Consider the following 57,671-nt stretch of genomic DNA (forward strand, 5'->3'; position numbering starts at 1 on the left):
AGCTGGGCACCCGGGTGGTCCGTGCGGGCCGTTCCCCGGCCCGGCTGGCCGAGGTGGTCGCCCTGGCCGCCGCGGGTGAGCTGGTGCTGCCGGTGCTGACGTTCCCGCTGGAGGCGGTGGCCGAGGCGCACGCGGCGGTGGAGTCGCGGCACGCCCGCGGCAAGGTGGTCCTGACGGTCAGCGAGTGATCCACACCTGGAGCCCGTCGAGCAGCCGGGCCAGGCCGAACTCGAACAGGACGTCCATGTCGAACTCGAAGCCTTCGTCCAGGTGAATCAGCTGCTCGTAGTGCGGCGCCGGGTTCTGGGCGGCGAACCGTTCGAAGACGGAGCTCTGCCGTCGCATCCACTCGTCGTCGGTGAGCCCGGTGTCGCGCACCGCCTGTGCCTCCGGTTCGAGCGCGGTGGCCACGCCACGGATGAACGTGAAGAGCATCACGTGCGCCAGCATCCGGTCGGTGACGCCGAGCCCGGTCGGATGCAGCGCACCCATGATCCACTCGCCGAGCCGCAGCGCGTTGGGTGCCAATTGCGGCCGGGTCAGCGACATCGACGGCCCGAGCCACGGGTGCCGCTGGCAGACCGCCCACAGGGCGCGGGCGCAGGTGTCCAGATCGGCCCGCCAGTCGCCGCTGTACCGGGCGGGCACCCGCAGTTCGCCGAGCGCCGCGTCGATCATGGCGAGGATCAGGTCGTCGCGGCTCGGCACGTGCCGGTAGAGGGACATGGTCGCCACGTTCAGGCCGGTCGCGATCCGGCGCATGGAGAGTTCGGCGAGGCCGTCGCGGTCGGCGATGGCGATCGCCTCGGCGACGACGCGATCACGGCTGAGGTCGGTGTCCCTCGGGGGCGCGGGCCCGGCCACGACCGTGCCGACGCCGGGCCGGGCGACGGTCAGGCCGGCCTCTCGCAGGGCGGCGTGGGCCTTGGTGGCGGTGGCGACGGCGACGCCCCAGTCCCGGGTGATGGCACGGGCCGACGGCACCCGGTCACCGGGGCGCAGGGAGCCGTCCTCGATGCGCCGCCGGATGTCCGCGACGATCCGCTGATAGGGCGCGTCCACGGTAGTACACCTGCTTTCCGTACTAGTGCGGTTACCTGATTTTCGCGCACGAACCTAGCCTCTAGTACATCGATGTACAGAGTACGCAGAGGAGCGGGGACATGCGCGTGTTGATCTCCGGTGCCGGCATCGCCGGGCCGGCTCTGGCGTTCTGGCTGCACCGGGCGGGAGCCTCGGTGACCGTGGTGGAGCGGACGGCGGCTCCACGGCCCGGCGGGCACGCGGTGGACGTGCGCGGCGTGGCCCGTACCGTCGTCGAGCGGATGGGCCTGCGCGAACGGATCCGGGAGCACCAGGTCGACGAGCGCGGTCTCGCCATCGTGGACGCCGCCGGCCGGCGGCTCGCCGAGATGCCGGCCGACGCGTTCGGCGGCGAGGGCGCCGTCGCCGAGATCGAGATCGCCCGCGGCGACCTGGCCCGGATCCTGCTGGACGCCACCGCCGGCGTCGACTACCGCTTCGGTGACCGGATCACCGGCATCGACGGCGCGGAGGTGACCTTCGCGAGCGGCGGCCGGGAACGGTACGACGTGATCGTCGGCGCCGACGGCGTCCACTCGGCCACCCGGCGGATGGTGTTCGGCCCGGACCAGCGGTTCGTCCGTTATCTCGGGGGCTACACCTCGTACTTCACCATGCCCGACCCGGGCGGCCTGGACCATTGGCTGCTGATGTACAACGCCCCCGGCGGGTTGGGGGCCTATCTGCGGCCGGAGAACGGCGGCACCGTGAAGGCGTCGCTGTCGTTCCTGCACCCGGAGCCCGCGTTCGACCGCGTCCCCCGAGCCGAGGCCGAGCGCCTGCTCACCGAGAGGCTCCAGGGCGGCGGGTGGCGGATCCCGGAGATGCTCGCCGCGATGCCGGAGGCTCCCGACTTCTACTTCGACTCACTCAACCAGGTGCGGGTGGACCGCTGGTGGCGGGATCGGGTGGTGCTGCTCGGCGACGCCGGATGGTGCGGGTCGCCGCTGGCCGGCCTGGGCAGCAGCATGAGCCTCGTCGGCGCCTACGTGCTGGCCGGTGAGCTCGCCGGGGCCACCGATCCGTCGCACGCCTTCGCGGCCTACCAGCGGGAGATGGCCGACTACGTGGCCGGTGGGCTGGAACTGCCGCCGGGCGGGATGCGGCTGGCCGCGCCGCGGAGCCGGGCGATGATCCGGCTCCGCGCGTTCTCGATGCGCATGATGACCCGCTGGCCGTCGAAGCAGCTCGCGGCCAAGCAGTTCGGCAAGGCCGAGGCGATCACGCTGCGCGACTACCCGTCGCCGGCTCAGCGCAGGTAGACCAGCCCGTCCAGGACTACCGACGGCCGGCCCGTGGTGCCTTCGACCTGTGCCCGGACGGTGTGCGTGCCGCTGCTGCGCCACGTCCGCGTCCAGACCGCCTGCCGGTAGGCCGACGACGCCGACCGGAGATCCACGATGCCCTGGAACTCACCGTCCACATAGATCCGCACCCGCCCGGATCCGGCCGTCCGGCCGGCCACGAGCGCGGCCGAACTGCCGGTGAAGGTCCAGGTGAGCGACGCTCCGGCGGCCGAGGCGGCGACCGCCTCCGCGCCCAGATGCTCCTGGTCACGCACCGCCCGCCAGCTTCCGGTCCGCGGCGCCTCCGCCTCGGTCAGGAGCACGGGGGTACGGGTGACCGCATCGCTGGCCGAGTTCCCGGCCCGGTCGGTGGCCGTGACGGCCCAGGTCGCCGGGTCACCGAGCCGGGCCGTCGCGGTCAGTGCCCGGGTGGCGCCGGGCAGGTTTCCGGTGTCCGCCCCGCGCACGCGTACCGACGTCAGCCCGGACGTGTCGGAGGCCGCCCAGCCGATCCGTACCGGCGCGGTGGCCCCGACCGTCCCCTCCCGCAGCGAGACCAGGGGTGTCTCGCTGAAGGACGGGGCCACCGGGTCGGCGATCACCTGCGTGGTGGTGCTGGCGATCTTCCCGGAGAGGTGCACGCCCCGCACGGTGACGGTGTGTGTGCCGGGCTCCAGCCGGATCCCCGCCTGCCGGTGCCCGTTGCGCGCCGCCGCGGAGAGGCGGCCGTCCACCCACACCTCGAAGCGGTCCATCATCCGGGTCGCCGTGGTCAGGTCCCAGGCCGGCCCGGCCGGCCCTTTGGTGTAGTACTTCCCGCCGTGCTCGGTGGCGCCGTTCACCCCCCGGTACCGCAGCCCGGCCGGCGCCGCCCCGGCGACACCGCGGATCCAGGGGAGCTGGCTGTAGAGGGAATTGCCGGGGCACTCGGTACGCCCGGTGTCGCGGTGCCCCGAGATCCGGTGGAGGATCGCGGTCTGCCCGGCCGGGTACCGGTCGCTGCCGCCGGAGACCAGACCCACCTTGCCCAGCGGCGGATTGTTCCAGGCCCCGAGTTTGTACGCGGCGAGCTGCGCCACCGAGGCCCGCGCCGCCGCCGGGACCGCGGTGGACCGGAAGTCGCCGATCACCGCGATGGCCGTGGCGTTCGCGTTGAATCCCAGGGTGTGCGCGCCGAGCACGGACCGGTGCACGCCGCCCGCGCGCCCCTCGAAGATCCGCCCGCACTTGTCGACCAGGAAGTTGTAGCCGATGTCGTTCCAGCCCTTGCTCTTGACCTGGTAGTTCTCGATGCCCCGCACGATGCTCGGGGACTGGGCGCAGTCGTAGGAGTTGCCGCTCGCCGTGTGGTGCACGAAGGCGACGTGCACGGCCCCGGTGTATTCCGGCGGCTCCTCCACGATCGACTCGTCGGCGCCCCAGCCGGCCCGTGTCACCATCCGTGGCACCGGCCGCAGCGGCAGCACCAGGCCGGGCGTCTTCGCCTCCGTCCGCGCCGCCGGCTTCTGAGCGGCCGGCTTCTGAACGGCCGGCTTCTGAACGGCCGGCTTCTGAACGGCCGGCTTCTGGATCGCCATGAGCCGATAGGCGGAGCCGCTCCGCGGCGCGTCCGGATTGATCAGGTCCACCCGGAGCCCGTCCGGCAGTTCGGCTGCACCGGCGGCGACGACCCGGGCCTGCACCCCGTCGGACGGCCCCACCCAGAGCGGGTCACTGGCGCCGCGCACACCCGGCCCACCGGCGGAGGCGTCCGGGTTGTCGGTCTCCAGTGGCTGCCACGGTGCCCACGTCCCGGTGTCGAGGCGCCGGGTCCGCACCTCGATGGCGGCGGACGGCCCGGATCGCGGGTCGGCCCAGGTGACACCGACCAGGCTGAACGGATCCGTCACCCGCTGGGCGAGCTCGGCGGTCCGCGGCCGGCCGGCGGTGCGCGCCGAGACCAGGCGCATCCGGCCCGTCGCCTCCGGGGACCGCTCGGTCAGGGCGAAGGTCTGCAGGACCGGACCGGTCCGGCCGGCCGGTGCCGTGGTGACGGGCGGCTGGACCGCGGCTCCGCCGGCGATCGCCACGGCCACCGCCGGGGTGGCGGCGACCAGGGCTGCGACGAGACGTGCGGTGAGCCGGTTGCGGCGCATGTGAACTCCCCCGGCCCCCGGCGGAAGGGATCATTTCGGGATGCGCCGGGACCAAGGAACACCATGCCGGGAACTACTGGGGCAGGTGGGACATTTGTGAAAAAAAGTCAGATTATTGATTGGCCGCCCAGATCGCGGCGTTCAGCGCGGTGGCGAAGGTGACCCACGCCCAATACGGCAGCAGCAACCCGGCCGCCACGGGAGAGATCGGCCGGAACTTCCCCACCGTGACACCGATCAACACCCAGAGAACCACGATGTCCAGCAGAGCGAGCCCGTATTGCCCGAACCCGAAGAAGATCGGCGTCCAGATCGCGTTCAGCACCAGCTGTGCCGCGTACCAGTTGAGGGCGGGCGACCAGCCGGCCCGCCTCCACACCAGCCAGCCGCTAACCGCGATCATGGCGTAGAGCACCGTCCAGACCGGCCCGAACACCGCCGACGGCGGCGCCCAGGACGGCTGGTTCAGACTCCGGTACTCATCGGCGGTCCCGGCCACCCCGAGTCCACCGAGGAGCGCGGCCACGGCCACCGCCGCCCCGAACCCGGCCAGCGCCAACCAGGGCGACATCGACCCGCGTCCACGCATCACATGACTGGTCATACCGAGCGGGTTACCCCCGATTCCGGTCAGGGAACCGCGCGCGACCCCGGTGGCCGGACCGCGGCGGCCGCGGCGTCGAAGAGGTCTTCCAGGGACACCGCTCCGTCACCGCGGGTCCACGCCTCGCCGGCCACGTCGAGGCAGGTGATGACGGTGGCGACTAGCGCGTCCGCGCGTACGTCGAAGGGGTCTGCGGGGTCGGCGCCCAGCCGCCGCCGGACCTCGGGGGTGAGCAGCGCCTGCCATTGCAGGTGTTTCTCGATGCTGCGGGCCCGCAGCGAGGGGGTGCCGTGGACCATGCGGAAGATCGCGAGCATGGTGTCGTCGTCGTAGGCGGTGTCCTTGACGCTGTGCAGGGCGTTGCACAGCGCCGTCCACGGCTCCTCGCCGTCGGGACGGGCCTCGAGGGCCTGCCGGATCTCCTCACCACGAGCGATCAGGTCACCGAGGACCACGTCCTCCTTGGTGCCGAAGTAGCGGAAGAAGGAGCGCCGGGAGATGCCGGCGGCGGCCGCGATCTCGTCGATGGTGGTGGCGTCGAAGCCACGCGTGAGGAAGAGCTCCATCGCGGTCCGGGTGATCTCGCCGTGGACGGCATTGCGGGTCCGGGACCAGAGCGACATGCCGCCCACCTTACACGGAATGCCTTATTGACACTGAGTGCCACCCGGGCATAGCGTGCCAGCCATGCCCGTCGACTATCGCAACCAGACCACTCTGATCACCGGCGCGAGCTCCGGCCTGGGCGTGGAGTTCGCCCGCCGGCTGGCCGCCCGCGGCTCCCACCTGGTGCTCGTCGCCCGGCGCGGCGACCGCCTCGAGCGCCTGGCCGCGGAGCTGTCCGCGGCACACGGCGTCACCGCCACCCCGATCGCGATGGACCTGGCCGTGCCGGGTGCGGGCGCCGCGCTCAGCGCCGCCGTGGCCGAGCACGGGCTGCCGGTGACCAGCCTGATCAACAACGCCGGGTTCGGCACGCACAGTCCGTTCCACGAGGCCGGCCCGCAGCGGCTCACCGACGAGATCACCCTCAACGTGACCAGCCTGACCGAGATCACCCGGGCGTTCATCGAGCCGCTGCGGGCACACGGCAAAGGCGTGCTGATCAACGTGGCGAGCATCGCCGGTTACCAGCCGGGCCCCACGCTCGCGGTCTACGCGGCGACCAAGGCGTTCGTGCTCAACTTCACCGAGGCGCTCTGGTTCGAGTCACGCGGCACCGGCCTGCGCGTCATGGCGCTGGCGCCGGGCGCCACCGAGACGGAGTTCTTCGACGTGGCCGGCCAGGGCGCCGACGGCGGGACCCGGCGGATGCGCGCCGACCAGGTGATCGACGCGGCGCTGAAGGCCCTCGACCGGCGCAACCCGCCGCCCAGCCTGATCACCGGCCGGGCCAATCGGATCATGATCGGGGCCGGCCGGCTGGCAGGGCGGCGGCTCACCACCACCGCCCTCGGCACGATGATGAGTCAGAGCGCCCGGCGATAGACGACGGCCTGCCAGGGGGCCAGCATCAGGTTCTCCGGCGGGCTGCTGAGGTTGTTCAGCAGCAGTTCGGCGTCCGCCCACGCCGTGGCGTCGTCGATCTCGGCGCGGGCCGCCTTACCGGAGAAGTTGCCGATCACCAGCAGTTCCGTTTTCCCCAGGCGGCGGGTGAAGGCGTAGAGGCGCTCGTCGTGCGGCAGCAGCATGGTGAAGTCGCCCTCGACCACCGCGGGTTCGGTCTTCCGCAGCTCGATCAGCTTCCGGTACCAGTGGAAGACCGAGTCCGGGTCGGCCCGCTGAGCGGCCGCGTTGATCTCGACATGGTTGGGGTTTACCGGCAGCCACGGCGTGCCCGTGGTGAAACCGCCGTGCGGCGAGTCGTCCCACTGCATCGGGGTGCGCGCGTTGTCCCGGCCGCGGGCCCGCAGGACCGTCAGAACCTCCTCCGGGCTGCGCCCTTCCAGATCGACGGCCTGCCGGTACTGGCCGAGCGCCTCGATGTCGCGGAACTCGGTGATGGTGCCGAACGGATAGTTCGTCATGCCCAGCTCTTCGCCCTGATAGACGTAGGGCGTGCCGCGATGCAGGTGCAGAACGGTGCCGAGCATCTTGGCCGAGGCGGCCCGGTGGGCGGGGCTGTCGTCGCCGTACCGGGAGACGACCCGCGGCTGGTCGTGATTGTTCCAGTAGAGGCTGTTCCAGCCCAGGTCGGCGAGACCGGCCTGCCAGCGGCCGAGGATCGCCTTGAGCGCGGTGAGCTGGAGCGGCACGAGCAGCCACGGGTCGGGCCCTCGGTCCACCCAGACATGGTCGAACTGGAAGACCATGTCGACCTCGTGCCGGGCCGGGTCGGTGTGCAGCCGGGCCTCCTCCACCGTCACGCCCGGCATCTCGCCGACGGTCAGCAGGCCGTCCCGGCCGGCGAAGACCTCGCGGTGCATCTCCTGGAGGAACTCGTGCAGGCGCGGGCCGCCGATGAAGCCGGCGGAGCCGTCCGCGTACGCCGAACCGACCGACAGCCGCCCGTCCGGCAGAGAGCCGTCCGCACCGATCACCTTGGAGATCATGTTGATGACGTCCATCCGGAAGCCGTCCACGCCCCGGTCCAGCCACCAGCGCATCATCGCGTAGACGGCCTGGCGGACCTCCGGGTTCTCCCAGTTGAGGTCGGGCTGCTTCCGCGAGAACAGGTGCAGGTAGTACTCGCCGGTCTTCTCGTCGAACTCCCAGGCCGGGCCGCCGAAGACGGAACCCCAGTTGGTCGGCTCGGCGCCCGGGGCGCCCGGTTCCATGCCGGGGCGGGCCGGACGCCACCAGTACCAGTCGCGTTTCGGATGGTCCTTCGCCGAGCGGCTCTCCAGGAACCACTGGTGCTCGTCCGAGCTGTGGTTGACCACCAGGTCCATGACGATCTTCATGCCCCGGGCGTGCGCTCCGGCGAGCAGCTCGTCGAAGGTCTCCAGGGTCCCGAAGAGCGGCTCGATGCCCTGGTAGTCGCTGATGTCATAGCCGTTGTCGTCCTGCGGCGACGAGTAGATCGGGGACAGCCACAGCACGTCCACGCCGAGCTCGGCGAGGTGGTCGAGGTGATCGATGATGCCGCGCAGGTCGCCCATGCCGTCGCCGTCGGCATCGGCGAAGCTGCGCGGGTAGATCTGGTACACCACCGACTTCTTCCACCACGAATCCGTCATTGCTCTTCTCTAACACGAGAACCGGCTCGCTACCGGCGATGCATACTGACCACGTGGTTATGGGTCGAAATTCTGGTTTGTCATGAAGATCGCATTACTGGGACCGATCGCCTGGCGTACGCCGCCGAGGCACTACGGGCCGTGGGAACTGATCACCAGCCTCCTGGCCGAGGGACTGACCCGGCGCGGCGTCGACGTGACGCTCTTCGCCACGCTCGACTCGGTCACCGAGGCCACCCTCGACGGCGTGGTCCCGACCGGCTACGAGGAGAGCGACGAGATCGACGGCCGGGTCTGGGAGGCCATCCACGTCAGTCACGCGCTGGAGCGGTCGGGTGAGTTCGACCTGATCCACAACCATCTGGACTGGCTGCCGCTCGCCTTCTCGGCACACTCGCGGGCCCCGATGATCACCACGGTGCACGGCTTCTCCGGGCGCAACATCCTTCCGGCGTACCAGCGGGCCCGGTCGCATTTCGTGTCGATCTCGGACAGTGACCGATCACCCGACCTCGACTATCTGGGCACCGTGTACCACGGTGTGGATCTGGCCGGACTGCCGTTTCATGCCGGCGGCGAGGATTTGATCCTGTTCGGGCGTATCCATCCGGACAAGGGCACCGACATCGCTATCGAGATCGCGCGCCGGGCCGGCCGCCGTCTCGTGATGTGCGGAATCGTGCAGGACCGCGCCTATTTCGCCGATCACGTGGAGCCATTCATCGATGATCGGCATGTCGTCTATCTCGGGTCGGTAGGCCCGGAGGAGCGCGACACCATCCTGGGCTCGGGAGCGGCCCTGTTGCACCCGATCCGGTTCGCGGAACCATTCGGGCTCTCCGTCGTGGAATCGATGATCTGCGGGACGCCGGTGATCGCGTACCGCAAGGGCTCGATGCCCGAGGTGGTGGACGAGGGTGTCACCGGCCTGCTGGTGGACTCGGTGGACGAGGCGGTGACGGCCGTGGAGCGGATCGGAGAGGTCGACCGGGAGGCCTGCTCGGCGCACGCCCGGCGGCGCTTCTCGGCCGAACGCATGGTCGACGAGTATCTGTCGATTTACCGAAAGATCGTCAGTTGATTACCTAGATCTTGTTAACGTCGCAATGCGAATTGCGCGTTAAACGGGCCCCTTTTTCGGGTACCCGTTCGGACGTTCATCCGCGGTGTACGACACCGTGCCCGCGCGCGCTGAGTCCGAGCTGCGGGTATGCAGCCCGGCCGAGGAGAAAGGCTTGGTCATGCCCGCGACATACGGGTTTTTGAGCACTTATCCCCCCACTCAATGCGGTTTGGCGACATTCAATGCGGCTCTCGCGACACATCTCACCGGCGGCGCCGGTGGATCGGGGGTGGTACGCCTGCTCGCCGGCGACAACGCCAGTGGAGGGATCGCTCCCGACCGGGCCGCCCCGCGGGTCGTGCACACCTGGAACACCGACCGCCCCGGCGGATGGGTCGCCGCCGCCACCGCGCTCAACCGCTTCGACGCCGCGATCATCCAGCACGAGTACGGCATCTACCCCGGTGAGGCCGGCGCCGAGGTGCTCCCGGTCCTCCAGGCGCTGCGGATCCCGTCGATCGTGGTGCTGCACACCGTGCTGACGCACCCCGACCACCTTCAGCGCGCCGTCCTCGAACAGATCGGCGTGGCCGCCGACGCCGTCGTGACCATGACCGACACCGCCCGGCAGCGGCTCACCACCCACTACGACGTGGACCCTCGCAAGGTCACGGTGATCCCGCACGGGGCCGCGAGCCACAACGGCACGCCCCGCGAGGACCACGACCGGCCGCAACTGCTGACCTGGGGCCTGCTCGGCCCGGGCAAGGGCATCGAGTGGGCGCTACGGGCGCTGGCCCACCTCGGCGACCTCCAGCCCCGCCCCGAATACACCGTCGCCGGGCGCACCCACCCCAAGGTGCTCGAACAACAGGGCGACGTCTACCGGGACTCGCTCAAGGAACTCGCCGCCGAGTTGGGGATCGCCGACTGCGTGCAGTGGGCCGACGTCTACCTCGAGGCGGCGGAACTGTCCCGGCTGATCCGCTCGGCGGACGCCGTGGTGCTGCCGTACGACTCCACCGAACAGGTCACGTCCGGGGTGCTGATCGAGGCCGTGGGCGCCGGAGTGCCGGTGGTGGCGACCGAGTTCCCGCACGCGGTGGAACTGCTCGCGGACGGGCCGGGCCTGCTCGTACCCCATCAGGACCCGGAGGCGATGGCGATCGCCATCCGTCACGTCCTCTCCGAACCGGGCCTGCCCGGCCGGCTCGCCGGCCTGGCCGGAGGGCCCACCCTGCGCTGGCCCGCGGTGGCCGCGCGGTACCAGGCCCTGGCCGCTCGACTGATCGCCGCCCGCCGCCCACTCGCTGCCGCGACGATCCCGGCCTAGGGCATGGCGCTGTCCCTGCGGCTGATCCCACCGCCCATCCAGTTGCGCGACGTTCCCGAACCCCGCTGGGACCACGTGTTCCGGCTCTCCGACGACACCGGGCTGCTGGAACACGCCCGCAACGCGACCGCCCGGCGCGAGCACGGGTACTGCGTGGACGACGTGTCCCGCGGCCTGCTCGTCATCGCCCGTGAACGCCGCCCCGGGGCCGACCTCGTCCGGCTGGCCGAGCGCTACCTGGCGTTCCTGACCCACGCGCAGGGCGCCGACGGGTCCTTCCGGAACCGGATGAGCTACGACCGTCGCTGGCTGGACGAGCCGAGCCTCGGCGACTGGTGGGGCCGGGCCATGTGGGGGCTGGGCACGGCCGCCGCCCGCGGCCCGTCCGGCTGGATCCGGCGGGAGGCGATGGAGGCGTTCCGGCTGGGCCTGCAGTGCCGGTCCACCTGGCCGCGGGCGATGGCGTTCGCCGGACTGGGCGCCGCCGAGGTGCTGCGCGCCGGGCCGCACGACCCGCCCACCGCCGAACTGCTCGGCGACGCGGCCACCGTGATCGGGTTGCCCGGCTCGGATCCGGACTGGGTCTGGCCGGAACCGGAGCTCACGTACGCGAATCCGGCCCTCGCCGAGGTCGTCATCGCCGCCGGGGACCTCCTCGGCGACGAGGGCCTGCTCGTCGACGGTCTGCGGATGCTCTCCTGGCTCTGCGGCATGCAGGAGAAGGACGGTCACCTCTCGACCGTCCCGGTCGGTGGCTGGCGGCCCGGACCGGCCGCCGGCCGGCACCGCTTCGACCAGCAGCCGATCGAGGCGGCGGCGACCGCGGACGCCTGCGCCACCGCGGCCTCCGTCACCGGCGACGAGCACTGGGACGCCCCGCTCTTCCAGGCGATCACCTGGTTTCTCGGAGACAACGACACCGGAACGGTGATGTACGACCCTGAGACTGGCGGATGTTATGACGGATTGACGGCCAATGGTCCTAATCTGAACCAAGGAGCCGAATCCACCCTCGCGCTCGTCTCCACGCTGCTGCATGCCCGCACGCTGGCGAGCCGGAGCGCGACCCGACCCTCAGGCGGCCTAGCGTGACAGCAACGGTGAACACCACCGACATCACCCGGCACAACATCACCATGGCCCCGGACGGCCGGCGAGTCGTGATCAAGCTCTTCGTCCCCGGCGAGGACGCGCACATCACCCATAACCGGGCGTCCTGCCTGATCGAACGCATCCTGCAACTCGACGAGGCGGACATCACCGCCTCGCTCGACGACGTGCTCGCCCGGTTCTCCGGGCGGCACCACGACATCCTCGCCGTCTTCCAGCACCACTACGAGGTGGTCCAGCACCGCGTGCCGACGGAGATCGAGCTGTCGCCCGCCGCACGGACGCTGATCGGCGCCTACTTCAGCCACGAGTTCTCGGTGGAGGCGGCAGCGCTCTGCAACCCGTCGATGGTGCCCCACCCGGACCAGGGCGATCTCGCACCCGGCGAGATGCGGGCGGCACTCAGCCTGCGGCAGATCGGCGAGGGTCACATCTCGTCGATCGGCTTCTGCAGCGTGATCCTCGGCCCCGGCGCGGCGATCCGCCTGGAAGAACGGGACGGGCCGCTGGCGATCGGCCAGCGGGTCGGCGCGAAACACATGAAACACCAGCTCTTCGCGGCGCTCGGCGACGAGGACATCGACAACGAGGCCTCGGCGTACGTCCTCAACGCCCTCCCACACCGATACGACGACACCGAGTTCGAGGAGGTGATCAGCCACCTGCCGGCCGAACTGCAGGCCCGGCCGACGACGCCGATGACCCTCGAACTGCTCCGCCGGATCGTCGGCGACGACTACGCGGTCACGTTCCCGGCCAACACCCCACTGCACCAGCGGGTCCTCTGGCCCGCCACGCCGAGCGAGGGCCGGGGCATGGAGGACGCCCGGTTCGTGCAGGTGACCGACCCTGACGGGCGGCCCGCCTACCAGGCCACCTACACCGCCTACGACGGGTTCAACATCTCCGGCCGGGTCATCTACACCCGGGACCTGCGGCACTTCGAGGTCGCCACGCTGCACGGGCCGGCCGCCCGCAACAAGGGCATGGCGATGTTCCCGCGCTACATCAGCGGCAAGAAGTACGCGCTCTGCCGCTCCGACGGCGAGACCCTCGGCCTCGCCGTCCGGGACGATCAGCACCGCTGGCAGCACGTGGGGCCGCTGCTGGTTCCGCACCGCGGCTGGGACCTGATCCAGGTGGGCAACTGCGGATCACCGATCGAGACGGCCGCCGGCTGGCTGGTGCTCACCCACGGGGTCGGCCCGATGCGCCGGTACGCCATCGGCGCGATGCTGCTCGACCTGGAGAACCCCGAGCGGGTCATCGCCGACCTGCCGCAGGGACTCATCGACCCGGACGAGATCGAGCGCGAGGGGTACGTGCCGAACGTCCTCTACTCCTGCGGAGGACTCGTTCACGACGGGCGGTTCTGGCTGCCGTACGCCTCCAGCGACGTCCGGATCAGTTTCGCCAGCATGCCCCTGGACCGCCTGCTGCACCGCATGCAGCCGGTGGGAGGCTGACCGCTCTGCTGGGACCGCACCGCCTGCAGGCTTTCCTGGTTCAGACGGGGACCGTGCCCGCCACCACCCAGATGGTGAGCACGGCCAGGAACGTGCCGCTCGCCCCGGCCGCGTCGACGCACGCCAGCCACTCGTCGCGCAGGCCGGGCGGGGTGGCCCAGGACTCCTCCGGCACCCGGGGGTTGACCATCGGCAACACCACCGCGGCCGAGGCCGGACTGGTGAACAGACAGGTCACCGGGATCGCGGTCAGGCCGCTCAGCCCGGCCGCGACCAGCCGGCGCCGCAGGGTCCGCCCCATATCGGCCTGCTGCGGGGTGAAATGGCCGCTGACGTGCGCGAGCACCACCTTGCCCAGCCCGGCCGGCATGCCGTCGAAGGCGAGCGAATCCCAGTCGGTGTCGATCAGGCAGATCCGGCCGCCGGGGCGGGTCACCCGGACGAGCTCGGCGATCGCCCGGTCAGCGCCCTCGACATGCTGCAGGACCCGCTCGCACCAGACGCCGTCGACATAGTCGTCCGGCAGGTCGAGAGTGCGCACGTCACCGGTCAGATAACGCACGTTGCTGTCGTCGTGCCGGCCGACCGCGGCCGCGGTCACCGCCGACGAATGGTCCACCGCGAGAACCTCGCCCGTGCCGCCCACCTGGGCGGCGAGCAGCCGGGCCACCTCGCCGGCGCCGGAACCCGCGTCGAGCAGTCGCTGGCCGGCGGCGGGACACAACGCCTCGTACGCCGCGCGGCGAACCCGCCGGATCTCCGGATGGCGGCTCATCTCGGTGAGCGCGTCGAGCACCAATTCGGACATCTGGGTCGACAGGGCGTCGATGTCGGAAAAGGGCGTCCGGTCCTTCTGTGCGGGTTCCATGCGGCAATTGTTCATCGCGCAAGCACCGTTCGGTGGTGGCGGTCATCCATCCGACAGGGGCGGCACCTGCTCTTTCGCTAGATCAAGCGCCCGATGTTCGCGATCCGCACACGGCAGGATAGGGAAATCGAACCATACGCTCTGTGATGTCTTGTGCATCACACGTCACCGGCGAAATCACAGGCAACAGCCCGGCAACCAATGTGTAAAACTTCCGGGCATGATCGAACGGGTTAAGTTCGGGCTGGTCGGCTACGGCACCGGCGGCCGGGTGTTCCACGCGCCGCTGATCGCGTCCGCCGCGAACATCGAATTCGCCGGCGTGGTCACCACCTCCGAGGAGCGCCGGGCCCAGGTCGCGGAGCAACTACCAGGCGTCGAGACGTACGACTCGATCGCCGCGCTCGCCGCCGCCGGCGTCCAGGCGGTGGCCATCTCCACCCCCGCCGCCACCCACGCCGCGCTGGCCGTCGAGGCCATCGAGGCCGGCCTCGCGGTGGTCGTCGACAAGCCGTTCGCGCTCGACGCCGACACCGCCCGCAAGCTGGTCACCACGGCCGAAGAGGCCGGCGTGCCGCTCACCGTCTACCAGAACCGGCGGTGGGACTCCGACTTCCTGACCATCCGCAAGCTGATGGAGAAGGGATCGCTCGGCACCGTCCGGCGATTCGAGTCACGGATGGAGCGGTGGGCCCCCGACCGGCTGCCCGGCGCCGCCGGCGGCGGCACCCTCCTCGACTTCGGCTCCCACATGGTCGACCAGGCGCTGCAGCTGCACGGCCCGGCCGAGCGGGTGTACGCCGAGGTCCGCGGCCCCGACGGCGGCCTCGACGACGACTGGTTCATGGCTTTGCACCACACCAGCGGCGTCGAGTCGCACCTGTGGGGCTCCTGGCGCCAGGCTGGCCCCGGCCCGCGCTTCCGGGTCACCGGCACCGCCGGCACCTACATCTCGCCCGAACTCGACTACCAGGAAACCCTGCTCAAGGGTGGCAAGACGCCGGCCAAGCTGGCCGACCGCTGGGGCGTCGAACCGGAACACCGCTGGGGCCATCTGTTCCGCGGCGCCACCGGCGCCCCGGTGGAGAGTTGCCGCGGCCGCTGGGACAGCTTCTATCCGGCGGTGGCCGCCGCCGTCCTCGGGGAGGGGCCGATGCCCGTCGACCCGTGGGACTCGGTCCGTGCCATGGAGATCCTCGACGCGGCCCGCCGCAGCGCCGCCACCGGCACCGCCGTCCCTCTCTGACAGCCCCACCATGGACGGCCGTCCCACCGTGAACGGCCGTCCCACCATGAACGGCCGTCCCACCATGAACGGCCGTCCCACCATGAACGACCGCCCCACCATGAACGACCGCCCCACCATGAACAGCCGCCCCGCCATGAACGACCGCCCCACCATGAACGCCCGCCCCACCATGAACAGCCGCGCCACGCTGAGCGCCCATCCCACCGCGAACGGCCGCCCCGTCCTGAGCGGCCATCCCACCGCGAACGACCGCCCCACCATGGACGGGCCCAGCCCTCATTAGCCGCCGCACCTGGACGGCCATCCCACCGGACGGCCTGCAGCATTCGCTGCCCCGGCACCCGTTCCAGCACCGTCTCTGGCGCAGCCCCCACGCTGCGCCGGAGCCGTCTCCAGGCCCCCACCGGCCACGACTCCCCAGCTCGCCAGGCCACTCCAGCTACTCCGGCACTGCCGCCGTGGGCGCCTGCCGACCTTGCTGCGTTGACCACCGAATCAGGTGGCCGGCGCATCAAGATCAGAGCTACGAGCCAAGAGTCACCCACCACCCTCGGACCTTGAAGCACCAACCACCGTTCCGGGTGGCCACCACACCAAGATCCCAGCCGCTGGGGCGACGACTCGCCACCGCACAGACCTTGAAGCACCAACCACCGTTTCCGGTAGCCACCGCACCAAGATCCCAGCGGCTGAGTCGACGACCACCGGCCCCCGCCACACCGTGAAGCAACAACCACCGTTTAGCGCCACACCGTGAAGCAACAACCACCGGTTAGCGCCACACCGTGAAGCAACAACCACCGGTTAGCGCCACACCGTGAAGCAACAACCACCGGTTAGCGCCACACCGTGAAGCAACAACCATCGTCTTAGGTGGTCACGCACCAAGATCGCGACCGTCGGCGGCCACGCTCGCCAGCCGCAGACCTTGACTCGCCAGCCGCAGACCTTGAAGCACCAACCACCGTTCCGGGTGGCCATCACACCAAGATCCCAGCGGCTAGGTCGACAACCACCACCACCGCCCAGACGTTGAAGGGCTAGCCATCGAAGGGCTAGCCACCACCGCGAGTGAAGCCCCCACCAACACCGCGACCGTTCTGTCGACAACCGCCGCCACCGCCCAGACCTTGGAGCAGCGACCACCGTTCCAGGTGGGCACCGCACCACGATCGCGGTCGGCACCCACCGCGGAGACCTTGAAGCACCGACCACCGTCTCAGGGAGGCATCGCACCAAGATCCCCACGGCCGGACCGCCAACCACCGGCGACCGCGGAGACCTTGAGGCAGTAACCACCGTTTGGGGTAGCTATCGCATCACGATCGCGGCGGCTGGGGCCGACAACGCCGCGCTCGCGGACCTTGAAGCGCTGGCCACCGCATCGGGTGGACGGCGCAGCAAGATCCCGGCAGACGTAACTAGACGGTGACCTCGCGGCGGACGTAGCCGGCCGGCGACCTCACGGCGGACGCGACTGGGCGGCGAGCCCGCGGCGGACGCGACTGGGCGGCTACCACGCGGCGGACGCGACCGGGCGGCTACCACACGGCGGACGCGACCGGGCGGCTACCACACGGCGGACGCGACCGGGCGGCTACCACACGGCGGACGCAACCGGGCGGCTACCACACGGCGGACGCAACCGGGCGGCTACCACACGGCGGACGTGAGGGGCGGTGGCGGTGCGGTGGGTAGGGGCGGTCAGGGGGTGTAGGGGCGGACGTCGGCGCCGAGGACCCTCGCCGTTGCCAAGGAGTCCGCGAAGGCGGTGGGGGCCAGGTTCAGGCCGCCGGCGACCCAGGACACCGTGGAGCTGTCATTTTCGGTCATCGCGGCCAGGATGGCGTCGGGTGTCAGGCCGGCGGACTGCAGCAGGCGGATCTCACGGATGTTGATACCTGGCGGGAGCGGCCCGTTTCCGAGGTCGGTTCCGTAGCGGACGGCTCCGCCGTACCCGATGAAGCGCCGTAGGTTGTCGACGGCGATCTCGCGGGCGGGGTCGGGTTCTCCCCAGCCGTGGATGTCCAGGGTGCTGATCCAGCGCATCCGCTGGGCACAAGCGCGCAGCAGCTCGTCGTCGACCCGCTCGGTCCAGGGCGTGTGCGCCAGCATGTCGGCTCCGGCGGCGTGTGTCGCGGCGACCGTTCCCGCGCCCTCCGCGTGCACGACCACCGGCAGGCCGCTCTTGTGGGCGGACGACACCAGGGCCGCCAGGACCGGTTGCGGCAGCGTCGGGCCGCCGGCGTGGGCGGTGACCTTGATCAGGGTGGCCCCGGCGAGCCTCGTCTCGGCCACCGCGGAGTCGGCGTCGGCAGCCGTGCGGATCTCCCGCCAACTGCCCGTCGCTGCCCAGGAGCGGTCGCTCGGATAGCCGCCAGGGGCGATCAGAAACGGTCCGGCGAAGCGGATGCGAGGCAGGTTCGCGTCCGGCCTCCGGGCACGGGCGGCAAGATCGGAGACCTGGGAGGGTACGCCGCCGAGGTCCCACACCTCGGCGATGCCCCCGGCGCGAACCGTGCCGAGGTCGACCAGCGCCGAGTGCACGTGCGCGTCGACCAGCCCCGGAAGCAGGGTGCCGGGGAAACGCCGGGTGTCGGCTCCACCCGGGGCGAGTTCAGCGGGAACCGGCTTGATCACGCCGTCCGGGGCGACGCGGAGGGCCACGCCGGTCCGTAGCCGCCCACCCCACCAAACCGAGTCGGCCAGCAGCCATTCCACCCGCCCGGCCCGGGCCGCGCCGATGCCGCCGACATCCCCGCCACCAGACGCCAGGGTCGCCGCGCCACTGCCGCCAACAGCCGACCGCGCCGCACCGCTTCCGCCAGCCGCCGACACCGCACCGCCGCCAACAGCCGACCGCGCCGCACCGCTTCCGGCAGTCGCCTCAGGGCTGTCGGCCGAGTCACTGGCGGGAACCGTGTGTTCCTCGGCGACCGTGACCGTCGGTCGCGGCCCGGTGCGCCGGAGAGCCGACAGCCCGCACCCCGCGCCGGCGGCTGACCCGCCGCAGCAGCTCGGCGCGGTCGCCGGTGCTCCAGCCGACCCGCAGACACCCGAGGCGCCGTCACCTGAAGACGCCTGCGAGGAGGTGGAGGAGGTTGACGGCGGGGGGCCGGCCGCGGGCTCGGTGGGCCCGGGCGTCGAGGACGAAAGCGCCCCGCCGCGCGACGCAGGCGAGGACGGCGAGGACGGCGAGGACAGCGAGGACGGCGAGGACAGCGAGGACAGCGAGGACAGCGAGGACGGCGAGCCAGTAGGCGCACCCGCGGACGAAGAAGCGGCTACCGGGCCGGCAGGCGCAGGCGAAGAGGCCGCGCCGGGCGGAGGAGGCGGCGAAGGGCAGGACACCTCCTCGGACTGCGGGGAGGACGAGGACGGCGAAGGAGACGGGGGCAGCGAAGGAGACGAGGGCAGCGAAGGAGACGGGGGCAGCGAAGGAGACGAGGACGGTGACGGAGACGGCGGGGGCGGGGGCTGGCGGGCGGGTTCGGGTGCGGACGCCGGAGGTGTCGGGTGGGAGGGGCTGGTCACCGCGGGTTCTTCTCGATCAGGTCCCGCAGAACCGCCAGCCCCTGGTAGACCTCGGCGAAGCTGGTGCTCAGCGGCGCCGGCCCGATCCGCAGCCCGTCCGGCCGCCGGTAGTCCGGGATCACGCCGCTGTCCCACAGAGGTTCCAGGTAGGACCGGAAACCTTCCTGCCGCAGCGTGACGTGGCCACCTCGCCGGGCGGGGTCGCGCGGGCTGGCGACGGCGACGCCGTGTGGTGCCAGCCACTCGTCCGCGAGGGCGAGCACATAGTCGGTGAGCTGCAACGACTTGGCGCGGACCGCTTCGATTCCGGCGGCTGCGAGCATGTCGAGGTTGGCGTGCATGGGGACCATGGCGAGGATCGGCGGGGTGCCGCTGAGGAGCGCGCGGACTCCGGCCGCGGGCTCGTAACCGGGGCCCATCTCGAACGCCGCCCGGTGCCCCATCCAGCCTTGGATCGGCTGCCGCAGCTCGCCTTGAAGCTCCTGCCGCAGGTAGGCGAAGGCCGGCGCCCCAGGCCCGCCGTTGAGGTATTTGTAGGTGCACCCGACGGCGAGGTCGACTCCCCACTCGTCGAGCGCGATCGGCACCGAGCCGGCCGAGTGGCACAGGTCCCACATGGTGAGGGCCCCGGCGGCGTGCGCGATCCGGTTGATCGCGGCGACGTCGGCGAGCCAGCCCGACCGGTACGCGACATGGCTGAACAGCACCAGCGCGGTGTCCTCACCGACGACGTCGGCCACCTGTGCCGGGGCGATGCCGGCGGACGGGTCGGTCTCGATCCACACCAGTCGCAGGTCGCGCTCGGCGGCGATGCCTTCGAGCACGTACCGGTCGGTGGGGAAGTTGTCGGTGTCGAGCACGACGGTCCGTCGGCCCGGCCGGGCGTCGACCGCGGCCCGCGCCAGTTTGTAGATCAGGACCGTGGTCGAGTCGGCGATGACGGTCTGCCCGGGCGCCGCGCCGAGAGCCGCCGAGCCGAGCCGGTCGCCGAGGGTGAGCGGCCAGTCCAGCCAGCCTTCGTCCCAGCCGCGGATCAGCCGGCCGCCCCACTGTTCGCGGATGAACTGCTCGACGAGCCGGGCGGTGGCCTGCAGTGGCCGGCCCAGCGAGTTGCCGTCAAGGTAGGACAGCAGCTCGGCGGGCGGCGGCGTGATGAACTGCTCCCGGTACCCCGCGAGGGGGTCGGCCGCGTCGAGGGCGGTGGCTCGGGCGAGCAGGTCGACGGTCAACGGGGCACTCCGATCTCGGTGCGGACGGCGTACAGCTCGGGGAAGAATGTCAGATCGAGCGCCGCCTTCAGGAAGCTGACCCCGCTGGATCCGCCGGTGCCCCGTTTGAAGCCGATCGTCCGCTCCACCGTCTTGAGGTGCCGGAACCGCCACAGCTGGAAGTTCTCCTCCAGGTCGACGAGTTCCTCGCAGGCCTCGTAGACGTCCCAGTTCTGCTCCGCGTTCTCGTAGATCCGCTGGAAGACCGGCACCAGGTCGGCGTGGTATTCGTACGCCTCGGTGATGTCCCGATGCAGGATGTGGGCCGGCACCTGGTGTCCGCGCCGGGCCAGGAAGTGCAGGAACTCGTCGTAGACGCTGGGGGTCGCGAGCGCGTCGGCGAGCATCGCCCGGGCTTCCGGCTGGTCGTCGAAGACCGCCAGCATGCCCTTGTTCTTGTTGCCGAGCCGGAACTCGATCGCCCGGTACTGGTACGACTGGAAGCCCGACGACGTGCCGAGGAAGCTGCGGAACTCCGCGTACTCCGACGGGGTCAGGGTGGCCAGCACCGACCACTGCTCGGTCAGGGTGCGCTGGATGTGCTTGACCCGGGCCAGCCCCTTGAGCGCGGGCCGCAGCTCGTCCTTCGCCAGATATTCCTGGACCGCGCGCAGCTCATGGACGATCAGTTTCAGCCAGAGCTCGGATGTCTGGTGCTGCACGATGAACAGCAGCTCGTCGTGATGCTCCGGCACGCTGACCGGGCGCTGCGCCTCAAGAATCTTGTCGAGGTGCAGGTACTCCCCGTACGAAAGATTGACCTTGAAGTCCTTGATGATGCCGTCCTCGAGCGGGCGCTGTGCCGACATGGCGAATCCACCTCCTCCCCAAGGAGATCACAGCGGACCCCAGTACACCCAGCGGCCGTCGTGCCTGACGAATCGGCTCTTCTCGGCCAGGACGCCGGGACGGCCGCCGTCGGTGTAGTGCGCCCGGAAATCGACGGTCCCTTCCGCGTCGAAGACGCCACCGCCGCCGTGTTCCAGCACCTCGAGGCGCGTCCAGCGCATCCCGGGCTCGGCGGTGACGGCCTCCGGCCGCGTCTGCGGGTGCCAGGTCCGCACCACATAGTCACTGTTGTCCAGCGCATAGGCGCTGAAACGCGAGCGCATCAACGCTTCCGGGTCCGCCGCGGGCCGGCCTTCATACAGAAGGCCACAACACATGTCGTACGAGCCACGCCCGCACGGGCACACGGAAGAGGATTTCCGGGGCTTGGGGGATCTGCGTGCCATGCGCCCAGTCTCTCGCAGCGGTCCTCGCGCACCGCCCCGGTATCCACAATCCATCGAACCCGCAGGCCGGTCCGCCGCCGTCAGTGGGCCTGCTGCTCCACTACGATTCCGCTGATCACTTTCTGACAGCGGTCCAGTTCCTCGATCAGGCCCTGCATCTCCTCGATCGCGGACACGGCGTTCTGGGTGTCGGCGCGGATCCCGCCGACCTGGGTGCCGATCTCGCTGGTCGCGGTCGCGGTCTCGTTGGCCAGGTCCTTGACCTCGCTGGCGACGACGGCGAAGCCCCGTCCGGCCTCGCCGGCCCGGGCCGCCTCGATGGTGGCGTTCAGCGCCAGCAGGTTGGTCTGCTTGGCGATCGTCGCGATGAGCTGCACCACCTTGCCGATCTCGGTGCTGCTGGCCTCGAGCCGCTGGATCACCTGAACCGCGGTCTCGGCCGCCCGGACCGCGGCGTCGGTGGCCGCGGCCATGTCGTTGCTGACGTTGGCGAGCCGGTGCACCGAGTCGCGCTGCCGGTCCTGCGCCTGTGCCGCCCAGTCGTCCTGGCCGCCGCCGGACGACGACCATCCGTCATTCTGATCCCAGTCGGACATGGTGATGGCGACCCTTTCTCTGACGGTCGTCTCAAAACATCCCATCCCGCCCGCCGGCCGCGGGGCGTTTTCCCCGATCCAGCCCCGTCCCGTGCGGGTCTCCCCGGGGAACGTGGCGGCAGAATGAGCCGGATGGATGGGGTGGAGAGCGTTCTCGACCGGGTGTGGCGCGACGAGGCGGCCGGCATGCTCGGGGTGCTGGGGCGGCGTCTCGGGGATCTGGACGCCGCCGAGGAGTCGCTCCAGGACGCCATCGCGGAGGCGCTGCGCCGGTGGCCGGACGAGGGCGTACCGGCGAATCCCGCGGGATGGCTGGTGACGACGGCCTGGCGCAAGGCGATCGACCGGCGGCGCCGGGAGGCGAACGGCCGGGCCAAGGAGGCCGTGCTGGCGGCCGACCCGACTCACGGCCGGTCCTCCGGCGGCGCCGATCCGCTCTGGCCGCCGTCGGGTGACGACCGGCTGGCGGTGGTGTTCGCCTGTTGTCATCCGGCGCTGCCGGAGCCGTCGCGGGTGGCGCTCACCCTGCACGCGGTCGCCGGACTGCCGGCGGAGACCGTGGCGGCGGCCTTCCTGCTCCCCCGGGCCACCGTGGCGCAGCGTCTGGTGCGGGCCAAACGGCATCTGCGCGAGCAGGGAGTACGGGTGGAGACGCCCGAGCCCGGGGAACGCGCGACCCGTCTGCCGTCCGTGCTGCGAGTCCTCTATCTGATCTACAACGAGGGCTACCTCAGCACCTCGAGGGACGCCGTGGAGCGCCGGGAGCTGGCCCGGGAGGGGCTGGACCTGGCCCGGCAGCTGGCCGCCCTGGTGCCGGACGAGCCGGAGGCGGCGGGTCTGGCCGCTCTGTGCGAGTTGCACGAGTCCCGGGCCGCGGGCCGGTTCGGCGCCGACGGCCGGCTGGTGCTGCTGGAGGACCAGGACCGGTCCGGCTGGGACCGGCGCCTGATCGGTTCCGCGCTGACGCGTCTGGCCGGGGCCGCCGCGCTGGACCGGCCCGGCCCGTACCAGCTGGAGGCGGCGATCGCGGCGCAGCACGCGCTGGCGCCGTCCTGGGAGCGCACCGACTGGGTGGCGGTTCGGGGACTCTACGACCTGTTGCTGAGGCTGCGCCCGACACCGGTGGTGCTGTTGGGGCGGGCGGTCGCGACCGGTTTCACGGCCGGGCCGGCGCGGGCTCTGGCCGAGGTCGACGAGTTGGGTGGCCGGCTCGGCGGTTACCGGCTGTGGCACGCGACCCGTGCCGACCTGTTGCGCCGCCTGGGCCGGACGGCGGAGGCCGCCGAGGCGACGCGGCGGGCTCTCGCGCTGGCCACCAATCCGGCCGAACGCGAGTTGCTCACCGGCCGCCTCGCCGCTCTCACCGCCCGTCTCGACGGCGCGTGAACCTCAGCGGACCATCTCCGGACGGACTTCGACACGGTCGCCGACGGCCGCGATGCCGGGCCAGCCGGAGGCCACCGCGATGGCCTCGTCCAGGTCGTCGGTGTCGAGCAGGAGGAACCCGCCGACCACTTCCTTGATCTCGAGGTACGGGCCGTCGGTGACCTCGGGCGCGCCACCGGGCCCGGGGCTGATGGTCTTCCCCGTGCTCGACGGCGCCAGTTCAGCGCCGCCGGCGACGATCTTCCCGGCCTCGGACCACTTCTGCCACCAAGTGTTGATCTCGTCCATCAGTCCTTCGGCCACCTCGGGGTCGGACCACTTCGACTCGTCCCCCACGAGGATCATGACGTAGCGCATGGATCGTTCTCCTTCCGATCGGGTTGTCCTACCTCCTGACGATCGGGACGAGCCCGAATCGACATCGAGCATCCCGGCCGTGCCGCCGGAAGGGAAAGCGGCGCCCGCCTTGCACCGCGCTCGCACGTATTTTGCAAGGACGGACTGACAGTGGTTCTTTTCTTGCAAAAATATGGCGTAGTATTCCGTCGTGACGAAACGACTAGCCGAGGTGGCGAAGAAGGCCGGAGTCAGCGAGGCGACCGTCAGCCGGGTGCTCAACGGGCGCAGCGGCGTCTCCGAGGCCACCCGCACGTCGGTGCTCACCGCGCTGGACGTGCTGGGTTACGAGCGCCCCACCAAACTCCGTGGCGAGCGGGCCCGGCTCGTCGGCCTGGTGCTCCCGGAGCTGCAGAACCCGATCTTCCCCGCCCTCGCCGAGGTGGTGACCGGCTCACTCGCGCAGCGCGGGTTCACCCCGGCGCTGTGCGCCCGCACGATCGGCGGCGTGCCGGAGGCCGACTACGTCGAGATGCTGCTGGACCATCAGGTGTCCGGGGTGATCTTCGCCGGCGGCTCCTACGCGCTCGCCGACGCCTCGCACGAGCACTACCGGCGGCTCACCGAGCGTGGACTGCCCGTGGTGCTGGTCAACGCCGGGGTCGACGAGCTGGGCTTTCCCCGGGTGTCGACCGATGACGCGGTGGCGGTCGAGCAGGCGTACGGGCACTTGCGCTCCCTGGGCCACGAGACGATCGGCATGGTGCTCGGCCCGGAGGGGCACGTGCCGTCCCGCCGCAAGTTGTCCGCGCTGCTCCAGGTGTCCGTGGCCGCCGACGCCGAGGCCTGGGTGGAGCGTTCCAGCTTCTCCATGGAGGGCGCCCGGGTGGCGGCGACCAAGCTGGTGGAGCGGGGCGTGACCGGCATCATCTGCGCCAGCGACGTGCTGGCTCTGGGCGCGATCCGGGCGGCCCGCCGGCTGGGCCGGTCGGTGCCGGGCGACGTGTCGGTGGTGGGCTTCGACGACTCCGCTTTCATGACCTGCACCGATCCGCCGCTGACGACGGTGCGGCAGCCGATCGAGATGATGGGCCAGGCCGCGGTGGACCTGCTGGTGAGCCAGATCGACGAGGCCCGGGTGCTCTCCGACGAGCTGCTGTTCGAGCCCGAGCTGGTGGTCCGGGGCTCGACGGGGCCGGTCCGCCGGGACTGATCGACGCGCTGACTGACGGCTCGAAAGCCGCCGACCGATGGTCGGCGGCTTTTTTGCGTACAAAAGCGGGTCAAGCGGCCGGAAGCCAGTAGCTGCCGCAGTTGAGTCGTGTTTTTTCATGGAAATATTGAAACCTTGCGAGTGTCTGCACGCCTCGTTACAGTGACTCCACTCACTACAGGAAACAGTCCTCACCACTCATCTCAGCGATGGCCATGAATAGACCCGATCCCGGAGGGATGGACAGATGTCGGTACCGCAGTACCGGAGGGTCGCGGCGCTCGCGCTCGTGACCGGCCTGGGGCTCAGCCTGGCGGCGTGTTCCACCAAGAGCGAGGACGACGGCGGGACCGACGCCGCCGGCAAGGTCACCATCACGGTCGACTGCCAGCCGGTCGCCGCCCAGAAGGAGCTGCTGCAGAACTGGAACGCGGATGTCACCGAGTTCCAGAAGCAGAACCCCGACATCGCCATCAAGAGCGTGAGCGTCGGCCAGCAGTGCAACAACCCGCCGGACTTCACCGCCCGTCTGGCCGGCGGCACCACCACCGACGTCTTCTACGGCTACATGACCGACCTGCAACAGGTGCTGGACTCCGGTCAGGCGCTCGACATCACGCGGTACGTCACCAAGGACACCGTTCCCACCTGGGACAGCGTCGACCCGGCGCTCAAGGTGGTCTTCACCGACGGCGGCAAGCTCTACGGCGTACCGGTGAAGAACTATTCGATGGGCCTGGTCTACAACAAGGCGCTGTTCCAGAGGGCCGGGCTGGACGTCGAGAACCCGCCGAAGACCTGGCCCGAGGTCCGCGAGGCGGCCAAGAGGATCGCCGCCCTCGGCGACGGCGTCGCCGGGTACTCCGAGTACAGCGCCGGCAACACCGGCGGCTGGCACTTCACCTCGCTGCTCTACTCACAGGGCGGCACGGTCCTCTCCGAGGACGGCAAGAAGGCCACCTTCAACAGCCCGGAGGGCAGGCAGGTCCTGCAGAACCTCAAGGACATGCGGTACGGCGACGACAGCATGGGCAGTCGCCAGCTCCTGCAGTGGGGCGACCTGCTGACCAACGCGGCGGCCGGCAAGGTCGGCATGTTCATCGGCGCGCCGGACACCACACAGGCGATCGTCAGCCAGTTCAAGGGCAGGTTCTCCGACTGGGCGGTGGCGCCGCTGCCCGGCCAGACCGGCCTGGCGAAGGGCACCCTCGGCGGCGGCGAGGGCTACTTCTTCAAGAAGGACCTCACGCCGGAGCAGGTCAGGGCCGGTCTGAAGTGGATCGCCTACCAGAAACTGACGCCGGGCAAGGGCCAGTTCGACTACGTGCGGGCCAAGCCGCAGAACTACCCGGTCGGCCTGCCGCAGCCGCTGCTGTTCGCGAACGGCAGCGAGGCGCAGAAACAGGAGTTCGACCTGCGCAAGGCCAACGCCAACGTGCCGGTCGAGAACTTCGCGCTCTTCGAGAACAATCAGCTCCCGATCAAGGGCGAGCCGCGGAACGCGCAGGCGATCTACGCGGTGCTCGACTCGGCGATGTCCGGCGTCCTGACCGACCCGAACGCGCAGGTCGACGCCCTACTCAAGACCGCTGAGGAGAAGGTGGGCCAGTTGCTGGCCGCCGGCAGCTGACGACGCCCGGTGCGGGGGCCGTCCGTCCGGCCCCCGCACCCGAACACACAGGAGTGCCTCCCTTGGCGACCATCACCGCACCGGCCCCGGCTCGGCGGACCGCTCACCCCCGGCCGGCGACGACACGACGCCGCCGCAAGATCCAGGACAACCTGACCGGGCACGCCTTCCTGATCGGGGCGGTCGGCTGCTTCGCCCTCTTCATGTGGTACCCGATGATCCGCGGCGTCGTGATGAGCTTCCAGCACAGCCGTCGCGGCGTGACCAGTTGGGTGGGCTGGGACAACTACATCCGCATCGTCAACGACCCGAGCTTCTGGACCGCGTGGAGGAACACCTTCCACTTCACCGGGCTCGCGCTGGTGCTCGGGTTCGTGCTGCCGTTCGTCGTCGCGATCCTGCTCAACGAGTTCCGGCACGCCAAGGGCTACCTGCGGGTGCTGGTCTACCTGCCGGTCATGCTGCCCCCGGCGTCGGCGCTCTACCTCTTCAAGTACTACGCGTACGACCCGAGCGAGGCGGGCCTGTTCAACGCACTGCTGAGAGCGGCGCATCTGCCCACGTCGGAGTGGATGCAGTCGCCGACGATGACGATGCCGGCCATGGTGATCGCCTCGACCTGGATGAACATGGGTGGCGCGGTGCTGATCTATCTGGCGGCGCTGCAGAACATCCCCGGCGACCTGTACGAGGCGGCCGAGCTCGACGGCGCCGGCCTGGTCAAGCGCATCTGGCACGTGACGATCCCGCAGACCAGGCTCATCCTGGCGCTGCTGGCGATGACGCAGATCGTCGCGACCATGCAGCTCTTCATCGAGCCGCTGATCCTCGCCAACGGCGCCGGCACGCAGGACTCGGCGACCTCGGTCGCGTACCTCATCTATCAGCACGGCTTCTTCCAGAACGACCTCAACGGCGCCGCCGCCCTGGGCGTGATCATGCTCGTGGTGCTGGGCGCCTTCTCCGCCGTCTATCTCCGGCTGAGCACGAGACAGGACCGGTAACCATGTCCCGAACCCTCATCTCGCATGCTCAGCTCCAGCGTGGGCGCGGCCGGGCGGTGTACTGGGCCCTGCTCGCCGTCGTCGTCACGGCGTTCACCCTGGTCTTCCTCGGGCCGCTCTACTGGATGGTCACCGGCGCCCTCAAATCGGGTCGGGAGATCGCGCAGATCCCGCCGACGCTCTTCCCGCGGGATCCGGAGTTCGGCAACTACGTGGACGCGTGGACCCAGTTGAACCTGGGGAAGCTGCTGTTCAACACGTTCTACTACGCTGCCGGTGCGGTGCTCTTCCAACTGGTGCTGGACACCGCGGCGGCGTACGCGCTGTCGAAACTGCGCCCGGTCCTCGGCAACGTGATCCTGGGCGCGATGCTGGCGACGCTGATGATCCCGGCGATGGTGCTGATCGTCCCGCAGTACCAGACGGTGATCAGCCTGCCGCTGCTGGACATCAGCCTGATCGACTCGCCGTTCGCGATCTGGCTGCCGACGGTCGCCAACGCGTTCAACATCTTCCTGCTCAAGCGGTTCTTCGACTCGATTCCCGAGGAGATCATGGCGGCCGCTCTCATGGACGGCGCGTCGCCGCTGCGTACCCTCCGGTCGATCCTGCTGCCGATGTCGCGGCCGATCCTCGGCGTGGTGTCGATCTTCGCGATGACCGCGGTCTGGAAGGACTTCCTCTGGCCGCTGCTGGTCATGCCGCACCCGCAGACCCGCACGGTCAGCGTCGGCATCTACGCCTTCGCCGGCGGAACCCCGCAGAACGTGGTGGTCGCCGCATCGGTGATCGCCGCCGCGCCGACCGTGGTCCTTTTCCTGATCTTCCAGCGCAACATCATGTCCGGTCTGACCACCGGCGGTCTCAAAGGATGAGTGAGGTGTCCGTGACGACTCCCTGGTGGTGTGACGCGGTGATCTACCAGGTCTATCCGCGCAGTTTCGCCGACGCGGACGGCGACGGGATCGGTGACATCGGCGGCATCCGCGCGAGACTCGGTCACCTGCGGGACCTCGGTGTCGACGCGATCTGGATGGGCCCGTGGTACCCGTCCCCGATGGCCGACGCCGGCTACGACGTGTCGGATTTCCGGGACATCGATCCGGTCTTCGGCACGCTGGCCGAGGCGGAGGCTCTGATCGCCGAGGCGCACGAGACCGGGATCCGGATCATCGTCGACATCGTGCCGAACCACGTCTCGTCCGAGCATCCCTGGTTCACCGCGGCTCTGCGGTCCGGGGACGCCCCGGAACGGGACTATTTCTGGTTCCGCAAGAGTCAGAGCATGCCCACGAACTGGACCGGCGAGTTCGGCGGCACCACGTGGACGCGGACACCCGACGGCGACTGGTACCTGCACCTGTTCACCCCGGAACAGCCCGACCTCAACTGGGAGCACCCGGCGGTCCGGGCCGAGTTCGAGGGCATCCTGCGGTTCTGGTTCGACCGGGGTGTGGACGGCATCCGGATCGACTCGGCCACGCTGCTCTGCAAGGATCCGGCCCTGCCCGAGGTGGTCGACGGCGAGCCGCACCCGTTCCACGATCGCGACGCTGTGCACGACGTCTATCGGTCGTGGCGGCGGGTCGCCGACGAATATCAGGACCGGGCGCTGATCGGCGAGGTCTGGATGCCCGAGGTGGAACGCTTCACCGACTACCTGCGCCCGGACGAGCTGCACGCCGCCTTCAACTTCGACTTCCTCGGCTGCGCCTGGGACCCGGCCCTGCTGCGGGCGTGCGTCAACCGCACCCTGGAGGCGCACGCGACGGTCGGCGCCCCGCCCACCTGGGTAATCTCCAATCACGACGTGACCCGCCACGTCACCCGGTACGGCCGGTCGGACACCACGTTCAGCTTCGAGAACAATCTGGACGGCACCCCGGTCGACCTGGAGCTCGGCACTCGCCGGGCGCGGGCGGCGGCGCTGCTCACCCTCTCGCTGCCCGGCTCGGCCTACGTCTATCAGGGCGAGGAGCTGGGCCTCTGGGAGAACGAGAGCATCGGCGAAGACCGGATCCAGGATCCGATGTACGCCCGGCGCGGCCACACCCGGGACGGCTGCCGGGTGCCGCTGCCCTGGTCGGGAGACGAGCCGCCGTACGCGTTCACCACCGCCACCCCTTGGCTTCCCCAGCCGGCGGAGTGGAAGGACCGAACCGTGCGGGCGCAGACCGGCGACCCGAACTCGATGCTGGAGCTGTACCGGGCCGCGATCCGCCTGCGCCGCACGCTGTCGCCGGAGTTCGCGTGGCTCGGCCTCGGCGCCGACGTGCTCGCGTACACCCGCGGCGCGGATTTCGCCTTCGTCCTCAACCTCTCCGGCTTCCCCGTCCCGATGCCGGAGCACCGGACCCGCATGCTCGCCAGCGGCCCGCTCGACGGTGACCTCCTCCCCCAGGACACCGCGGTCTGGCTGCGCCTCTAGGAGCACCCACCGCGACATCGAGAACCCGACCAGCACATTCACCATCACCCGCAACTGACTCCGAGGACAGCGCCCGGCCCTTCGGTCCGGGCGCTGCCGGGTTCTTGGAGTACTTGATTCATGGGCCTACCGTCGTGACATGCAGCCTGATCCGCGAGCCTCTGCCGGATGGCAGCAGCACCCGGCGCCTCCGGTCACCGGGTGGTGGTTCATCGTGCCGCTGGTCACCTTCGGCCTCCTCACGGCGCCGATGGTGCTGGCCGGGGCGGTCAAACTGCGGTCCCGGCCGCACAAGATCCTCGCGGGCGGATACTTCGCCGTCCTCATGGCCGGCTGCGCGGCCTCCGCGGCGACCTCCGACGGCACCGAGTCGGCCGCGGCCATGCTGGTCAGCATCTCCTACTTCGTCCTCTGGATCGTCGGGACGGTGCACGTCGCCATCCTCGCGAGCCAGGTCCGGGCCGACTTCTTCCGCAATCGGCGCCCGTCGCAGGCGTGGGGCACGGCCGCGCCCCACCCCGGCGTCGGCTACCACCCGCCGTCACGCCAAGGTCTGGGCCACCCACCCGCACGCCACGGCCTTGGCCACTACCCGGCGCCGCGGCCAGCCTGGGCGCAGGGGCGTGTCGACCCGGCGCTGGCCAAGGCCCAGTGGCGGCTCGCCCGCCGAGCGGAGGCCCGTCACCTCCAGGCTACCCAGCCGTCGATCGCCGCCGAGCTGATGATCGGCCGCCCCGACCTGCCCGGCCGCCAGTACGACGACGGGGGCCTCGTCGACGTCAACCACGCTCCCGCCGAGTGGTTGATGCGCATGCTCTCCATCGAGCGCCCGCTCGCGGAGCGGATCGTCGAGGCCCGGCAGCTCCACAACGGCTTCGCCACCCCGGAGGAACTGATCGTCTACTGCGAGGGCCTCACTCCGGCGAAGCTCGAGCTGTTCCGCGACCGTCTGCTCTTCATCCCGCGCTGATCTTCATCCCGCGCTGAAGGGGCGGGCACCCACGACCGGTCACAGGCCGGCCTCGTAGTTGCCGCCGTCACTGTCGACGTGGTCGTAGGTGTTGCCCGGCTCCCGCAGCGTGTGGCCCGGATCGAGGCTCACCGCCCCGTCCTCCTCGCGGGAGTCGCGGAACTGCTCGCCGGTGGTGAACGGCGTGAGCATGACCAGGAGGAAGCCGAGAAGAGCGGGCAGGATGCTCCAGCCCAGCCGGATGCCCCACACGATGAGCAGCACCCCTCCTCCCGCCTGGACGAGCAGGACGGTGACGCCGAGAAGCAGTTGCCGGTTGCGCTGGGACCGGACCCACTCGGCGCTCGACAACCGCAGCGGCACGGTCTCGCCGCAGGTGCCACATGGTGTGGCGGTGTCCACCGTGCCGGCGCTGGGGCGCCGCGCCGTGATCGGGTGCAGGCGGTAGACGTCGGAGCCGGGCACGCGATGAGCCAGTTCCAGTCGGGGCGTCGCGTCGACCGGCGCCTGGCGAAGTCTCATCCAGGCAGATTATCGGCGGTCATGACGAGCGTCGATGGAACGAACGGTGCCCGTCACGGGGGCCGAACATCCGTGACGGGCGACGTTCGCGGATGGACCGGTCAGGCCGCGGGCAGCGACGAGACCGGCCGGGCGTCACCGAGGACCGGGTCGACCTCGTACATCCGGGCCTCGGCCAGGTCGAAGTACATCCCGGCGAGACGGAGACGGCCGGCGGCCTCGGCCGCCCGCACCGTGGGCGAGGTACGCAGGTTCGCGAGCTGCTGGACCACGTTGTCGGCGCAGCAGCGTTCCTCGTCGGTGACGTCGCTGAACCGCACCCCGGAGAGGGCCAGCCATGCGCCGAGCGCCGAGCCGGCCCCGGCGGCGTCGTTCATCAGGGCCCGGACGGCGCCGCAGCCGGAGTGGCCGCAGACGGTGATGGTGGTGACGCCGAGGATGTTCACCGCGTACTCGACGGCGGCGCTGACCGAGGTGTCGCCCGAGGCGTGCGGCGGGACGATGTTGCCGATGTTGCGCACGCAGAACAGGTCGCCCGGGCCACTCGCGGTGATCAGGTTGGGGACCACGCGGGAGTCGGCGCAGGTGATGAAGAGCTGCTGCGGGCTCTGGCCGTCACGGGCCAGGTCGGCCAGGTGCGGGCGGACCAGCGGGGCCACGCTGCGTTCGAACTCGGCGATCCCGGCCTCCATCGCGCCCCGGCGCTGCTGGTCCATGTCTTGCCAGCGAGACCAGGAGCCGAGCAGCCGCGGGGTGCGCTTGCCGCCGCCGAGCCGGCCCGACGTGGCCTGGTGGAACCAGGAGTCGTGCACCTCCCGGATCCGCACCGCGCCGCCGGTCCGCTCGTAGCCCTCCCGCCAGTCCCGGATCGTCTCGAACGCCCCGTGGTCCAGGTAGTCCAGGTGCAGCTCGACGTCGATCTCGGCGCCCGGCGGCAGAGCGCCGAGTTCCCGGCTGAGGCGGGCCGACTCGACGAACGACAGGGTCCCGTTGATGGTGACCAGCCACTCGCCGGGGGCACGCTCGACCCGGCGGATGTCCGACCGGGCGAGCCGGCCCAGGATCAGGACCGCCGCCGTGATCATGCCGAGGGCGACGCCGGTGAGCAGGTCGGTGAAGACCACGCCGAGCGCCGTGACCAGATAGGTGGGCAGTTCCCGGTGCCGGGCGTAGGTGCGGATCTGGGCCAGGCTGACCAGCCGCAGGCCGACGACGATCAGCACGGCGGCGAGCACCGCCATCGGGATGGCCTCCAGCAGCCCGGCACAGAGCAGCACGAACCCCGCGATCCACACGCCGTGCAGGATCGCCGACGCCCTGGTCCGGGCGCCGGCCGCCACGTTGGCCGAGCTGCGCACGATCACGCCGGTCACCGGCAGGCCGCCGAGCAGGCCGGACGTGGTGTTGGCGACGCCCTGGCCGACGAGTTCCCGGTTCAGGTCGGCGCGCGGCCCGTCGTGCAGCCGGTCGACGGCGACCGCGGAGAGCAGTGATTCGACGCTGGCGACCAGGGCGATGGTCAGCACCGCGACGGCGATCTCGCGAAGTGGCGCGTCCGGCCAGGCGGGCCGGATCAGGTTCGCGAGGGGCTCGCCGGGAAGCCGCACGCGTTCCACATCGGCGTCGACGGCGGCGGCGAGCGCGGTCACCGAGACCACGGCGACCAGGGCGGCGGGCAGCAACGAGACCTTCACGATGCGGGGCCACAGCACCAGCACCGCGACGGTGAGGGCGCCGAGCAGGGCGGCCGCGCCGTGGTGGGCGGCGATCTGGCCGGGCAGGTCGACGAGGTTGCGCCAGGCGGAACTCTGCGGCGCCCCGCCGAGCATCACGTGGACCTGGCTGAGCGCGATGACCACGCCGATGCCGGCGAGCATGCCGTGCACCACGGCCGGCGACAGGGCGAGAGCGGCACGGCCGAGGCGGGACACGCCGAGGAGGATCTGGACTCCCCCGGCGACCGCGACGATCGCGGCGGTGCCGGCGAACCCGAAGTCGGCGACGGTCCCGGCGACGATCACGGTGAGACCGGCAGCAGGGCCGCTGACCTGCAGCGGGGCGCCGCCGAGCGATCCGGCGACGATGCCGCCGATCACGGCCGCGACCAGGCCGGCGAGCAGGGGCGCACCCGATGCCGCGGCGATGCCGAGGGAGAGCGGGATGGCGATCAGGAATACGACGATGGACGCCGGCAAGTCCCGGCGCAAAAACTGCGTCAAGTCGGACATTTCGGCAATGTACCCAATGAGGGTTAACGGGTGATTACGGAAATGCTCCTTACCGTCAAGGCACAGCAAACCGCCACCTGGCACTCAGCCAGGCGGCGGCAGGCCACCGGCCCACGAAGGCCAGGCGGCGGATAAGGAGCCGGCCGACCGGGAGCCGGACGGCGGGCGAACAGCTGGCCGTCTCTGAGCGCTGCTTCGCGAAGCCGGAGGCAGCGCTCGGAGACGGCCGGGGTTCAGGCCTTCCAGCGTTCGTTGTTCGACTCGTAGATCTCGCGCAGGATCGCCGGCACGTCGTAGGTCAGCTTCCAGTCCGGGTAGTGCTCCTCGAACCGCGCCGTGCTGCTGATCCACCACTGGTGGTCGCCGGCCCGGTTCTGGTCGACGTACTCGGTACGGGCCTCCAGGCCGGTGATCTCCGAAGCGATCTTGAACGCCTCGATGTGGCTGCAGTTGGAGAACCGGCCGCCGCCCATGTTGTAGATCTCAGCGACCCGGGGCGCGCGGTGGAACGCCTCGAACGCCGTGATCAGGTCGTGCGAGTGGATGGCGTCGCGGACCATCTTGCCCTTGTAGCCGAAGATCTTGTAGGTCCGCTGTTCCATGACGCAGCGCATCACGTACGCCAGGAAGCCGTGCAGCTCAGCGGCGGAGTGACCCGGACCGGTCAGCGTGCCGCCGCGGAACACCGCCGTCGGCATGTCGAAGTAGCGGCCGTACTCCTGGACCATGATGTCGGCCGCGACCTTCGAGGCGCCGAAGACCGAGTGCATGCTGCTGTCGATCGACATGGTCTCGTCGATGCCGCCGTACCACCGGTGATCCTCGGGGAGTTCCCAGCGCGTCTCGTGCTCGACCAGCGGCAGTGAGTTCGGCGTGTCGCCGTACACCTTGTTGGTCGAGGTGAAGATGAACGGCGCGTCGATCGCGTGCCGCCGGGTCGCCTCCAACATGTTGATCGTGCCGACCGCGTTGACGTCGAAGTCGGTGAACGGCTCACGGGCGGCCCAGTCGTGGCTGGGCTGGGCGGCGGCGTGGATCACCAGGCCGACGTTCGAGCCGAGATCGGTGAAGAGCTTGTCCAGCCCGTCCCGGTCCCGGATGTCGAGGCTGTGGTGGGTGTAGCGGTCGCCGACCTCTTTGACCAGCTTCTGCAGGTTCCACTGGGTGGAGCCGTCGGCGCCGAAGAAATAGCCGCGCATGTCGTTGTCGACGCCGACCACATCCATGCCGAGGGCGGCGAAGTGCCGGACCGCCTCCGATCCGATGAGACCGGCCGACCCGGTGATGACGACGACGCTGCTCATACTGACCTCCGGTTGTCGGGCGTCACCGGGCGAGACTACCGGTGAGCTGGACCAGTCTGGCCGCCCGGTCGGCAGTGTCGTGATCGTCATGCTTGACCGTGGCACGAAATGGGCACGTCACCAATTCGCCACATCCGATGGGGAGGCTCCGACGGATACCGGCGGTTTCATGACGAGTTCAAGGACGGTCGCGATGACAGAGTCACTCCAGGCGGAACACCACCTGTCCCTCGGCCGGGCAGCACTGACTCTCGGGGTGGAGGAGGAACTCCACGTCGTCGATCTCGGAACGCGGGAGCTCGTACCCCGCGCTCCGGAGATCCTGGACCGGCTGGACGCCGCGCACTTCTCGGCGGAGCTGCACCGGTCGGTGGTGGAGACGAACACCCCGGTCAGCGGCACCCTGGACGATCTGCGGACCGGGATCACACAGCGGCGCCGGGAGGCGATCGCCGTCGCCGAGTCGCTGGGGCTGGGCCTGGTCGCGGCCGGCACCGTTCCGCTGGTCGATCTGGACGCGCTGCCGGTCACCCCGACCTCGCGGTACCAGCGGATGCTGCACGAGTACCAGATGCTCGTCCGCGAGCAGCTGATCTGCGGCACCCAGGTGCACGTCGGGGTTCCCGACCGGGACGAGGCGGTCGCGGTCGCCCAGCGGGTGACGCCGGTGCTGCCGGTGCTGCTCGCTCTCTCCACCAGCTCGCCGTACTGGATGGGCGAGGACTCCGGGTACGCCAGTGTCCGCTCGCTGGTCTGGATGCGCTGGCCGACCGCCGGCGACAGCGGCCAGCTGCACTCGGCCGAGGAGCACGAGGCGCTGGTCAGTGACCTGATCGCGTCCGGCACGATCAGCGACCCGAAGATGGTCTACTTCGACGTCCGGCCGTCCGCGCACGTGCCCACGGTGGAGCTGCGGGTCACCGACTCCAGCCCCGACACCGAGACGATCGTGCTGCTCGCCGGGATCTTCCGTGGCCTGGTGCTGCGCGCCCAGCAGGACCACCGGGCCGGCGTTCCCCTGCCCCGGCCGAGGCCGCCGCTGCACCGCGCCGCGATGTGGCGGGCCGCCCGGTCCGGCCTGGAAGGCGACCTGCTGGACCTGCCCCGCTCCCCGGTTCCGGTGCCGGCCGCCGTCGCGGTCGAGCGCTTGGTCGGCGAACTGCGGCCGCAGTTGGAGGAGCTGGGCGACTGGGACCAGGTCTTCGACCTGACCGTGCGGGCGCTGAGCCGGGGCAGTTCGGCCGCTCGCCAGCGCCGGGCGCTGGCCCGGCGCGGCCGGCTCTCCGACGTGGTGGACCTGCTGGTGACGGACACCCGGGGCGGGGTCACCGAGACCGGTCCGGCGGGCGTTCCGGCGCCGGCCCTGATCGAGGCGTACGCCGCCGACGGCGACGAGGCGTTCTTGAATGTGCCCGGCCCGGAGGGCCGGGTGGCGCCCGCCTACACCGGGATCCTGCCGGTGCTGACCTCGCTCGGCGCGACCGGCCTGCGGCAGCGGGAGGACGCCCGCGACGACGAGCAGCGGGCCCGCGGCATCACGTTCAGCGTGGCCGGCGAGGCCGCCACCCGGCTGTTCCCGTTCGACCTGGTACCCCGGGTGGTCCCCGCCGCCGACTGGAAGCGGCTGCAGGGCGGCCTGATCCAGCGGGTCCGGGCGCTGGACGCGTTCCTCAACGACGTCTACGGCGATCGGCAGGTGGTGGCCGACGGCGTCATCCCGGAGTGGGTCGTCAACGGCTCCCCCGAACTGCGGGCCAGCGGCGCCCTGATCAGCCGGCCCGCGGTGCGCACCCAGGTGGCCGGCGTCGACCTGGTCCGGGACGGGGCGGGCGACTGGTGCGTGCTGGAGGACAACCTGCGGGTGCCGTCCGGGATCGCGTACGCCATGCAGAACCGCCGTCTCACCTGGAGCGTCCTGCCCGAGTTGCCCCGTCCGGCGGCGCTGATCTCGGTGGAGGAGACTCCGCGCCTGCTCAAGACCGCCCTGCTGGAGGCGGCCGGCCCGGCCGCCGGTGACGATCCGGCGCTGGTCGTGCTCAGTCAGGGCCCGGACGACTCGGCCTGGTTCGAGCACCGGATGCTCGCCGAGGCGATGGGCGTGCCGCTGGTCCGCAGCACCGAACTGTTCGTCGACGAGCGCCGGGTGTGGCGTCTCAAGGACGGGCACCGGCACCCGGTCGACATCATCTACCTGCGGATGGGCGAGGACAGCCTGGTCCACTCCCCCGGCGCGGACGGCATGCCGCTCGGCCCCAGCCTGGTGGCCGCGTTGCACGCGGACACCGTGGTGCTGGCCAACGCGCTGGGCAACGGCATCGCCGACGACAAGTCGGTGTACGCCTTCGTGCCCCGCATGATCGAGTACTACCTGGGCGAGAAGCCGCTTCTCGCCGACGTGCCCACCTATCTGTGCGGCATCCCGGAGCAGCGCGCCGAGGTGCTGCGCCGCCTCGACGAGCTGGTCTGCAAGCCGGTCGACGGTTACGGCGGCGACCGGATCGTGATCGGCTCCCACGCGACCGCGGAGGAGCTGGCGGCGCTGCGGCGGCAGATCAAGGCGGCGCCGCACCGGTGGGTGGCCCAGGAGATCGTCGACCTGTCGACGCATCCGGTCTTCGACGGGCACCGGCTCGCCCCGCGGCACGTCGACCTGCGCGCGTTCATCTTCACCGGGCGGCAATCGGTGGTGGCGCCGGCCGCGCTCACCCGGGTCGCGCCCGCCGGAAGCATGATCGTCAACTCCTCGCGGGGTGGCGGCTCCAAGGACACCTGGTTGCTCGGCTGAGCATTCTCAACCCCCTAGGGAGGAGTTCCACATGTGCGGAATCGCCGGAGAGATCTGTTACGGCGACCGGCCCGCGGACACCGAGGCGATCCGGAGGATGCTCCCGTGTCTGGAGTCGCGAGGACCCGACGGTGACGGATTGTGGGACCGAGGGAGGATCGCTTTCGGTCATCGGCGCCTGAAGATCATCGACCTGTCGGAGGCCGGCGCCCAGCCGATGACCGACGAGCGGCTGGGCCTGACCGTCGTCTTCAACGGGTGTGTCTACAACTATCAGGAGCTGCGCGAGGAGCTTCAGAAGAGCGGCTACACGTTCTTCTCGACGTCGGACACCGAGGTGATCCTCAAGGCGTACCACCGCTGGGGCGCCGACTGCGTCACGCGTTTCCTCGGCATGTTCGCCTTCGCGGTCGCCGAGCACGAGACCGGGACGGTCACCCTGGCCCGGGACCGGCTCGGGATCAAGCCGCTCTACCTGGCCGAGTCGCCGGGACGGCTGCGGTTCGCCTCGACGCTGCCGGCCCTGCTGGCGGCGGGCGGGGTGGACACCACCATCGACAAGGTGGCGTTGCAGCACTACATGACGTTCCACTCGGTGGTCCCGGCGCCCCGCACGATCCTCTCCGGGGTGCGGAAACTGCCGCCGGCCACGGTACGGGTGATCCAGGCCGACGGGACGTCGAGTGAACGGGTGTACTGGGAGGCGTCGTTCACCCGTACCGTCGCCGCCTCGGACCGTGAGTGGGCCGAAGCGGTGCGGGACAAGCTCAAGCAGGCGGTGCGGCGGCGGATGGTCGCCGACGTGCCGGTCGGCGTGCTGCTCTCCGGCGGCCTGGACTCCAGTTTCATCGTCGCCCTGCTCGCCGAACAGGGACAGACCGGGCTGACCACGTTCAGCATCGGGTTCGATGCCGGCGGTGGCGAGAGCGGCGACGAGTTCGAGTTCTCGGATCTGGTCGCCAAGCAGTTCGGCACCGAGCACCATCAGATCAGGATCGGTCAGGAGCGGTTCCTGCCGGCGGTGCAGCGAACCGTGACGGCGATGAGCGAGCCGATGGTGAGCCACGACTGCATCGCGTTCAACCTGCTCAGCGAAGATGTGGCGAAGCAGGTCAAGGTCGTACAATCAGGGCAAGGCGCGGATGAGATCTTCGCCGGATACAGCTGGTACCCACCCCTCGCCGGCGTCCCCCGGGAGCAGGCCGCCGAGGCCTATGCGAAGGAGTTCTTCGACCGGCCGCACAGCGACCTGACCCGGCAACTCAACCCGGAGTGGCTGGTCGGCCAGGACGTCAGCCGCGCCTTCGTGGAGGAGAGTTTCGGCCGGGCCGGAGCCACCACCGCCGTCGATGCCGCGCTGCGCCTCGACTCCCAGGTGATGCTCGTGGACGACCCGGTCAAACGAGTCGACAACATGACTATGGCGTGGGGGCTGGAGGCACGCGTACCGTTCCTGGATCACGAGCTGGTGGAGATCGCGGCGGCCTGCCCGCCCGAGCTGAAACTGGCCCGCGACGGCAAGGGAGTGCTCAAGGACGCGGCCCGCGGGCTGGTCCCGGACGAGGTCATCGACCGGCCGAAAGGCTATTTCCCGGTGCCCGGCATCCGGTACCTGGAAGGCCCGGTGCTCGACCTCGTCCGCGACGCGCTGCACGCGCCGGCGGCCCGGCAACGGGCGCTGTTCCGGCCGGAGTACGTCGAGGCGCTCCTGGCCGACCCGAACACCCCGCGCACCACGCTCGGGGCGAACCAGTTGTGGCAACTCGCACTGCTGGAGATGTGGTTGCAGAACCTCAAGCTGTGAAGGGGACCCTGGTGGGTGGTCAGCTCCATCGCAACGACGTCACCGTGCTGCCGGCGGGCTGGACCAGCCCCGCCGGGCGGATCGAGTCGGAGATAGCCGGCAGTTGGTCGCCGGCCCTCTCCCCCGACGGCCGGCACGTCGCGTACGTCTCCGACCGGGACGGTGTGCCCGCCGTCTGGGTGCAACCGGTCGACAGCGAGCTGACCTTCCGCGTCGACACCGGGCCGGAACCGGTGTCGACGGTGCGCTGGTCGTCCGGAGGCGGCTGGCTGGCCTGCCAGATCGCCCCCGGCGGCGCGCCCCGGCACGAGATCTGGCTGGTCCGGCCGGACGGCTCCGACCTGCACCAGGTCGCCGGGTTCGGCGCCGACACCGCCGACAACATGCGGTGGCTGCCGGGCCGGCCGGTCCTCGCCCTCACCGAGAACCTCACCACCGCCGTGCTGATCGACGTGGTCGCCGGGACCAGGACCGAGGTCACCGAGGGAGACCTCCTCTCGCTTCTCGACGTCGACCCCGCCGGGCGTTTCGCGCTGCTGCGGTACGGGCCCCGCGGCGCCCGCGAGATCGTCCTGCGCGACCTGTCCCGCGGCACCGAGAAGCCGGTGACCCGCGGCGAGAAGGCGGTGTTCAGCCCGGGCGGCGGCTGCGTCTACGCGCTCAGCCAGGACGGGGAGTTCCCCGCCCTGCTGCGGCTCGCCGGCGACGCCGTGGAACTGCTCGCCGGCTCACCCACACCCGAGCCACCCGCCGCCTCCTCCGGGGCGGGGCCGCTCGCCGCCGCTTCCGAGGCCGGGCCCCTCGCCGCCACTTCGGGGGACGAGCCGCTCGGCGGGCCGTCGGAGGTCGAGGACTTCGTGGTGACGGCCGACGGGCGTACCGCCGCGGTGTTGTGGAACGTCCGGGGCGGCGAGTCGGAGATCGCGCTGATCGGCCTGGACCACGACGCCGGCCGCGCCCCGGCGTTGATCTCGCCCTTGCCCGGCCTGGTCGCCACCGACCTCGCGTGGAGCTTCGACTCCTCGGCGCTGGCCTTCACCGCGGAAGGGCCGGGACAGCCGCACGGTGTCTGGGTCTGGAGCCGGGAGACCGGCCGGGTGCGGGCGGTCGCCGCCGACCCGGCCGCCGCCGACGCGGTCCGGCCGACGCTCGAGACGTTCCCGGCACACGACGGGCTGACGCTGACCGGCTGGCTCTTCCGGCCGCGGACGCCCGGCCCGCACCCGGTGGTGCTGTGGTTCCACGGCGGCCCCGAAGCGCAGGAGCGGCCCGGTCACGGGCCGCTCTTCCAGTCGCTGGTCAACCACGGAATCGCGGTCTTCGCCCCGAACGTGCGCGGCTCCTCCGGCTTCGGGCGGTCGTTCGTCGACGCCGACAACGGGGCGCTGCGTCACGGTGCGATCGAGGACGTGCGCAGTTGCGTGCGGTTCCTGAGGTCCGCCGGGATCACCGGGCGGATGGGGATCATGGGACGGTCCTACGGCGGCTATCTCACGCTGGCGGCGCTGACCACCTTCCCCGACCTGTTCGACGTCGGCATCGACGTCTGCGGGATGTCGGACTTCGCGACCTTCTACGAGCACACCGAGCCGTGGATCGCGGCCGCCGCGGTCAGCAAGTACGGCCACCCGGTCCACGACGCGGAACTGCTGCGCGAGCTGTCGCCGATCCACCGGATCGACCGGGTGCGGGCGCCGCTGATGGTGGTGCACGGCGAGAACGACAGCAACGTGCCGGTGATCGAGGCCGAGCAGGTGGTGGCGGCGCTGGCGGCACGCGAGCATCCACATCGCTACCTGCTCTTCCCGGACGAGGGGCACGAGCTGCTGCACCGGACGTCGCGCGCCGAATATCTGCACGCCACGATCCACTGGCTGAAGACACACCTCCACGTGTGACGCCGGTGCGGCCTGCCGGCCGTACCGGACCGGGGTGGAAAAGCGGATGACCGCGGGCGGTGAGGTCGGTAGCTTCGCGGGCATGTTGGCACTCGGGGAGAGGGAGATCCGCGGCTCCTTCGTGAACTGCAGCAAGGGCGAAGCGAGCCGGATCAAGATGCCGCCGGGGTTGTCGGACGGCAGCATCCCCTGGGATGACCTGGACTTTCTCGGCTGGACCGATCCGGGAGCGCCGTTGCGGGCGCTGCTCGTGGCGCCGGGCGAGAACGGGCCGACCGGGCTGGTGCTGCGGCGGCCGGAGCCGCGCCGGGTGGGCGGCGCCGTGCGGTCCAGCATGTGCCGGGTCTGCCTGACCGATCATGCCGCTTCCGGTGTGGCGCTGTTCGTGGCGCCACTGGCGGGAGCGGCGGGACGCAACGGAAACAGCGTCGGCGAGTACCTTTGCGCCGATCTGGCCTGTTCGCTCTATCTCCGGGGGAAGCGGCAACCGAAGATGCGGCTGGTGCGCCGGGAGGAGACGCTCACGCTCACCGAGCGGATCGACCGGGCGATGCGCAACCTCAGCGCGTTCACCACGCGGGTCGCCGCCGGCTGACCACGGGGTCGTCACCGCCTCGCGGGACCGTTGACGGCGCTCCATGTCACACCGGTCGTGCGCACCGCCACGGGCCGAGGCGGTCGCCGATCGCCCCTGTGGCATGGAAGGCTGCACGGGAGACTTCAGGAGCGAGGAAGCGCCGTGGGCATGATCAAAGTTGTCGGTCTCGTGCTGCATCCGCGCCGGGACTGTGGTTCCGCGATCGACGCCATCGTCGAGTGGGCCGCGAAACGGGGCGTGACCGTTCTCGGCCTGCCCGACGAGATCAGCCGGATCAACTGCGCGGCCGTCGCGGTCTCCGCCGAGGAGATGGTGGAACGCGCCGGGCTGCTGGTGAGCCTCGGCGGCGACGGCACCATGCTGCGGACGATGCGGCTGGTCGAGGGGCGTAAGACGCCGGTGCTCGGGGTCAACGTCGGGCGGCTCGGGTTCCTCGCCGAGGTGGATCTCGCCGGGCTTGAGGACGCGCTGTCCGCCATCGACGACCACCGCTACACCGTCGAGTCCCGGACGGCGGTGCGCACCACCCTGCCGGACGGGCGGGAGGTGTCGGCGTTCAACGACATCGCCCTGGTCCGGGTGCCGGGGCACGGGCTGGCCGCGGTCGGCATCCGGGTGGAGGGGCGCGGCTTCGTCAACTACGCCGCCGACGCCGTGATCGTCTCCACACCGACCGGGTCGACGGCGTACAGCTTCTCGGCGGGCGGCCCGATCGTCTCGCCGAACGTGGAGGCCCTGATCGTCAGCGCCGCAGCGGCGCACTCGTCGTTCAACCGGTCGCTGGTGCTGGACACGTCCGAGCATCTCGCTCTCGACGTGCTGCCGAGCAGCGGCCGTCTGGCGATCGAGGTGGACGGCATCATCGAGGGCCACGCCGAGGCCGGTGCCCGGCTGGACGTGCGGCCGGTGCCGGCCGCGGCCCAGGTGATCCGTTTCGGCAGCACCTCCTTCTACGAACGGGCCCGCCGCAAGCTGCGGGTCGAGGGCAGCGCCTCGGCCGTCGCCGCCGACACCGACAGCGCGGTCGTCGTCGACAGCTTCGAGCGGCGAAGGTATGAGGTGCTACTCGGTGGCGAGGTCGCCGGTGTCCTCGACTACCGCCGCGGCGACGGCCGGATCGAGCTGCTGCGCACCGAGATCGACCAGGCGTTCTCCGGCCGTGGGCTGGCCGGCCGGCTGGCCGCGGCCGCACTGGCCGACGCCCGGTCGCGGGGGTTGCCGGTCGTCGCCGGTTGCCCGTTCGTCGCGGGCTATCTCGAACGCCATCCCGAACATCTCGCCGACGACCTCGGCCACTGACGACCATCCTGATCACGAGAGCTGAGGGCAACGTCACCATGGGCCATGCCGCGATCCTCACGGTCGACGACGACCCGTCCGTCTCGCGCGCCATCGCGCGCGACCTACGGCGGCGCTACGCCGACCGGTACCGGGTGATCCGGGCCTCGTCGGGCGACGAGGCGCTCGAGGTGCTGCGCGAGCTGAAACTGCGCGGCGGGCGGGTGGCGGTGATCCTCGCCGACTACCGGATGCCGCAGATGAACGGCATCGAGTTCCTGGAACACGCGATGGACCTGTTCCCGCACGCCCGGCGGGCGCTGCTCACCGCCTATGCCGACACCGACGCGGCGATCCAGGCGATCAACGTGGTCGACGTCGACCACTACCTGCTCAAGCCGTGGGATCCGCCGGAGGAGAAGCTCTACCCGGTGCTGGACGCGCTGCTCGACGCGTGGGAGGCCACCGGCGAGCAGGAACTGCCCGACATCAGGCTGGTCGGGCACCGGTGGAGCGAGCCGTCCTTCCAGATCCGCGACTTCCTCGCCCGCAACCTGGTGCCCTACAAGTACTTCGGCGCCGACGAGCCGGAGGGCCGCCGCCTGCTGGAGGCGGCGGAGGCCGGGCCGGAATCGGTGCCGCTGGTGGTGACCGCCGACGGGCGCGCGCTGTCCCGGCCGACCGTGCAGGAGATCGCCGAGGTGGCCGGCCTCTCCACGAACCCGGGCCGCGACTTCTACGACCTGATCATCGTGGGCGGCGGGCCGGCCGGTCTGGGCGCGGCGGTCTACGGCGGCTCCGAAGGCCTCAAGACGCTGCTGATCGAGCGGCAGGCGGTCGGCGGGCAGGCCGGGCAGAGCTCCCGGATCGAGAACTACCTCGGCTTCCCGGACGGCATCTCCGGCGCCCAGCTCACCGACCGGGCCCGGCGGCAGGCCGACAAGTTCGCCGCCGAGACGATCAGCACCCGTGAGGTCGTCGGGCTCCGCGCCGACGGCTCGGCCCGCACGCTGACCTTCGCCGACGGCGGGGAGATCTCCGCACACGCCGTCCTGCTCGCGACCGGGGTGTCCTACCGCCCGCTGGTGGCCGACGGCGTCGCCGGCCTGACCGGGTCCGGGGTCTTCTACGGCTCGGCCGCCACCGAGGGGCCGGCCTGCGCCGGCACCGACGTCTACATCGTCGGCGGCGCCAACTCGGCCGGGCAGGCGGCGCTGTTCTTCGCCAAGTACGCCCGCCGGGTCACCCTGCTGGTCCGTGGGGACTCGCTGGAGTCCTCCATGTCGTACTACCTGATCCAGCAGCTCGCCCAGATCGACAACATCGAGGTGCGGACCCGCTGTGAGGTGATCGGCGCGCACGGCGACGGCCATCTGCAGGCGATCACCATCTGCGACAGCAAGAACGGTACGAAAGCGACCGTCGAGTGCGGGTACCTGTTCGTGTTCATCGGGGCGGAACCGCGTACCGACTGGCTCGGCGACACCCTGCTGCGGGACGGGAAGGGGTTCATCCGTACCGGAACGGACCTGCTCGTGAACGGGGAGCGTCCACGGGGATGGGATCGCGACCGGGATCCGTTCTATCTGGAGAGCAGTGTCCCCGGCATCTTCGCCGCCGGCGACGTCCGGGCCAGCTCGGTGAAACGGGTGGCCTCGGCGGTCGGTGAGGGTGCGATGGCCGTCGCGCTGGTCCACCGCTACCTGGAGGCCCCATGATGTCCGAAATCGACGAGGTCCGCCTCGAACCCTGCGCACCCGGCAAGCTCGACCCGGCCGAGCTGCGGACCCTGTTCCTGTTCGAGAAGCTGAGCGACGAGCAGCTCGCCTGGCTGGCCGAGCACGGCTGCACCCAGCGCGTCGCGTCCGGCGGCCTGGTGCTGCGCGAGGGCGATCCGGCCGTGTCGTTCTTCGTGCTGCTCAGTGGCACGGTGGCGCTGAGCCGCCGGGTCGGCGAGGACGACGTGACGACGGTCCGGACCGAACAGCGCGGCGTCTACATGGGCGCGACCCAGGCCTACGTGCGCGACGACGGGGTCCCCCGGAAGTACGCGGCGTCGATGCGGGCCCTCTCCGACAGCGAGTTCTTCGTGCTCTCCGCCGACGACTTCGGGTCGCTGATGCGCGAGTGGTTCCCGATGGCCATCCACCTGCTGGAAGGGCTGACCCTCGGCTTGCAGAACACCCAGGCCGCGATCGGCGAACGGCAGCGGCTGGCCGCGCTCGGCGCCCTCTCCGCCGGCCTCATGCACGAGCTGAACAACCCGGCCGCGGCCGCCGCGCGGGCCACCAGCGCGCTGCGCCAGCGGGTCGCCGCGATGCGGATGAAACTCGGCAAACTCGCCGCCGGCAAGGTCGCCCCGGACCGGCTCACCGCGCTCCTCGAGCTCCAGGAGGAGGTCATCGAGCGGGCCGCCAAGGCGCCGGCGCTGACCGCCATGCAGACCGCCGACCTGGAGGACGAGCTCGGCGACTGGATGGACGAGCGGAACATCACCGGCGGCTGGGACGTCGCCCCGATCTTCGCGCAGGGCAACATCGACACCGAGTGCCTCACCGAGTTGGAGTCCCGGCTCGACTCGCCCGAGCTGCTCGACCAGGCGATCCACTGGATCGGTTACGCCCTGGAGACCGAGCAGCTGATGAGCGACATCGAGGACGCCACCGGCCGGGTGTCGTCGCTGGTGCTCGCCGCCAAACAGTATTCCCACCTCGACCGTGCCGCCCACCAGTGGATCGACGTGCACGTCGGCCTGGACAGCACCTTGGTGATGCTCACCCACAAGATCGGTGAGGGTGTCCGGGTGGTCAAGGAGTACGACCGGGAGCTGCCCGAGGTGCCGGCCCACCCGGCCGAGCTGAACCAGGTGTGGACCAACCTGATCGACAACGCGGTCCAGGCCATGAACGGCGCCGGCACGCTGACGATCCGCACCTACCGGGAGGACGACCGGCTCGTGGTCTCGGTCGGCGACACCGGCCCGGGCATGCCGCCCGAGATCCGCAAGCGGATCTTCGAGCCGTTCTTCACCACGAAGGCGGTCGGCGAGGGTACCGGGCTGGGACTGGACATCTCCTACCGGATCGTGGTCAACGGTCACGGCGGTGACATCCACGTGGAGACGAAACCGGGCGACACCCGCTTCCTGGTCCGGCTGCCCTTCGCCGAGCCCTCCTCCGCCTGACCTACGGAAGCAGGCCCCGGACGTACGCCGCCTGGCCGGCGTGCCGGACGTCATCGTCCAGCACGCTGACCAGGCGAACGCCGAGAGTCACCGGCGGATCCCACGCGGGGTCCACGATCCGGTCCAGGTCGGCCGGGGTCAGGCTTTCCAGCAACCTGGTCGTACGGTCGTGCACGGCCCCGTAGTACTCCACCAGGGTCTGCCAGCTCTCCGGCCGGACCCCGGCGACCTGTTCCGCGGTGTGGCCGTAACCGGTGTCCGACGGATCGGCCTTGAGCCCGAACCGGGCCGCCCAGTCCCCCGTCACATAGATCTGCTCGCCACCGGTGATCTCGGTGACGTGGCTGTCCTGCACGCGGGTCAGATGCCACACCAGCCAGCCGATCGGGTTGGCGCCCGGTTTCGGGGCCCAGCCCAGCCGGCTCGGAGTGAGGTCGCGGACGGCGGCCTCGATCGAGCCGGGCAGGCGGCCGAAACCGTCCGCGAGAACGCCGGTGACGTCCATGCTCACTATCCTTCCGGGACTACCTTGTCCGTTTCGCCCTGGTCCGTGGCACCCTTGTTCGTGGTGCCCTGGTCCGTGGCGCCCTTGTCCACCTCGCCGGTCTCCGGCTGGTCCGCGGCCGGGGGCGTCCCGGTCGGGGCGGTGGTCGTGGGTTTCTGCGTGGTCTCGTCCGGCGTCGCCGGAGTCTGGGTGACGGGCGCCTCGGTGGCCGGTTTCTTCGACGCCGGAGCCGGGGAGGTCCCACGGGAAGGCGCGGACGACTTCTGCGGGGCCGGCGCCGGCTCGCCCTCGTCGTTCTTGCTGTCCTTGCTCACGCCGTCGAACGTGATGGTCGGGCTGCCGCTGTCCCGCCCACTCGTGACATCCGCCGCGGACCGGCCGGCGAACAGCTCCGCCGTGGTCAGCGTGCCGATGCCGAGCAGGAAGAACGCTCCGGCGACGAGCATGACCCGCTTCCAGCGGATCCGCCGCCCCGGCGCCGCCGTGGCGGTCTCCGGCGCGGTCGATGCCCCGGCGCCGCCGGCGTCCGCGGTCTTCTCCTCGGCCGCCTCCTCGTGCGCGGCGGGCACGTCGGCGGGTGAGTCGTCGGCCGCCGCCTCCACGGACGGCGTGCCCACGGCCGCCGGAGCGATCACGAACGCCGACTGCAGTCGCTTGCTGCCCCGATCGATGGAGCGGTGGTAGACCTCGGTGCCGATCGAGCTGACCACGCTGGCGAGCGCGGCCCCGATCAGCGTGCCGGCCACTCCGAGGAACGAGCCGAGCACGGCCGCGGAGACGGCCGCAAGCGTGCCCGCGATGGTCTTCGGAACGTCGATGCCGGACCAGAATCGGCCCTCAGCCTGAACAGACATGTCCTCCTAACCCCTGCATTGGGCGAATGCATGACTAGGAGGCCTTAACCTCGCTTCCGGCCGCTAAACCCCGCGCGTCGGCGGCGACTCGTCGCCGGGCCAGCCGCCGGGTGCGCAGGATGCCCGCCACACCGACCGCCGCCACCAGGAACTGCACCGACATCGCGACCCGGAAATCATCGATGTGATAGTCGTTACCTCCGCCGGTGCGGGCGTCGAGAATCAGCCCGATCAGCTCGATCGTGACCAGCGCCGCCACGAACCCGCCGACGTTCACCAGGCCGGTCGCGGTGCCCAGCCGGCTGGGCGGATTGAAACTACGGGCGAAGTCGAACCCGATCATCGACCCCGGGCCGCCCAGGCCGAGCGCCACCACGAGCATCACCAGCAGCGGCAGCGGCGCGCGCCCGGGCCAGGCGAGGACCACCGCCCAGGTGATCATGATGATGGCCACGATGCCGAGCACCATCCGCGAGCGGCGCAGCGGGTGGCGCTGGGTGAGCAGGCCCAGTACCGGCCCGGCCGCCATGCCGGTCACCACGAACACGGTGAGCAGCACGCCCGCCGTGGTCCGGCTCAGGCCCTCACCGGCGATCAGGAACGGCACGCCCCACATGAGCGCGAACACCGCACCGGTGAACGCCGTGGTGTAGTGCGCCCACAGGCCGAGCCGGGTGCCCGGATGCCGCCACGACGTGCCCAGGTCGGCGCCGAGCTGCTGCCAGCTCATCGAACCGCCGCTGTTGACCCGCCGCTGCGGCGTGTCCCGCAGGGTGGCGAGCGCGACCAGCGCCACGAGCACCCCGGTCGCGGCGGCGCCGAGGAACGCGGTGGTCCAGCCCGGACCGGCCAGCAGGGCGGCCATCGGCACGGCGGACAGCACCTGGCCGGTCTGCCCGATGATCCCGGTCAGCTGGGTCAGCACCGGCACCCGTTTCGCCGGGAACCAGTGCGGCACCAGCCGCAACACGCTGATGAACGTCATCGCGTCGCCCGCGCCGACCAGCACCCGGGCCACCATCGCACCGCTGAGCCCGTCGGTGAACGCCATCAGCGTCTGTCCGGCCGCCATCACGATCGCCCCGGACAGCACCAGGCGCAGTGACCCGAACCGGTCGAGCAGCAGGCCCACCGGAATCTGCAAACCGGCGTAGACCACGAGCTGCACCACGGCGAAGACGGCCAGGGCGCTCGCACCGACACCGAAGCGCTCCTGGGCATCGAGCCCGGCCACGCCGAGTGAGCTGCGGTGCAGAACAGCGACGGTGTAGGCGGCTAGACCCGCGGCCCACACCGTCCAGGGACGCAGGGCCATGGGACGCCTTCCAGCTGTCGCGGAACGTACCCCTCAACCCTTCTCCGCCACCGGTGCCACCTGCAACGTGCGTCTTCTCACTGCCCGCCCGGCCGAGGAGGTCCGCCGCGGGCGCGAGCGGGCCGGTGACCGCACGGGCTGACTGCCCGAACCGGTCACCGGCCCGCCTTGCTCTCACACCTTGCGGTCACGCCTTGCGGTCACGCCTTGCGGTCACGCCTCGGTGTCACGGCGGCGCCGGGTGCGGGTCAGCCACAGCAACGCGATGCCGAGGAGCGTGGCGCCCACACCGGTCGCGCCGGCGACCATCAGCGGGGTGCCGGAGGGGCCGGTCGTCGGCAGGGTCTCGTCGTCGCCGTCATCGCCGTTGTCGTCGTCTCCGCCGCCACCGCCGTTGCCGCCGTCGTCGTCGCCCTCGTCCTCGTCCTCTTCCACGACGACCTCAACCAAGGCGGTGACCGTCTTGCCCGAGGTGAGCCCGGTCGCCACGAGCGTTGCGGTGCCCGCCTCGGCGAGCGGCACCTCGATGCTGAAGTTGCCGTTGGCGTCCGCCTTGGTAGTGATCTTCGCGAGTGCCGCGACCTCGAAAGCGGCGAGGACGAACCCTCCGCTCGGCCGGTATGCCGCGGTCGAGTCGGAGCCGTCGTACCCGATGTCGATCGAGATGACCTCGAACGGCTGGAAGCCGGTGCCGGAGAAGGTGACCGTGCCGCCGGGCTCCACGGTGCCGTCCGAGATGACGGCGGGCGGTGGATCAGCCGGGTAGGGCACGGCGTGAGCGGCTGCCGGCGCCATGACCACTGCCGCGAACAAGCTGACCAGCAGGCTCACCACTCGGTGACAACGCACAGGGGTCCCCCGAAAATCGTGCGATTCGGCTTTTTGAGGATTTTTCCTCTCTGATGAGCAATCTAGCGGCTGGCCGGGCAGCGGTCTCCGGATTCGGTCAACTGGGTCCAGGGCGCGATGCCGGGAGTCAACCAGAGTCTCGGGGTCACCTTTCCGGCGTAACCGCCCGCGGGCACCCCGGTGAGCATCGTGGCCCGCAGGGTTCGCGTCTTGCCGGGCGGCACGTCGACCGTCACGATGCCGACCGCTCGCCGGCGGTCCCGGCCGGAGCCGAACGCCTGGGCAGCCCCGTCGAGCCGCATCGAGACCAGTGCTCCGCCGGTCGAGGTGTAGACCGACACGTTCGTACGGGTGGTGTACGGATCGCCGGCCAGGCCCAGTCCGAGGACGTACGCCGGCAGGCCCTTCGCCGGCGCGGTCGACCCCAGCGTCACGGTGAGAGTGAGCTCGCGGCGGCCGTCGGACCGGCAGGTGGGCGTGACGGCCAGCTCGGCGCGGTGGGTCAGGTAGTAGCCGAGCTTCGCCCCACTGCCGTCGTTGAGGAACACCCCCACCGTCGGCCGGTCGCCGTCGCTGGCCGGCAACACCCCGGCGAGGGTGCTGTTCTCCAGCAGCCGGTTCTCCTCCGGGCGCGTGCTCCACACCAGCAGCCGGCGTTCAGCCGCCGCCTGGGCCAGCACCGACTTGAGCGCCGCCGGATCGAGTGGCCGGCGCAACAGCGCCCGGAAGGTCGCCCGGGCCGCGGCCGCGAAATAGGCGTCCTGCTCCACCGGCGAGATGCCGTCGGCGTAGATCCGCGACAGCAGGAGGGGCACCGCGCTGTCGGCGGTCAGCGGCCGGCCGCCCGCCACGGGCACCGGGCCGAGCGCCCGGAGGAGGTAGGACAGGGCGACCGGGTCGGTGGCGAACACCCCGTCGACGGTCTGGCCGGTGCGGCGCCGGTACATCTCCCGGGCGAGTCGCGCGGTGGTGGGAAAGTGCGGGGTCAGGTTGATGTCCGCGGGGAAGGTGGCCAGCTTGTCGGTGTAGAGCTGCCGGTCGGACGGCGTCAGCGGCAGGACGGGTCGCGGGAACGGCTGGAGACCGGTCGCCGTGCCCTGGTCGGCGATGTCGATCCGGCCCCGGTCGGCCTCGAGGACGACGAAAGCGCCCGGCATGCCGCCGGTGGCGCGCACTTCCGCGAGATTCTGGAACAGCACCAGATAGGTACGCGACCCACCGTCCCCGAGCATCGCCGGCAGCAGGGTGGCCGCCCGCGCCGCGGCGGTGATCATGCCGGACGCGCTGCCCATCTCGGCTCGCAAGCGCAGGACGGCCTCACGCACCGGGTCCGTCAAGCCGGTGTCCGCGATCGCGTCGACCGCCTGCCGCGCCCGCTGGAAGGCTCGGCCGGCCCGAGCGAGCTCCGGCGCGGCCCGTTTCATCGGCTCCAGGTTCAAACGCCCCCGGCCGGGCCCGAGCACTTCGCCGGCCAGCAGGCTCGCCGTGCTGACCAGTTGCGGCAGGCCGTCGTGGGCCAGCGCGTCCAAGGTGGTGGTGACGGCCCGGACTGCGATCAGGTCGTCGCCCGCGACCGGCAGGCGGCCGCCGAGGCGCCAGGCGAGCCCGTCCACGCCGGCCCGGGCGGCTCTGGTCTCCTCCTGCAACCGGCCGAGAGTGCCGCCCGCCGCCGGGTCGGCGGTCTGCAGTTGCTGCTGCAGCCGCTGGATCAGGCCGGCGGCCGCCCGCAGGTGGTCATGGGTGTCCCGGACCCGGAGGGCGGACCAGGTGGTGACGGCCGATCCGGTGACCACGACCGCCAGGAGGCCGGCGACCAGGGGAAGCCGTCGAGAGCGGCGCCCGGTGGCTCGCGGGCCGCGTTCCGGCTCAACGGCGTCCGTCGGTGCGCTCGTCGTGTCCACGGCATCCACCACCTGACAAATCGAAAATAGGCCCTTCATGGCATTTAAGTACGCATAATGCGTTGACGGCCCTTTTTCCGCAAATGAGGAGATGCCATGCTGGTCGCGCTCTCTGGCCGCCGGTTCGCCATCACCGGCGGTACCGGCTCGTTCGGGCATGCCATGGTCACTCACCTGCTCCGCTCCGGGGCCGCGGAAGTACGCGTGCTCAGCCGGGACGAGGCCAAGCAGGACCAGATGCGCGGCCGCCTGCGCGACGACCGCGTCCGGTACCACATCGGCGACGTCCGCGATCTCGGCACGGTGGCGCAGGTGACCCGCAACGTCGACTTCGTCTTCCACGCCGCGGCCCTCAAGCAGGTGCCCTCGTGCGAGTTCTTTCCCCTCGAAGCGATGCGGACCAACGTGCTGGGCAGCGCGAACGTCGTCGAAGCCTGTGACCGCAACGAGGTCGGCTCACTGGTGCTGCTCAGCACCGACAAGGCGGTCCACCCGGTCAATGCGATGGGCATGACCAAGGCGCTGATGGAGAAGGTCGCGCAGGCCCACGTCCGGACCCGGCCGGACTCCGCCACCACGGTCTCCTGCGTGCGATACGGCAACGTCATGTACTCCCGCGGTTCGGTCATCCCGCTCTTCGTCGACCAGATCCGCCGGAACCAGCCGCTGACCGTGACGGACCCGGGGATGACCCGCTTCCTGATGTCGCTGGCCGACTCCGTGGACCTCGTCGAACGGGCGTTCACCCGTGCCACCCCGGGCGACATCTACATCCGCAAGGCGAGCGCCTGCACCATCGGCGACCTGGCCAACGCCATCGGCAACCTGTTCGGCGTCACTCCCAAACTCGAGATCCTCGGCATCCGGCACAGCGAGAAGACCCACGAGACCCTGGCCAGCCGCGAGGAGCTACGGCACGCGGAGGATCTCGGCGACTTCTACCGGGTGCCGCTGGACACCCGTGACCTCAACTACGCCCCTTACGAGAAGGAGGGCGTGCCGGGCACCGATCCGCTGTTCGACTTCAACTCGGCGAACGCGCCCCGCCTCGACGTGCCGGAGATCGAGGCTCTCCTGCGGACGCTTCCCGAGATCCGTGCCGAGCTCGGCACGGCGATGGCGGCGGCATGACGGCCGGCCCCCTGGTGATGACCGGAACGACCGGCTTCCTCGGCTGGCACGTCCGGGTCCTCGCCCGAGCGCTCGGCCTCGGCGACCCGGTGCCGGTCACCCGGTCCGGCCTCGCCGACACCGAGAAGCTCGCCGGACTGCTCAGCGGCGCCGACCGGGTGCTGCACGTGGCCGGCGTCAACCGGGGCGAGGCCGACATCGGCAACCGGCGGCCGGCCGAACTGCTCGCCGCGGCGCTGCGCCGATGCGCCACGCCGCCGAAGAAGGTGGTGTTCGCGAACTCGGTCCAGGCCGGCAACGGCACCGAATACGGCACCGGGAAGGCCGTGGCGGCCGCGACGCTGGCCGAGGCCACCCGCTGGTCCGGCTCCGACTTCCAGGACGTACGGCTGCCGAACCTGTTCGGCGAACACGGGCGGCCGCACTACAACTCGGTCGTCGCCACGTTCTGCCGGCAGCTCGCCGACGGCGGCACACCGCAGGTGCACCAGGACCGCGAACTCGATCTGCTGCACGCCACCGACGCCGCGGCGCTGCTGCTCGGGGTGGACCTGCCCGGCGCGGGACGGGTCCGCTGCGGCGTCGGCGAACTACGCGACCGGCTGCAGCGGATCGCCCGCTGCTACGCCCGCGGCGAGATTCCCGAGCTGACCGGCCGGTTCGACGTGCGCCTGTTCAACACCTACCGGTCGCATCACTTCCCGGCCGGTACGCCCTGCCGGCTGCCCCGGCACAGCGACGTCCGCGGTGACCTGATCGAGGCGGTCAAGGTGCACGGCGGAGGAGGGCAGACGTTCGTCTCGACCTCACGGCCCGGAGTCACCCGTGGCAGGCATTTCCATCTCGCCAAGGTGGAACGCTTCCTGGTGCTGCGCGGCGAGGCCGAGATCCGGGTACGCCGGTTGCTGCACGACGAGGTGACGACCTTCCGGGTGGCCGGTGACCGCCCGGCGTTCGTCGACATGCCGTCGATGTGGGCGCACGACATCACCAACGTCGGGGACGGGGAGCTGCTCACCCTCTTCTGGTCCAACGAGGTGTTCGACCCTGGCCTGCCGGACACGTACCCGGAACAGGTGTCGCCGTGAGGATCGGCGTGGTCAGTCAGTGGTATCCGCCGGAACCAGCACACATCCCGGAGAACCTGGCCCGCGGACTGGTGGCGCGCGGCCATCGGGTTCGCGTCCTGACCGGCTTCCCGAACTACCCCACCGGAACGCTCTATCCCGGTTACCGGCAGCGCTGGGCCGACACGTCGGTGATCGACGGGGTCACCGTGCGGCGGGTGCCGGAGTATCCGAGCCACGACCGGTCCGGGATCCGGCGGGCGGCCAGCTACCTGTCGTTCGCGGCCACCAGCTCCGCCGCCGCGGCCGGCTACCTGCGCGGCGCCGACGTCCTCTACGTCTACCTCACGCCGGCCACCGTCTTCGCCGCTCCGGCGTTGCTGCGCGCGTTGCGGGGGACGCCGGTCGTCGTACACATGCAGGACATCTGGCCGGAGTCGGTCGTCTGCTCGTCGATGGTTCCGGCCGGCGCCGCCGGCCGGCTGATCGGCGCCGCGCTGCACGCGGCGATGCGCCGGGTGTACCGGCTGGCCACGTCGATCGCCGTCATCGCGCCGGCGATGCGGGACATCGTGGTGGCGCGCGGGGCCGATCCGGCCCGGGTACGGGTCGTGCTGAACTGGGCCGACGAGTCGCTGTTCCGTCCGATCGAGGCGACCCCGACGGCCCGTGAGCGGATCGGGCGCCGTCGGCGCTGCACCATCATGTACGCCGGCACGATAGGACCGTTCCAGAACATCGAGGACTCCGTCCGTGCGGCCGCCGCCGTGCACGACCACGTCGACCTGGTCCTCGCCGGGTCCGGCATCGGTGAGGCCGCGGCCCGTGATCTGAGCACCGACCTCGGCACGGACAATGTCCGGTTCCTCGGCCGCCTGCCGATGGCCGACATGGCGGCCCTGTACGCCGCCGCCGACTTCCAGCTGGTCACGCTCAAGGACCTGCCGGTCTTCCGGGGCATCATCCCGTCGAAGCTGGCGGCCGCGCTGTCATGCGGCTCGCCGGTCGTCGCCTCGGTGGCGGGTGACTGCGCCGCACTCGTCGAAAGGCATGACATCGGGCTGGCCTGCCCGCCCGGGGACTGGCGATCATTGGCCGATCGCTTCCACCGCGCGGCCACGCTGCCGGCGGGCGAACGCGCCGCGATGGGCCGCCGGGCGCTGGACTGCTACCGCACGCGCATGTCCCAGCAGGCCGGGATCGGCCTGCTGGAGGACATGCTCCGAGAGGCGGCCCGGTGAGAGTGATGACGGTGGTGGGCACCCGACCGGAGATCATCCGGTTGTCCCGGGTGATCGTGCGCCTGAGCCGCGCCGTCGACCACGTGCTCGTGCACACCGGCCAGAACTGGGACCCCGCGCTGCGCGACGTCTTCTTCGATGAGCTGGGCCTGCCCGAACCCGACCGCAACCTGGCCGTGGACCCCACCTCTCTCGGCACCGTCCTGGCCGGCGTGCTGACCGGCGTGGAGGCCGCCATCCGCGAGGTGCGGCCGGACGCTCTGCTGGTGCTCGGCGACACCAACAGCTGCATCGCCGCGCTGATCGCCCGGCGCATGGGGGTGCCCGTCTACCACATGGAGGCCGGCAACCGCTGCTTCGATCTCAACGTGCCCGAGGAGACCAACCGGCGCCTGGTCGACCACGTCAGCGACTTCAACCTGGTCTACACCGAGCACGCCCGCCGCAACCTGCTGGCGGAGGGACTGCATCCACGCCGGATCATGCACACCGGCTCACCGATGCGGGAGGTCCTGGAGCACTACCGGGAGGTGATCGAGTCCAGCGACGTCCTGCACCGGACGGGGCTGTCCTCCGGGTCCTACTTCCTGGTCAGCGCCCACCGGGAGGAGAACGTGGACGACCCCGGGCGTCTGCGCCGCCTGCTCGAATGTCTGCGGACGGTCCACCGCGAATGGCGGCTGCCGGTGCTGGTGTCGACTCATCCCCGGACCCGGGACCGGTTGGAACGAGCCGAGGTCGGATCCCTCGACGGCATCACCTTCCATCCGCCGTTCGGCTTCTTCGACTACGTCCACCTGCAGACGCACGCCCGGTGCACGCTGTCGGACAGCGGCACCATCAGTGAGGAGTCGGCGATCCTCGGCTTCCCGGCGGTGTGCCTGCGCGAGTCGATCGAACGCCCGGAGGCCCTCGACACCGGCGCCATCCTGTTGACCGGTCTGGAGGCCGACGGCATCCGGGCGGCGGTCGAGACGGCCACCGGGCGGCGGGCCGCCTGTCCGGCCGACTACACGATCGCCGACACCTCGGCGCGGGTCACCGCGTTCATCCTCTCCACGGTCCGGCAGCACCGCGCCTGGGCCGGCATCCGGGTGCCGGAGCGGGACGAGCGATGACGCTGCGGGTCCTCGCCACCTCCAACGTCTTCGAGCCGGGGTTCCGCGGTGGCGGGCCGGTGCGCTCGCTCGCGCTTCTGCTCGACACCATTCCGCCGGACATCGACCTCACGCTGGTCACGCAGGACCGCGACGTGAACGCCACCGAGCCGTACCCCGGCCTGTCCGGCGAGTGGGTCCGGCGCGGCCGCGCGGACGTCTTCTATCTGCCCGTCCATGACCGCCGGGCCTGGCTGTCGCTCTGGCGGAGACTGCGGACCACGGCGTTCGATGTGCTCTACGTCAACAGCCTGTGGTCACCGGTCTTCACCGTGGTGCCGGTGCTCGCCTGCCGGATGCGTCTCGTCCGGGCCGATCACGTGGTCGTGGCCCCCCGGGGCGAGTTCTCCATGGGCGCCCTGGCCCAGAAGTCATGGAAGAAACGGCCCTTCGCGATCGTGTGGGGCAGGCTGCTCAAGAACATGGGAGCCACCTGGCACGCGTCCACCGCGCGGGAGGCTTCCGAGATCCGGGCCGTGTACCCCTGGGCCCGGATACGGGTAGCCCTCGACCAGGTGGCATTGCCGGCAGAACCACTGCCTCCGCTGGTTGATCGGGAACAGCCACGGTTCGTCTTCATGAGCCGGATCGTGCCGAAGAAGAACCTGCTGACGGCGATCGAGGCACTCGGCAGACTCCCGGGCCAGGTGCAGTTGGATGTCTTCGGGCCGATGGAGGACGCTGCGTACTGGCAGCGATGCCTGCGAGTCATCAAGGAAACCGGCACCACGGACCGGGTGCACTATCGCGGAGAACTCCCGCCATCCGCGGTTCGTCAGACGTTCCAGCGGTACGACGCGTTCATCTTCCCGACCTGGGGCGAGAACTTCGGTCATGTCATCGCCGAGAGCCTGTCGGCGTCCTGCCCGGTGATCTGCTCCGATCAGACGCCGTGGAGCGCGGTCCTCTCGGCCGGAGGCGGCGCCGCGATCCAGAACCTGTCCGCCGGCAAGCTGAGCGCCGAGATCGGCCGGGTGATGGCCAGGTCCCCGGCCGAGCGTCTTGCCGCCCGGCATGCCGCCGGCGCCGCCTACCGCGCCTGGCACGCGAGCCACAGCAACGAGAACTTCCTGT

48 protein-coding genes (2 of these 48 cut by a window edge) are annotated in these 57,671 nt (G+C 70.8%); 28 read left to right on the forward strand and 20 right to left on the reverse strand.

The genetic code is table 11. The features are described from left to right. Positions 1-188: the final stretch of an NADP-dependent oxidoreductase gene (locus tag QLQ12_RS21780; protein ID WP_282762119.1), read on the forward strand. The gene continues 718 nt to the left of window position 1, outside the view; 188 of the gene's 906 nt are visible here — the last part of the coding sequence; its start codon lies beyond the left edge, outside the window; the stop codon is at positions 186-188. Here QLQ12_RS21780 and QLQ12_RS21785 read toward each other — a convergent pair. Further along, positions 178-1,062 (reverse strand): TetR/AcrR family transcriptional regulator C-terminal domain-containing protein, encoded by an 885-nt coding sequence (locus QLQ12_RS21785; protein WP_282762120.1) that lies wholly within the window; start codon positions 1,060-1,062, stop codon positions 178-180. The genes QLQ12_RS21780 and QLQ12_RS21785 overlap by 11 nt on opposite strands. Positions 1,063-1,163: 101 nt before the next feature. Here QLQ12_RS21785 and QLQ12_RS21790 point away from each other — a divergent pair, with 101 nt between their 5' ends. Continuing rightward, positions 1,164-2,345, forward strand: coding sequence for an FAD-dependent monooxygenase (locus QLQ12_RS21790; RefSeq protein WP_282762121.1), 1,182 nt, complete (start codon positions 1,164-1,166; stop codon positions 2,343-2,345). On the opposite strand, the gene QLQ12_RS21795 is transcribed toward QLQ12_RS21790, so the two are convergent. The 3 genes from QLQ12_RS21795 to QLQ12_RS21805 form a co-directional block, all read right to left on the reverse strand. Further along, positions 2,333-4,504, reverse strand: coding sequence for a peptidoglycan recognition protein family protein (locus tag QLQ12_RS21795; protein ID WP_282762122.1), 2,172 nt, complete (start codon positions 4,502-4,504; stop codon positions 2,333-2,335). The genes QLQ12_RS21790 and QLQ12_RS21795 overlap by 13 nt on opposite strands. A 112-nt stretch (positions 4,505-4,616) precedes the next feature. Continuing rightward, positions 4,617-5,108 (reverse strand): TspO/MBR family protein, encoded by a 492-nt coding sequence (locus QLQ12_RS21800; protein WP_282762123.1) that lies wholly within the window; start codon positions 5,106-5,108, stop codon positions 4,617-4,619. Between the two features lie 26 nt (positions 5,109-5,134). Next, on the reverse strand, positions 5,135-5,731 hold the full coding sequence (locus tag QLQ12_RS21805) for a TetR family transcriptional regulator (RefSeq protein ID WP_282762124.1): 597 nt from the start codon (positions 5,729-5,731) through the stop codon (positions 5,135-5,137). A 64-nt stretch (positions 5,732-5,795) separates the two neighbouring features. On the opposite strand from QLQ12_RS21805, the gene QLQ12_RS21810 reads away from it, so the two are divergent. Further along, a complete protein-coding gene (locus QLQ12_RS21810) occupies positions 5,796-6,596 on the forward strand; it encodes an SDR family NAD(P)-dependent oxidoreductase (protein ID WP_282762125.1) in 801 nt (266 codons plus the stop codon). Here the strand turns inward: QLQ12_RS21810 and QLQ12_RS21815 are convergent. Further along, a complete protein-coding gene (locus QLQ12_RS21815) occupies positions 6,578-8,287 on the reverse strand; it encodes a glycoside hydrolase family 13 protein (RefSeq protein WP_282762126.1) in 1,710 nt (569 codons plus the stop codon). The genes QLQ12_RS21810 and QLQ12_RS21815 overlap by 19 nt on opposite strands. Positions 8,288-8,369: 82 nt before the next feature. Between QLQ12_RS21815 and QLQ12_RS21820 the strand changes: the two genes are divergently transcribed. The 4 genes from QLQ12_RS21820 (at position 8,370) to QLQ12_RS21835 (ending at position 13,259) form a co-directional block, all read left to right on the forward strand. Next, on the forward strand, positions 8,370-9,368 hold the full coding sequence (locus QLQ12_RS21820) for a glycosyltransferase family 4 protein (protein ID WP_282762127.1): 999 nt from the start codon (positions 8,370-8,372) through the stop codon (positions 9,366-9,368). A 160-nt stretch (positions 9,369-9,528) separates the two neighbouring features. Then, positions 9,529-10,683: a glycosyltransferase gene (locus QLQ12_RS21825; RefSeq protein ID WP_282762129.1), complete on the forward strand. Its 1,155-nt coding sequence runs from the start codon at positions 9,529-9,531 to the stop codon at positions 10,681-10,683. Positions 10,684-10,686: 3 nt separating this feature from the next. After that, on the forward strand, positions 10,687-11,775 hold the full coding sequence (locus QLQ12_RS21830) for a glycosyltransferase (RefSeq protein WP_282762130.1): 1,089 nt from the start codon (positions 10,687-10,689) through the stop codon (positions 11,773-11,775). Further along, on the forward strand, positions 11,772-13,259 hold the full coding sequence (locus QLQ12_RS21835) for a glycoside hydrolase family 130 protein (protein WP_282762131.1): 1,488 nt from the start codon (positions 11,772-11,774) through the stop codon (positions 13,257-13,259). Before QLQ12_RS21830 ends, QLQ12_RS21835 begins: the two co-directional genes overlap by 4 nt. Positions 13,260-13,299: 40 nt before the next feature. Here the strand turns inward: QLQ12_RS21835 and QLQ12_RS21840 are convergent, their stop codons facing one another. Beyond that, positions 13,300-14,127, reverse strand: coding sequence for a methyltransferase domain-containing protein (locus QLQ12_RS21840; protein WP_282762132.1), 828 nt, complete (start codon positions 14,125-14,127; stop codon positions 13,300-13,302). A 220-nt stretch (positions 14,128-14,347) separates the two neighbouring features. Here QLQ12_RS21840 and QLQ12_RS21845 point away from each other — a divergent pair, with 220 nt between their 5' ends. Continuing rightward, positions 14,348-15,373, forward strand: a complete 1,026-nt coding sequence (locus tag QLQ12_RS21845) for a Gfo/Idh/MocA family protein (RefSeq protein ID WP_282762133.1) — start codon at positions 14,348-14,350, stop codon at positions 15,371-15,373. 10 nt (positions 15,374-15,383) lie between these two features. Continuing rightward, entirely contained in the window at positions 15,384-15,659 is a 276-nt protein-coding gene (locus QLQ12_RS21850; protein ID WP_282762134.1) for a hypothetical protein, read from the forward strand. A 1,421-nt stretch (positions 15,660-17,080) separates the two neighbouring features. Here QLQ12_RS21850 and QLQ12_RS21855 read toward each other — a convergent pair. From QLQ12_RS21855 to QLQ12_RS21875, 5 genes are all read right to left on the reverse strand, one after another. Continuing rightward, complete coding sequence (locus QLQ12_RS21855; protein WP_282762135.1) at positions 17,081-18,214, reverse strand: amidohydrolase family protein; 1,134 nt, start codon at positions 18,212-18,214, stop codon at positions 17,081-17,083. Positions 18,215-18,906: 692 nt separating this feature from the next. Then, a complete protein-coding gene (gene kynU / locus QLQ12_RS21860) occupies positions 18,907-20,139 on the reverse strand; it encodes a kynureninase (protein WP_282762136.1) in 1,233 nt (410 codons plus the stop codon). Then, positions 20,136-20,987, reverse strand: a complete 852-nt coding sequence (gene kynA / locus QLQ12_RS21865) for a tryptophan 2,3-dioxygenase (protein ID WP_282762137.1) — start codon at positions 20,985-20,987, stop codon at positions 20,136-20,138. Before kynA ends, kynU begins: the two co-directional genes overlap by 4 nt. Before the next feature lie 27 nt (positions 20,988-21,014). Continuing rightward, the gene (locus tag QLQ12_RS21870) at positions 21,015-21,344 is read right to left on the reverse strand and encodes a YchJ family protein (protein WP_328518297.1); all 330 of its coding nucleotides are present in this window, start codon (positions 21,342-21,344) and stop codon (positions 21,015-21,017) included. Between the two features lie 149 nt (positions 21,345-21,493). After that, positions 21,494-22,009, reverse strand: a complete 516-nt coding sequence (locus QLQ12_RS21875) for a methyl-accepting chemotaxis protein (protein ID WP_282762139.1) — start codon at positions 22,007-22,009, stop codon at positions 21,494-21,496. 132 nt (positions 22,010-22,141) lie between these two features. Here QLQ12_RS21875 and QLQ12_RS21880 point away from each other — a divergent pair, with 132 nt between their 5' ends. Beyond that, on the forward strand, positions 22,142-23,395 hold the full coding sequence (locus tag QLQ12_RS21880; protein WP_282762140.1) for an RNA polymerase sigma factor: 1,254 nt from the start codon (positions 22,142-22,144) through the stop codon (positions 23,393-23,395). A gap of 3 nt (positions 23,396-23,398) precedes the next feature. Here the strand turns inward: QLQ12_RS21880 and QLQ12_RS21885 are convergent, their stop codons facing one another. Next, positions 23,399-23,752, reverse strand: a complete 354-nt coding sequence (locus QLQ12_RS21885) for a YciI family protein (protein ID WP_282762141.1) — start codon at positions 23,750-23,752, stop codon at positions 23,399-23,401. Positions 23,753-23,942: 190 nt separating this feature from the next. On the opposite strand from QLQ12_RS21885, the gene QLQ12_RS21890 reads away from it, so the two are divergent. From QLQ12_RS21890 to QLQ12_RS21915, 6 genes are all read left to right on the forward strand, one after another. Then, positions 23,943-24,944, forward strand: coding sequence for a LacI family DNA-binding transcriptional regulator (locus QLQ12_RS21890; RefSeq protein ID WP_282762142.1), 1,002 nt, complete (start codon positions 23,943-23,945; stop codon positions 24,942-24,944). A 247-nt stretch (positions 24,945-25,191) separates the two neighbouring features. Next, positions 25,192-26,574, forward strand: coding sequence for an ABC transporter substrate-binding protein (locus tag QLQ12_RS21895; RefSeq protein ID WP_282762143.1), 1,383 nt, complete (start codon positions 25,192-25,194; stop codon positions 26,572-26,574). 62 nt (positions 26,575-26,636) lie between these two features. Further along, on the forward strand, positions 26,637-27,578 hold the full coding sequence (locus QLQ12_RS21900) for a carbohydrate ABC transporter permease (RefSeq protein WP_282762144.1): 942 nt from the start codon (positions 26,637-26,639) through the stop codon (positions 27,576-27,578). Positions 27,579-27,580: 2 nt separating this feature from the next. After that, positions 27,581-28,453 (forward strand): carbohydrate ABC transporter permease, encoded by an 873-nt coding sequence (locus QLQ12_RS21905; protein WP_282762145.1) that lies wholly within the window; start codon positions 27,581-27,583, stop codon positions 28,451-28,453. Then, positions 28,450-30,006, forward strand: coding sequence for a glycoside hydrolase family 13 protein (locus QLQ12_RS21910; protein ID WP_282762146.1), 1,557 nt, complete (start codon positions 28,450-28,452; stop codon positions 30,004-30,006). Before QLQ12_RS21905 ends, QLQ12_RS21910 begins: the two co-directional genes overlap by 4 nt. A gap of 139 nt (positions 30,007-30,145) precedes the next feature. Then, entirely contained in the window at positions 30,146-30,976 is an 831-nt protein-coding gene (locus QLQ12_RS21915) for a ComEA family DNA-binding protein (protein ID WP_282762147.1), read from the forward strand. A 39-nt stretch (positions 30,977-31,015) separates the two neighbouring features. On the opposite strand, the gene QLQ12_RS21920 is transcribed toward QLQ12_RS21915, so the two are convergent. The 3 genes from QLQ12_RS21920 to QLQ12_RS21930 all read right to left on the reverse strand — a co-directional run bounded on the left by QLQ12_RS21920 (position 31,016) and on the right by QLQ12_RS21930 (position 35,030). Next, positions 31,016-31,498, reverse strand: a complete 483-nt coding sequence (locus QLQ12_RS21920; protein ID WP_282762148.1) for a hypothetical protein — start codon at positions 31,496-31,498, stop codon at positions 31,016-31,018. A 101-nt stretch (positions 31,499-31,599) separates the two neighbouring features. Continuing rightward, a complete protein-coding gene (locus QLQ12_RS21925; RefSeq protein ID WP_282762149.1) occupies positions 31,600-33,726 on the reverse strand; it encodes a bifunctional SulP family inorganic anion transporter/carbonic anhydrase in 2,127 nt (708 codons plus the stop codon). A 233-nt stretch (positions 33,727-33,959) separates the two neighbouring features. Continuing rightward, positions 33,960-35,030: an NAD-dependent epimerase/dehydratase family protein gene (locus tag QLQ12_RS21930; protein ID WP_282762150.1), complete on the reverse strand. Its 1,071-nt coding sequence runs from the start codon at positions 35,028-35,030 to the stop codon at positions 33,960-33,962. Between the two features lie 193 nt (positions 35,031-35,223). Here QLQ12_RS21930 and QLQ12_RS21935 point away from each other — a divergent pair, with 193 nt between their 5' ends. The 7 genes from QLQ12_RS21935 (at position 35,224) to QLQ12_RS21965 (ending at position 46,577) form a co-directional block, all read left to right on the forward strand. Continuing rightward, entirely contained in the window at positions 35,224-37,815 is a 2,592-nt protein-coding gene (locus QLQ12_RS21935) for a carboxylate--amine ligase/circularly permuted type 2 ATP-grasp protein (protein ID WP_282762151.1), read from the forward strand. Between the two features lie 31 nt (positions 37,816-37,846). Beyond that, entirely contained in the window at positions 37,847-39,619 is a 1,773-nt protein-coding gene (locus QLQ12_RS21940; RefSeq protein WP_282762152.1) for an N-acetylglutaminylglutamine amidotransferase, read from the forward strand. Continuing rightward, positions 39,616-41,517, forward strand: coding sequence for a S9 family peptidase (locus QLQ12_RS21945; protein ID WP_282762153.1), 1,902 nt, complete (start codon positions 39,616-39,618; stop codon positions 41,515-41,517). Before QLQ12_RS21940 ends, QLQ12_RS21945 begins: the two co-directional genes overlap by 4 nt. A gap of 82 nt (positions 41,518-41,599) precedes the next feature. After that, a complete protein-coding gene (locus tag QLQ12_RS21950; protein ID WP_282762154.1) occupies positions 41,600-42,112 on the forward strand; it encodes an FBP domain-containing protein in 513 nt (170 codons plus the stop codon). Positions 42,113-42,262: 150 nt separating this feature from the next. Next, the gene (locus tag QLQ12_RS21955) at positions 42,263-43,414 is read left to right on the forward strand and encodes an NAD(+)/NADH kinase (protein ID WP_282762155.1); all 1,152 of its coding nucleotides are present in this window, start codon (positions 42,263-42,265) and stop codon (positions 43,412-43,414) included. A gap of 38 nt (positions 43,415-43,452) precedes the next feature. Continuing rightward, the gene (locus QLQ12_RS21960; RefSeq protein ID WP_282762156.1) at positions 43,453-45,111 is read left to right on the forward strand and encodes an FAD-dependent oxidoreductase; all 1,659 of its coding nucleotides are present in this window, start codon (positions 43,453-43,455) and stop codon (positions 45,109-45,111) included. Beyond that, the gene (locus tag QLQ12_RS21965; RefSeq protein ID WP_282762157.1) at positions 45,108-46,577 is read left to right on the forward strand and encodes an ATP-binding protein; all 1,470 of its coding nucleotides are present in this window, start codon (positions 45,108-45,110) and stop codon (positions 46,575-46,577) included. The genes QLQ12_RS21960 and QLQ12_RS21965 overlap by 4 nt, the downstream gene beginning before the upstream one ends. Before the next feature lies 1 nt (position 46,578). On the opposite strand, the gene QLQ12_RS21970 is transcribed toward QLQ12_RS21965, so the two are convergent. The 5 genes from QLQ12_RS21970 to QLQ12_RS21990 form a co-directional block, all read right to left on the reverse strand. Continuing rightward, the gene (locus QLQ12_RS21970; RefSeq protein ID WP_282762158.1) at positions 46,579-47,082 is read right to left on the reverse strand and encodes a mycothiol transferase; all 504 of its coding nucleotides are present in this window, start codon (positions 47,080-47,082) and stop codon (positions 46,579-46,581) included. A gap of 5 nt (positions 47,083-47,087) precedes the next feature. Beyond that, positions 47,088-47,936, reverse strand: coding sequence for a hypothetical protein (locus tag QLQ12_RS21975; protein ID WP_282762159.1), 849 nt, complete (start codon positions 47,934-47,936; stop codon positions 47,088-47,090). Positions 47,937-47,970: 34 nt separating this feature from the next. After that, the gene (locus QLQ12_RS21980; RefSeq protein ID WP_282762160.1) at positions 47,971-49,251 is read right to left on the reverse strand and encodes an MFS transporter; all 1,281 of its coding nucleotides are present in this window, start codon (positions 49,249-49,251) and stop codon (positions 47,971-47,973) included. Positions 49,252-49,464: 213 nt separating this feature from the next. After that, the gene (locus QLQ12_RS21985) at positions 49,465-50,082 is read right to left on the reverse strand and encodes a hypothetical protein (protein ID WP_282762161.1); all 618 of its coding nucleotides are present in this window, start codon (positions 50,080-50,082) and stop codon (positions 49,465-49,467) included. An 80-nt stretch (positions 50,083-50,162) separates the two neighbouring features. Beyond that, positions 50,163-52,001 (reverse strand): DUF4012 domain-containing protein, encoded by a 1,839-nt coding sequence (locus QLQ12_RS21990; protein ID WP_282762162.1) that lies wholly within the window; start codon positions 51,999-52,001, stop codon positions 50,163-50,165. A 96-nt stretch (positions 52,002-52,097) separates the two neighbouring features. Here QLQ12_RS21990 and QLQ12_RS21995 point away from each other — a divergent pair, with 96 nt between their 5' ends. The 5 genes in view from QLQ12_RS21995 to QLQ12_RS22015 are tightly spaced (at most 5 nt apart) and all read left to right on the forward strand, a layout consistent with a single transcriptional unit that may run on beyond the window. Next, a complete protein-coding gene (locus QLQ12_RS21995; RefSeq protein WP_282762163.1) occupies positions 52,098-53,132 on the forward strand; it encodes a polysaccharide biosynthesis protein in 1,035 nt (344 codons plus the stop codon). Further along, a complete protein-coding gene (locus QLQ12_RS22000) occupies positions 53,129-54,220 on the forward strand; it encodes a polysaccharide biosynthesis C-terminal domain-containing protein (RefSeq protein ID WP_282762164.1) in 1,092 nt (363 codons plus the stop codon). Before QLQ12_RS21995 ends, QLQ12_RS22000 begins: the two co-directional genes overlap by 4 nt. After that, complete coding sequence (locus tag QLQ12_RS22005) at positions 54,217-55,440, forward strand: glycosyltransferase family 4 protein (protein WP_282762165.1); 1,224 nt, start codon at positions 54,217-54,219, stop codon at positions 55,438-55,440. The genes QLQ12_RS22000 and QLQ12_RS22005 overlap by 4 nt, the downstream gene beginning before the upstream one ends. A gap of 5 nt (positions 55,441-55,445) precedes the next feature. Then, complete coding sequence (gene wecB / locus QLQ12_RS22010; RefSeq protein ID WP_282762287.1) at positions 55,446-56,558, forward strand: non-hydrolyzing UDP-N-acetylglucosamine 2-epimerase; 1,113 nt, start codon at positions 55,446-55,448, stop codon at positions 56,556-56,558. Continuing rightward, a protein-coding gene (locus QLQ12_RS22015) for a glycosyltransferase (RefSeq protein ID WP_282762166.1) crosses the window boundary here: on the forward strand, positions 56,555-57,671 show its 5' portion. It continues 17 nt past the right edge of the window; only the first 1,117 of its 1,134 coding nucleotides appear in the window; it begins with the start codon at positions 56,555-56,557; its stop codon lies off the right edge, out of view. The genes wecB and QLQ12_RS22015 overlap by 4 nt, the downstream gene beginning before the upstream one ends.

This window comes from Actinoplanes sandaracinus (assembly GCF_030009775.1).
Taxonomy (GTDB): domain Bacteria; phylum Actinomycetota; class Actinomycetes; order Mycobacteriales; family Micromonosporaceae; genus Actinoplanes; species Actinoplanes sandaracinus.

Excerpts from the sequence above, each read along its gene's own strand:
- QLQ12_RS21790 (WP_282762121.1), top strand. The coding sequence starts at position 1,164 with ATGCGCGTGTTGATCTCCGGTGCCGGCATCGCCGGGCCGGCTCTGGCG.
- QLQ12_RS21795 (WP_282762122.1), bottom strand. The coding sequence starts at position 4,504 with ATGCGCCGCAACCGGCTCACCGCACGTCTCGTCGCAGCCCTGGTCGCC.
- QLQ12_RS21800 (WP_282762123.1), bottom strand. The coding sequence starts at position 5,108 with ATGACCAGTCATGTGATGCGTGGACGCGGGTCGATGTCGCCCTGGTTG.
- QLQ12_RS21805 (WP_282762124.1), bottom strand. The coding sequence starts at position 5,731 with ATGTCGCTCTGGTCCCGGACCCGCAATGCCGTCCACGGCGAGATCACC.
- QLQ12_RS21810 (WP_282762125.1), top strand. The coding sequence starts at position 5,796 with ATGCCCGTCGACTATCGCAACCAGACCACTCTGATCACCGGCGCGAGC.
- QLQ12_RS21815 (WP_282762126.1), bottom strand. The coding sequence starts at position 8,287 with ATGACGGATTCGTGGTGGAAGAAGTCGGTGGTGTACCAGATCTACCCG.
- QLQ12_RS21820 (WP_282762127.1), top strand. The coding sequence starts at position 8,370 with ATGAAGATCGCATTACTGGGACCGATCGCCTGGCGTACGCCGCCGAGG.
- QLQ12_RS21825 (WP_282762129.1), top strand. The coding sequence starts at position 9,529 with ATGCCCGCGACATACGGGTTTTTGAGCACTTATCCCCCCACTCAATGC.
- QLQ12_RS21830 (WP_282762130.1), top strand. The coding sequence starts at position 10,687 with ATGGCGCTGTCCCTGCGGCTGATCCCACCGCCCATCCAGTTGCGCGAC.
- QLQ12_RS21840 (WP_282762132.1), bottom strand. The coding sequence starts at position 14,127 with ATGGAACCCGCACAGAAGGACCGGACGCCCTTTTCCGACATCGACGCC.
- QLQ12_RS21845 (WP_282762133.1), top strand. The coding sequence starts at position 14,348 with ATGATCGAACGGGTTAAGTTCGGGCTGGTCGGCTACGGCACCGGCGGC.
- QLQ12_RS21850 (WP_282762134.1), top strand. The coding sequence starts at position 15,384 with ATGGACGGCCGTCCCACCGTGAACGGCCGTCCCACCATGAACGGCCGT.
- kynA (WP_282762137.1), bottom strand. The coding sequence starts at position 20,987 with ATGTCGGCACAGCGCCCGCTCGAGGACGGCATCATCAAGGACTTCAAG.
- QLQ12_RS21870 (WP_328518297.1), bottom strand. The coding sequence starts at position 21,344 with ATGTGTTGTGGCCTTCTGTATGAAGGCCGGCCCGCGGCGGACCCGGAA.
- QLQ12_RS21875 (WP_282762139.1), bottom strand. The coding sequence starts at position 22,009 with ATGTCCGACTGGGATCAGAATGACGGATGGTCGTCGTCCGGCGGCGGC.
- QLQ12_RS21880 (WP_282762140.1), top strand. The coding sequence starts at position 22,142 with ATGGATGGGGTGGAGAGCGTTCTCGACCGGGTGTGGCGCGACGAGGCG.
- QLQ12_RS21885 (WP_282762141.1), bottom strand. The coding sequence starts at position 23,752 with ATGCGCTACGTCATGATCCTCGTGGGGGACGAGTCGAAGTGGTCCGAC.
- QLQ12_RS21895 (WP_282762143.1), top strand. The coding sequence starts at position 25,192 with ATGTCGGTACCGCAGTACCGGAGGGTCGCGGCGCTCGCGCTCGTGACC.
- QLQ12_RS21905 (WP_282762145.1), top strand. The coding sequence starts at position 27,581 with ATGTCCCGAACCCTCATCTCGCATGCTCAGCTCCAGCGTGGGCGCGGC.
- QLQ12_RS21910 (WP_282762146.1), top strand. The coding sequence starts at position 28,450 with ATGAGTGAGGTGTCCGTGACGACTCCCTGGTGGTGTGACGCGGTGATC.
- QLQ12_RS21915 (WP_282762147.1), top strand. The coding sequence starts at position 30,146 with ATGCAGCCTGATCCGCGAGCCTCTGCCGGATGGCAGCAGCACCCGGCG.
- QLQ12_RS21920 (WP_282762148.1), bottom strand. The coding sequence starts at position 31,498 with ATGAGACTTCGCCAGGCGCCGGTCGACGCGACGCCCCGACTGGAACTG.
- QLQ12_RS21925 (WP_282762149.1), bottom strand. The coding sequence starts at position 33,726 with ATGTCCGACTTGACGCAGTTTTTGCGCCGGGACTTGCCGGCGTCCATC.
- QLQ12_RS21930 (WP_282762150.1), bottom strand. The coding sequence starts at position 35,030 with ATGAGCAGCGTCGTCGTCATCACCGGGTCGGCCGGTCTCATCGGATCG.
- QLQ12_RS21935 (WP_282762151.1), top strand. The coding sequence starts at position 35,224 with ATGACAGAGTCACTCCAGGCGGAACACCACCTGTCCCTCGGCCGGGCA.
- QLQ12_RS21940 (WP_282762152.1), top strand. The coding sequence starts at position 37,847 with ATGTGCGGAATCGCCGGAGAGATCTGTTACGGCGACCGGCCCGCGGAC.
- QLQ12_RS21950 (WP_282762154.1), top strand. The coding sequence starts at position 41,600 with ATGTTGGCACTCGGGGAGAGGGAGATCCGCGGCTCCTTCGTGAACTGC.
- QLQ12_RS21955 (WP_282762155.1), top strand. The coding sequence starts at position 42,263 with ATGATCAAAGTTGTCGGTCTCGTGCTGCATCCGCGCCGGGACTGTGGT.
- QLQ12_RS21960 (WP_282762156.1), top strand. The coding sequence starts at position 43,453 with ATGGGCCATGCCGCGATCCTCACGGTCGACGACGACCCGTCCGTCTCG.
- QLQ12_RS21965 (WP_282762157.1), top strand. The coding sequence starts at position 45,108 with ATGATGTCCGAAATCGACGAGGTCCGCCTCGAACCCTGCGCACCCGGC.
- QLQ12_RS21970 (WP_282762158.1), bottom strand. The coding sequence starts at position 47,082 with ATGGACGTCACCGGCGTTCTCGCGGACGGTTTCGGCCGCCTGCCCGGC.
- QLQ12_RS21975 (WP_282762159.1), bottom strand. The coding sequence starts at position 47,936 with ATGTCTGTTCAGGCTGAGGGCCGATTCTGGTCCGGCATCGACGTTCCG.
- QLQ12_RS21980 (WP_282762160.1), bottom strand. The coding sequence starts at position 49,251 with ATGGCCCTGCGTCCCTGGACGGTGTGGGCCGCGGGTCTAGCCGCCTAC.
- QLQ12_RS21995 (WP_282762163.1), top strand. The coding sequence starts at position 52,098 with ATGCTGGTCGCGCTCTCTGGCCGCCGGTTCGCCATCACCGGCGGTACC.
- QLQ12_RS22000 (WP_282762164.1), top strand. The coding sequence starts at position 53,129 with ATGACGGCCGGCCCCCTGGTGATGACCGGAACGACCGGCTTCCTCGGC.
- wecB (WP_282762287.1), top strand. The coding sequence starts at position 55,446 with ATGACGGTGGTGGGCACCCGACCGGAGATCATCCGGTTGTCCCGGGTG.